The 57,262-nt window shown below is 58.3% G+C and carries 52 protein-coding genes and 1 tRNA gene (2 of these 53 running past the window's edge); 30 read left to right on the top strand and 23 right to left on the bottom strand.

Translation table 11 applies throughout. From position 1 onward, the window contains the following. The 5 genes from ACR0LH_RS13815 to ACR0LH_RS13795 all read left to right on the top strand — a co-directional run. Positions 1-290: the end of a substrate-binding protein gene (locus tag ACR0LH_RS13815; protein WP_170385256.1), read on the top strand. Its footprint begins 1,057 nt before the window's first position; only the last 290 of its 1,347 coding nucleotides appear in the window; its start codon lies off the left edge, out of view; the stop codon is at positions 288-290. 106 nt (positions 291-396) lie between these two features. Next, on the top strand, positions 397-1,428 hold the full coding sequence (locus ACR0LH_RS13810) for a branched-chain amino acid ABC transporter permease (RefSeq protein WP_170385259.1): 1,032 nt from the start codon (positions 397-399) through the stop codon (positions 1,426-1,428). Positions 1,429-1,431: 3 nt separating this feature from the next. Then, the gene (locus ACR0LH_RS13805; protein ID WP_170385262.1) at positions 1,432-2,637 is read left to right on the top strand and encodes a branched-chain amino acid ABC transporter permease; all 1,206 of its coding nucleotides are present in this window, start codon (positions 1,432-1,434) and stop codon (positions 2,635-2,637) included. 12 nt (positions 2,638-2,649) lie between these two features. Continuing rightward, positions 2,650-3,405 carry an ABC transporter ATP-binding protein gene (locus ACR0LH_RS13800; RefSeq protein WP_170485616.1) on the top strand — a complete coding sequence of 252 codons (756 nt, stop codon included), beginning with the start codon at positions 2,650-2,652 and terminating at the stop codon, positions 3,403-3,405. A 9-nt stretch (positions 3,406-3,414) separates the two neighbouring features. Further along, the gene (locus ACR0LH_RS13795) at positions 3,415-4,170 is read left to right on the top strand and encodes a branched-chain amino acid ABC transporter ATP-binding protein (protein ID WP_170416754.1); all 756 of its coding nucleotides are present in this window, start codon (positions 3,415-3,417) and stop codon (positions 4,168-4,170) included. 265 nt (positions 4,171-4,435) lie between these two features. On the opposite strand, the gene gph is transcribed toward ACR0LH_RS13795, so the two are convergent. Next, positions 4,436-5,113 carry a phosphoglycolate phosphatase gene (gene gph, locus ACR0LH_RS13790; protein WP_480721412.1) on the bottom strand — a complete coding sequence of 226 codons (678 nt, stop codon included), beginning with the start codon at positions 5,111-5,113 and terminating at the stop codon, positions 4,436-4,438. Positions 5,114-5,335: 222 nt separating this feature from the next. Here gph and hemP point away from each other — a divergent pair, with 222 nt between their 5' ends. Beyond that, positions 5,336-5,503: a hemin uptake protein HemP gene (gene hemP, locus ACR0LH_RS13785; protein WP_170385274.1), complete on the top strand. Its 168-nt coding sequence runs from the start codon at positions 5,336-5,338 to the stop codon at positions 5,501-5,503. After that, entirely contained in the window at positions 5,500-5,976 is a 477-nt protein-coding gene (locus tag ACR0LH_RS13780) for a hypothetical protein (protein ID WP_480721410.1), read from the top strand. The genes hemP and ACR0LH_RS13780 overlap by 4 nt, the downstream gene beginning before the upstream one ends. Before the next feature lie 51 nt (positions 5,977-6,027). On the opposite strand, the gene ACR0LH_RS13775 is transcribed toward ACR0LH_RS13780, so the two are convergent. The 5 genes from ACR0LH_RS13775 to ACR0LH_RS13755 form a co-directional block, all read right to left on the bottom strand. Beyond that, complete coding sequence (locus tag ACR0LH_RS13775) at positions 6,028-9,093, bottom strand: aminotransferase class III-fold pyridoxal phosphate-dependent enzyme (RefSeq protein WP_480721409.1); 3,066 nt, start codon at positions 9,091-9,093, stop codon at positions 6,028-6,030. Positions 9,094-9,199: 106 nt separating this feature from the next. Next, the gene (locus ACR0LH_RS13770; protein ID WP_480721408.1) at positions 9,200-10,072 is read right to left on the bottom strand and encodes an NAD(P)-dependent oxidoreductase; all 873 of its coding nucleotides are present in this window, start codon (positions 10,070-10,072) and stop codon (positions 9,200-9,202) included. A gap of 97 nt (positions 10,073-10,169) precedes the next feature. Next, the gene (gene cueR, locus ACR0LH_RS13765; protein ID WP_170416765.1) at positions 10,170-10,559 is read right to left on the bottom strand and encodes a Cu(I)-responsive transcriptional regulator; all 390 of its coding nucleotides are present in this window, start codon (positions 10,557-10,559) and stop codon (positions 10,170-10,172) included. Then, positions 10,556-13,036, bottom strand: a complete 2,481-nt coding sequence (locus tag ACR0LH_RS13760; RefSeq protein WP_480721406.1) for a heavy metal translocating P-type ATPase — start codon at positions 13,034-13,036, stop codon at positions 10,556-10,558. The genes cueR and ACR0LH_RS13760 overlap by 4 nt, the downstream gene beginning before the upstream one ends. Positions 13,037-13,363: 327 nt before the next feature. Beyond that, a complete protein-coding gene (locus tag ACR0LH_RS13755; protein ID WP_480721404.1) occupies positions 13,364-13,984 on the bottom strand; it encodes a pyridoxamine 5'-phosphate oxidase family protein in 621 nt (206 codons plus the stop codon). Between the two features lie 439 nt (positions 13,985-14,423). Between ACR0LH_RS13755 and ACR0LH_RS13750 the strand changes: the two genes are divergently transcribed. Both ACR0LH_RS13750 and ACR0LH_RS13745 read left to right on the top strand, forming a co-directional pair. Beyond that, positions 14,424-14,987, top strand: a complete 564-nt coding sequence (locus tag ACR0LH_RS13750) for a TetR/AcrR family transcriptional regulator (RefSeq protein ID WP_480721402.1) — start codon at positions 14,424-14,426, stop codon at positions 14,985-14,987. 119 nt (positions 14,988-15,106) lie between these two features. After that, positions 15,107-16,264 carry an acyl-CoA dehydrogenase family protein gene (locus ACR0LH_RS13745; protein WP_170416769.1) on the top strand — a complete coding sequence of 386 codons (1,158 nt, stop codon included), beginning with the start codon at positions 15,107-15,109 and terminating at the stop codon, positions 16,262-16,264. A gap of 158 nt (positions 16,265-16,422) precedes the next feature. Here the strand turns inward: ACR0LH_RS13745 and ACR0LH_RS13740 are convergent, their stop codons facing one another. Next, positions 16,423-17,322, bottom strand: coding sequence for a LysR family transcriptional regulator (locus ACR0LH_RS13740; protein ID WP_170416771.1), 900 nt, complete (start codon positions 17,320-17,322; stop codon positions 16,423-16,425). Between the two features lie 224 nt (positions 17,323-17,546). Between ACR0LH_RS13740 and ACR0LH_RS13735 the strand changes: the two genes are divergently transcribed. From ACR0LH_RS13735 to ACR0LH_RS13725, 3 genes are read left to right on the top strand one after another with little or no spacing between them, the layout of a single operon-like run. Beyond that, entirely contained in the window at positions 17,547-19,739 is a 2,193-nt protein-coding gene (locus ACR0LH_RS13735; RefSeq protein WP_480721400.1) for a dehydrogenase E1 component subunit alpha/beta, read from the top strand. After that, the gene (locus ACR0LH_RS13730) at positions 19,736-20,770 is read left to right on the top strand and encodes an ACP S-malonyltransferase (RefSeq protein WP_480721398.1); all 1,035 of its coding nucleotides are present in this window, start codon (positions 19,736-19,738) and stop codon (positions 20,768-20,770) included. The genes ACR0LH_RS13735 and ACR0LH_RS13730 overlap by 4 nt, the downstream gene beginning before the upstream one ends. A 40-nt stretch (positions 20,771-20,810) precedes the next feature. Continuing rightward, entirely contained in the window at positions 20,811-22,082 is a 1,272-nt protein-coding gene (locus ACR0LH_RS13725; RefSeq protein WP_480721396.1) for an NAD(P)/FAD-dependent oxidoreductase, read from the top strand. 2 nt (positions 22,083-22,084) lie between these two features. Here ACR0LH_RS13725 and ACR0LH_RS13720 read toward each other — a convergent pair whose 3' ends face one another. After that, the gene (locus tag ACR0LH_RS13720) at positions 22,085-22,786 is read right to left on the bottom strand and encodes an SDR family oxidoreductase (RefSeq protein ID WP_480721395.1); all 702 of its coding nucleotides are present in this window, start codon (positions 22,784-22,786) and stop codon (positions 22,085-22,087) included. Between the two features lie 103 nt (positions 22,787-22,889). Here ACR0LH_RS13720 and ACR0LH_RS13715 point away from each other — a divergent pair, with 103 nt between their 5' ends. Beyond that, entirely contained in the window at positions 22,890-23,741 is an 852-nt protein-coding gene (locus ACR0LH_RS13715) for a LysR substrate-binding domain-containing protein (RefSeq protein ID WP_480721394.1), read from the top strand. Here the strand turns inward: ACR0LH_RS13715 and ACR0LH_RS13710 are convergent. Continuing rightward, positions 23,732-24,634 carry a LysR family transcriptional regulator gene (locus ACR0LH_RS13710; protein WP_480721392.1) on the bottom strand — a complete coding sequence of 301 codons (903 nt, stop codon included), beginning with the start codon at positions 24,632-24,634 and terminating at the stop codon, positions 23,732-23,734. The two genes, ACR0LH_RS13715 and ACR0LH_RS13710, sit on opposite strands and share 10 nt — an antisense overlap. A 76-nt stretch (positions 24,635-24,710) precedes the next feature. Here ACR0LH_RS13710 and ACR0LH_RS13705 point away from each other — a divergent pair, with 76 nt between their 5' ends. From ACR0LH_RS13705 to ACR0LH_RS13685, 5 genes are all read left to right on the top strand, one after another. Beyond that, positions 24,711-27,923 carry a reductive dehalogenase gene (locus tag ACR0LH_RS13705; protein WP_480721391.1) on the top strand — a complete coding sequence of 1,071 codons (3,213 nt, stop codon included), beginning with the start codon at positions 24,711-24,713 and terminating at the stop codon, positions 27,921-27,923. A 129-nt stretch (positions 27,924-28,052) separates the two neighbouring features. Next, positions 28,053-28,919 (top strand): FAD binding domain-containing protein, encoded by an 867-nt coding sequence (locus ACR0LH_RS13700; RefSeq protein ID WP_480721390.1) that lies wholly within the window; start codon positions 28,053-28,055, stop codon positions 28,917-28,919. Then, a complete protein-coding gene (locus ACR0LH_RS13695) occupies positions 28,916-29,395 on the top strand; it encodes a (2Fe-2S)-binding protein (protein WP_480721389.1) in 480 nt (159 codons plus the stop codon). Before ACR0LH_RS13700 ends, ACR0LH_RS13695 begins: the two co-directional genes overlap by 4 nt. Continuing rightward, positions 29,395-31,650 (top strand): xanthine dehydrogenase family protein molybdopterin-binding subunit, encoded by a 2,256-nt coding sequence (locus ACR0LH_RS13690; protein WP_170804216.1) that lies wholly within the window; start codon positions 29,395-29,397, stop codon positions 31,648-31,650. Before ACR0LH_RS13695 ends, ACR0LH_RS13690 begins: the two co-directional genes overlap by 1 nt. Then, a complete protein-coding gene (locus ACR0LH_RS13685; protein ID WP_170385336.1) occupies positions 31,643-31,888 on the top strand; it encodes a MoaD/ThiS family protein in 246 nt (81 codons plus the stop codon). Before ACR0LH_RS13690 ends, ACR0LH_RS13685 begins: the two co-directional genes overlap by 8 nt. Here the strand turns inward: ACR0LH_RS13685 and ACR0LH_RS13680 are convergent. Then, entirely contained in the window at positions 31,885-32,589 is a 705-nt protein-coding gene (locus tag ACR0LH_RS13680; protein ID WP_170804215.1) for a DUF374 domain-containing protein, read from the bottom strand. The two genes, ACR0LH_RS13685 and ACR0LH_RS13680, sit on opposite strands and share 4 nt — an antisense overlap. A gap of 142 nt (positions 32,590-32,731) precedes the next feature. On the opposite strand from ACR0LH_RS13680, the gene ACR0LH_RS13675 reads away from it, so the two are divergent. The 3 genes from ACR0LH_RS13675 to lptF all read left to right on the top strand — a co-directional run bounded on the left by ACR0LH_RS13675 (position 32,732) and on the right by lptF (position 34,604). Beyond that, positions 32,732-32,807, top strand: a tRNA-Trp gene (locus ACR0LH_RS13675). Positions 32,808-32,938: 131 nt separating this feature from the next. Then, complete coding sequence (locus tag ACR0LH_RS13670; RefSeq protein WP_480721387.1) at positions 32,939-33,382, top strand: hypothetical protein; 444 nt, start codon at positions 32,939-32,941, stop codon at positions 33,380-33,382. Positions 33,383-33,473: 91 nt separating this feature from the next. Next, positions 33,474-34,604: an LPS export ABC transporter permease LptF gene (gene lptF, locus ACR0LH_RS13665; RefSeq protein ID WP_480721386.1), complete on the top strand. Its 1,131-nt coding sequence runs from the start codon at positions 33,474-33,476 to the stop codon at positions 34,602-34,604. Here lptF and ACR0LH_RS13660 read toward each other — a convergent pair. Continuing rightward, on the bottom strand, positions 34,601-35,431 hold the full coding sequence (locus ACR0LH_RS13660) for a LysR family transcriptional regulator (protein ID WP_480721385.1): 831 nt from the start codon (positions 35,429-35,431) through the stop codon (positions 34,601-34,603). The genes lptF and ACR0LH_RS13660 overlap by 4 nt on opposite strands. Before the next feature lie 101 nt (positions 35,432-35,532). On the opposite strand from ACR0LH_RS13660, the gene ACR0LH_RS13655 reads away from it, so the two are divergent. Then, on the top strand, positions 35,533-36,123 hold the full coding sequence (locus ACR0LH_RS13655; RefSeq protein ID WP_170566411.1) for an HD domain-containing protein: 591 nt from the start codon (positions 35,533-35,535) through the stop codon (positions 36,121-36,123). Here the strand turns inward: ACR0LH_RS13655 and speB are convergent. From speB to ACR0LH_RS13615, 8 genes are all read right to left on the bottom strand, one after another. Next, positions 36,120-36,962 carry an agmatinase gene (gene speB / locus ACR0LH_RS13650; protein WP_480721384.1) on the bottom strand — a complete coding sequence of 281 codons (843 nt, stop codon included), beginning with the start codon at positions 36,960-36,962 and terminating at the stop codon, positions 36,120-36,122. The two genes, ACR0LH_RS13655 and speB, sit on opposite strands and share 4 nt — an antisense overlap. After that, entirely contained in the window at positions 36,959-38,128 is a 1,170-nt protein-coding gene (nspC, locus tag ACR0LH_RS13645; RefSeq protein WP_480721382.1) for a carboxynorspermidine decarboxylase, read from the bottom strand. Before nspC ends, speB begins: the two co-directional genes overlap by 4 nt. 84 nt (positions 38,129-38,212) lie before the next feature. Beyond that, positions 38,213-39,424 carry a saccharopine dehydrogenase family protein gene (locus ACR0LH_RS13640; protein WP_480721381.1) on the bottom strand — a complete coding sequence of 404 codons (1,212 nt, stop codon included), beginning with the start codon at positions 39,422-39,424 and terminating at the stop codon, positions 38,213-38,215. 15 nt (positions 39,425-39,439) lie between these two features. Continuing rightward, entirely contained in the window at positions 39,440-41,329 is a 1,890-nt protein-coding gene (gene speA / locus ACR0LH_RS13635; RefSeq protein WP_480721380.1) for a biosynthetic arginine decarboxylase, read from the bottom strand. A gap of 274 nt (positions 41,330-41,603) precedes the next feature. Continuing rightward, complete coding sequence (locus ACR0LH_RS13630; RefSeq protein WP_480721379.1) at positions 41,604-43,145, bottom strand: di-heme oxidoreductase family protein; 1,542 nt, start codon at positions 43,143-43,145, stop codon at positions 41,604-41,606. Then, positions 43,105-43,590 carry a bacterioferritin gene (bfr, locus tag ACR0LH_RS13625; protein WP_480721378.1) on the bottom strand — a complete coding sequence of 162 codons (486 nt, stop codon included), beginning with the start codon at positions 43,588-43,590 and terminating at the stop codon, positions 43,105-43,107. Before bfr ends, ACR0LH_RS13630 begins: the two co-directional genes overlap by 41 nt. Continuing rightward, positions 43,538-43,831, bottom strand: coding sequence for a (2Fe-2S)-binding protein (locus ACR0LH_RS13620; protein WP_170485646.1), 294 nt, complete (start codon positions 43,829-43,831; stop codon positions 43,538-43,540). Before ACR0LH_RS13620 ends, bfr begins: the two co-directional genes overlap by 53 nt. Positions 43,832-43,964: 133 nt before the next feature. Next, complete coding sequence (locus tag ACR0LH_RS13615; protein ID WP_480721377.1) at positions 43,965-45,236, bottom strand: imelysin family protein; 1,272 nt, start codon at positions 45,234-45,236, stop codon at positions 43,965-43,967. Positions 45,237-45,468: 232 nt separating this feature from the next. On the opposite strand from ACR0LH_RS13615, the gene ACR0LH_RS13610 reads away from it, so the two are divergent. Next, complete coding sequence (locus tag ACR0LH_RS13610) at positions 45,469-46,020, top strand: ZrgA family zinc uptake protein (protein ID WP_480721376.1); 552 nt, start codon at positions 45,469-45,471, stop codon at positions 46,018-46,020. A 43-nt stretch (positions 46,021-46,063) separates the two neighbouring features. Here ACR0LH_RS13610 and ACR0LH_RS13605 read toward each other — a convergent pair whose 3' ends face one another. The 4 genes from ACR0LH_RS13605 to ACR0LH_RS13590 form a co-directional block, all read right to left on the bottom strand. Then, the gene (locus ACR0LH_RS13605; protein WP_170697178.1) at positions 46,064-47,002 is read right to left on the bottom strand and encodes an efflux RND transporter periplasmic adaptor subunit; all 939 of its coding nucleotides are present in this window, start codon (positions 47,000-47,002) and stop codon (positions 46,064-46,066) included. Between the two features lie 211 nt (positions 47,003-47,213). Beyond that, complete coding sequence (locus ACR0LH_RS13600) at positions 47,214-48,425, bottom strand: carbohydrate porin (RefSeq protein WP_480721375.1); 1,212 nt, start codon at positions 48,423-48,425, stop codon at positions 47,214-47,216. A gap of 3 nt (positions 48,426-48,428) precedes the next feature. Continuing rightward, positions 48,429-49,058, bottom strand: a complete 630-nt coding sequence (locus ACR0LH_RS13595) for an amidohydrolase family protein (protein ID WP_480721374.1) — start codon at positions 49,056-49,058, stop codon at positions 48,429-48,431. A gap of 16 nt (positions 49,059-49,074) precedes the next feature. After that, positions 49,075-49,797: an amidohydrolase family protein gene (locus ACR0LH_RS13590; protein ID WP_480721373.1), complete on the bottom strand. Its 723-nt coding sequence runs from the start codon at positions 49,795-49,797 to the stop codon at positions 49,075-49,077. A 508-nt stretch (positions 49,798-50,305) separates the two neighbouring features. Between ACR0LH_RS13590 and ACR0LH_RS13585 the strand changes: the two genes are divergently transcribed. The 7 genes from ACR0LH_RS13585 to ACR0LH_RS13555 form a co-directional block, all read left to right on the top strand. Then, a complete protein-coding gene (locus ACR0LH_RS13585) occupies positions 50,306-51,625 on the top strand; it encodes an extracellular solute-binding protein (RefSeq protein WP_170416819.1) in 1,320 nt (439 codons plus the stop codon). A gap of 80 nt (positions 51,626-51,705) precedes the next feature. After that, on the top strand, positions 51,706-52,653 hold the full coding sequence (locus ACR0LH_RS13580) for a carbohydrate ABC transporter permease (protein ID WP_170385397.1): 948 nt from the start codon (positions 51,706-51,708) through the stop codon (positions 52,651-52,653). After that, complete coding sequence (locus tag ACR0LH_RS13575; RefSeq protein WP_170485653.1) at positions 52,650-53,588, top strand: carbohydrate ABC transporter permease; 939 nt, start codon at positions 52,650-52,652, stop codon at positions 53,586-53,588. Before ACR0LH_RS13580 ends, ACR0LH_RS13575 begins: the two co-directional genes overlap by 4 nt. Then, entirely contained in the window at positions 53,585-53,773 is a 189-nt protein-coding gene (locus tag ACR0LH_RS13570) for a hypothetical protein (RefSeq protein ID WP_170385403.1), read from the top strand. Before ACR0LH_RS13575 ends, ACR0LH_RS13570 begins: the two co-directional genes overlap by 4 nt. A gap of 2 nt (positions 53,774-53,775) precedes the next feature. Further along, a complete protein-coding gene (locus tag ACR0LH_RS13565) occupies positions 53,776-54,873 on the top strand; it encodes an ABC transporter ATP-binding protein (protein WP_480721370.1) in 1,098 nt (365 codons plus the stop codon). Then, entirely contained in the window at positions 54,866-55,858 is a 993-nt protein-coding gene (locus tag ACR0LH_RS13560; protein WP_170485654.1) for an ABC transporter ATP-binding protein, read from the top strand. Before ACR0LH_RS13565 ends, ACR0LH_RS13560 begins: the two co-directional genes overlap by 8 nt. 11 nt (positions 55,859-55,869) lie before the next feature. After that, positions 55,870-57,262 carry the 5' portion of a dihydroxyacetone kinase subunit DhaK gene (locus ACR0LH_RS13555; protein WP_480721369.1) on the top strand. It continues 230 nt past the right edge of the window, so the window shows 1,393 of its 1,623 coding nt (coding positions 1-1,393); the start codon lies at positions 55,870-55,872; the stop codon falls past the right edge of the window.

Genomic DNA, 57,262 nt, shown 5'->3' with positions numbered 1-57,262 from the left:
TGCTATATGCGGATGCCTGTGAGCGTGCGGGAACCTTCAATCCCTGTGGTGTTGTCGAAGCTCTGGAAGATTTCGAGTTCGACGGATTGGGCAACGGTCCGACCTGGTATCGCGGTGCTGACCACCAGTGCTTCAAGGATGTGCTGGTTGTGCGGGGCAATGAGAACCCGACCAACGAGTATGACACGCTGGAAATCGTTGAGATCACGCCACGTGCGCAGGTTGAATACGATCCCGAGCACCCAATGTTCGCCGGTGGCGAGCTGGGTCAGTGCAACCCGGGCGCATAAACCTGAGGTAAAGGTCTGGCTGCCTGACGGCGGCCAGACGTTTTTGGCAGGCTCGACGGCCTGCTGAACCACTCAATCCAAGCTGACCAATCTCGAGGTGGGGCCAATGGACGCCATCCTATTGCAAATTCTGAACGGTCTGGACAAAGGGTCGGCCTATGCGCTTATCGCATTGGGTCTGACGCTGATTTTCGGAACGCTGGGGGTTGTGAACTTTGCGCACGGGGCGCTGTTCATGATCGGCGCGTTCTGCGCCGTGACCCTGCAAAAGCTCATGAATCTGAGCTTTGAAACCGTTGACGAAACCCAAACGGACTTTCTGGGCAACCCGCTGAAAGTTGAAACGCCCTATGTCGAGGCTTGGTTCGGACCCGAGGTCGGAGCGAGCATCATCGACTGGTCTGTTCCTCTGGCGATCCTGTTTGCCATTCCGATCATGCTGTTTGTCGGATACGTGATGGAACGCGGCTTGATCAAACATTTCTACAAGCGCCCGCACGCGGATCAGATCCTGGTGACCTTTGGCCTCGCCATCGTTCTGCAAGAGATCGTCAAGTATTTCTTCGGTGCAAACCCGATCCAGACCCCGCCGCCTGACGCGCTGAGCGGTTCGGTCGATCTGGGGACCATGATCGGCTTTGACCCGAACGCGATCATCTATCCGATCTGGCGACTGGTCTATTTCGGGTTTGCTGTTGCTATCATCGGCGCCGTGTTCTCGTTCCTGCAGTTCACCACCTTTGGTATGGTCGTGCGGGCAGGAATGGCTGACCGCGAAACCGTGGGCCTGCTGGGTATCAATATCGACCGGCGCTTTACCATCATGTTCGGTATCGCCGCAGCGGTCGCTGGGTTGGCCGGGGTGATGTACGGGCCGCTCAATCCGCCGAATTACCACATGGGTATGGATTTTCTGGTCCTGAGCTTTGTTGTGGTTGTTGTGGGCGGCATGGGATCGCTGCCCGGAGCGGTGCTTGCCGGGTTCCTGCTGGGTATCCTTGAAAGCTTTGCTTCGACCACCTGGGCCACGACCACGATACCGGGCATCAACCAGATCATCATTTACCTTGTCGCCATCATCGTGCTGCTGACGCGGCCGCGCGGTTTGATGGGGCGCAAAGGCGTGATGGAGGAATAATCAATGTTGGGACTGAACAAAAAAGACACCAGCCTGCTGATCATCGTTGCGATCCTGACCTTGCTGGCCCCCTTCATCCTGAACCCGTTCCCCGAGGGCAGCGCCATGGCGCAGTTCAACGCGGGCTACCCGGACTTGATGCAGCGCTTTGTGATCTTCGGCATCTTTGCCATTGGGTTCAACATCCTGTTCGGCCTGACCGGATACCTGTCCTTTGGCCACGCGGCCTTTCTGGGTGTGGGATCTTATTCGGCCGTGTGGATGTTCAAACTGCTCAGCTATAACGTCATCCCGGCCATCGCGCTGAGCGTCGTCGTCGCCGCGCTGTTCTCGTTGCTGATCGGCTTTGTCAGCCTGAGGCGGTCGGGCATCTACTTCTCGATCCTGACGCTGGCCTTTGCACAGATGAGCTTTGCGCTGGCCTATTCGGTGCTGTCGAACCCCAAGTTTAACCTGACCAACGGTGAAACGGGTCTGCAGGTCTATGCGGATGATCCGCAAATCCTTCAGGGGGCCAATGCGCCCGACCTTCCGCACCTGTTCGGGTTGCCGATGCGCGCGACCTACACGATGGACGTAGGCGCGTGGAGCTTCGATTTCAACGCGGGATACTATCTGTGCGCTGTGATCATGATGGTCGTGTTCTATCTGGCCATCCGCATCTTCCGTTCGCCCTTTGGCATGATGCTGCGGGCGGTGAAATCGAACCAGCAGCGGATGAACTATACCGGTCTGAACTCCAAGCCATACACGCTGGCGGCCTTTGTGATCTCGGGCATGTATGCGGGACTGGCCGGTGGTCTGATGGCCGCGATGGATCCGCTTGCCGGGGCTGAACGGATGCAGTGGACCGCGTCGGGCGAGGTGGTGCTGATGACCATTCTCGGCGGCACCGGTACATTGATCGGTCCGGTTCTGGGCGCGGGCTTCATCAAGTATTTCGAAAACATCTTCTCGAAGATCAACGACAATGTCCTGCATAGCTGGTTCGCCTTTTTGCCCGACGGCCTGGAAGACGCCGTTGTGTTCCTGATCCACCCGTTCATCGGCAAAGGCTGGCATCTGACGCTGGGTATCCTGTTCATGCTTGTCGTCATCTATCTGCCGGGCGGCCTTGTTGAAGGTGGGCAACGCTTGCTGAATTGGTTCAAGCGCAAGAAATCAGGCACCGACGACGCGCCGTCGGGCAAAACCGAACCAGCGGAATAAAGGAGGGCGATCATGGCAATTCTGCGAGTCAAAGACGTCAGTAAACGCTTTGGTGGCCTCAAGGCGCTGACGGATGTGAACCTGAGCGTCGAGGAAAACTCGGTGCACGCGATCATCGGGCCGAACGGTGCGGGCAAGTCGACGCTTCTGAACTGTCTGGTGGGCAAACTGATGCCGGATACCGGATCGGTTCTGTTCGACAACAACTCGGTCCTGGGGCTAGAGCCGTACCAGATCAACCAGATGGGCATCAGCCGCGTGTTCCAGACGCCCGAAATTTTCGGCGAACTGACGGTGATGGAAAACATGCTGATCCCGATCTTCGCCATGCGGGATGGTGCGTTTCGGATGCACGCCTATGAGACGATTGCCAACGAAAAAGAGGTCGTCGAACAGGCCGAGGCGATGCTGGTCGAGATGAACATGGCCGACAAGCGCGAGATGCACGCTGCATCCTTGTCGCGCGGCGATAAACGACGGCTTGAGATCGGCATGTGCCTCAGCCAGAACCCGCGCCTTTTGCTGCTGGATGAACCCACGGCGGGTATGGCGCGGGCCGATACCAACAACACGATCGACCTGCTGAAACAGATCAAGGATGAGCGCGACATCACCATCGCCATCATCGAACACGACATGCATGTGGTGTTCAGTCTGGCCGAACGGATCACCGTTCTGGCGCAAGGCACACCTCTGGTCGAGGACACTCCGGAAAACATCCGCGGCAACCCCAAGGTCCGCGAAGCCTATCTGGGCGAGGCAGCGTAAGGAAAAGCTATGAACGAGAAACCTGACTTTTCAAAAAACGCGAATATGGCCAGCACCGCACCTGCCTTTCTGTCGGTGTGGGACATGCATTCCTACTATGGCGAAAGCTATATCGTGCAGGGCGTCAGCTTTAACGTGCATGAGGGCGAGATTTTGGCGCTGCTCGGCCGGAACGGGGCGGGCAAGACCTCGACCCTGCGCTCGATCGCGCGGGTGGGTGAGCCCGAGGTGCGCCATGGCGAAATCTGGCTCGATCATCAGCCGCTGCACAACATGACCAGTTATGAGGCCGCGGCTGCGGGCTTGGGTCTGGTGCCCGAGGACCGCCGTATCATCCCCGGCCTGACGGTCGAGGAAAATCTGCAACTGGCGCAGATCGCGCCCCCAATCGGGTGGTCACTAGAGCGGCTTTACGAACTGTTTCCCCGTCTCGGCGAACGCCGCAAGCAAGAGGGCGTGACCCTGTCGGGCGGTGAACAGCAGATGTTGTCAATTGCCCGCGCGCTGGCCCGTGACATCAAGGTGCTATTGCTGGACGAGCCTTACGAAGGGTTGGCCCCGGTGATCGTGGATGAGATCGAAAAGACTCTGGTCCATGTCAAACAGCAGGGGATGACAACGATCATCGTCGAACAGAACGCTGTGCGTGCGCTGGAACTGGCAGACCGGGCGATCATTCTGGATACGGGCAGCATCGTTTTCGACGGCACAGCCAGCGAAGTGCTCGACAATTCCCAGTTGCGCGAAGAGTATCTGGCTATCTGACACGCGCAGAACGGCAGGATCTTTCAATTCTATCGTGGCGGGATGGGTTTTCATTCCGCCATTTTCATTTGGTGGACCGGCTGCTTTCGTACTTCTTCGGTCAAAATAACTCGAACTATCAGGTGACTATGTTGGACTACGGGAAACCCCCTATATCTTGCCCCAGCGTAAGTGGTTAACACAGGCTTATCCAAGGAATGACCACGGACAATACCACTTTCCCCTGAGGGGCTGGCGACTTACCCCCTAAGCTGGCCCCTCGCTATCACGAGGTCCGTTGGTCCATCTCATCCAGCACTTCATTTACGAGCGCAGTCAATTTGCTGGCGTGGTCATACGTGCGCGAATGTGGAATTTCTGAAACGGGTGTTTTTCGATACCCTTCCGTGAACAACAGGAACGGAACCTTCGCCCGCTGTGCTGTTTCCGCGTCAACTTCACTGTCCCCGACATAAAGGCGCGGGCCAGCGGCTGTCACCGCATCAAAGCTTGCGTTCAAATGGGCAGGGTCCGGTTTGCGGACCTGTAGCGTATCGCCTCCGAACACGGTGTCAAAATGATGGTCCAGCTTAAGGGCGCTTAGAATGTGTCGGGCAGGGGGCTCGGGTTTGTTGGTGCACACGCCAAGGACACACCCCATCTCTTGCAACTGTGCCAAGGCGTCAGCAACGCCGGGATAGGGGACCGTTCGGTCGCTTGGCGCTGCGTCGTAATATGTCAGCGTTTTTTGCGTCAGTTCTGCGTGTCGCTCGATTGGCAGCCCGCAGTGACGGATCACACGCTCGACCAGTTTTGGCAGGCCGTTGCCGACGAACTGTTGGATTGTGTTCTGCGGCAGAGGTGCCGTGTCTGTGTCCAGCAGCATCCTGTTCGCTGCGGCAGCTATGTCGGGGATGCTGTCGACTAGCGTGCCGTCCAGATCGAACATGATTGTAGCGCTCATTACTGTCTCCGCCTGTATTCGCCTGGTGGAAGACCTAGCTTGGGCAACGCCTGTGTGCAATTCCGCAAGGTCGTGCGGTCGCAATCTATTGTTGCTTGACATACCTGACTAAAATAATCAGATTAACTTTGGAGAGAGTCAGCCAGCCCGGAATCGGGTCAGCCAGATAATTGAGATGAAAACAGAACGGCTTGTCGCCTGAGAACCTCTGGAGTTGACCTGATGAATATGCAGAACCCGAATCCCAGCGAGTCTTTTGCTGTGTCTATGCTTCCGGCGCATAAGGCCGAAGACCTCACAAAAGGCGGTAATCTTGCTCATATTGAACTGGGCGATCAGCTTTACACGCTGCGCATCACCCGCGCCGGTAAATTGATCCTGACGAAATGAGCGGTTCATCTTCGCGCGGCGGAGCACCGGTCGGCCATTTGGCCGACTTGAGTCCGGTTGAGGCCGGTGCCGTGATGTACCTGCGTTTATGGAGCGATGGCGGCCAGTCCCGCGTCGATGCGGCCAGCGATTTTGAGATCGCGCTGGGTGCGGACGTCGGGCGCGCCGCCATGATGACATTGGATCGGCTGTGTTCTCTGTGCGCCCATCATGGGCGTCGGCCCTTGATCCGGCATGGGTTGAATTGTTCCTGCCTGGGTGCGGATGAAAACTGTTTCGCCCAGATGATCGCTTCGGCATCTGAAGGAGCTCGCGAGGATGCCATGATGATGGCATCGCTGATCGTGCGGGCGGATTTTGCCCCCGCATTGGCCTCGTTGTCCGAAGAATTGGGGTTGGCACTGCGCCGCATGACGTCCGAAGTTCCTATGCCGACAACAGGGCATAGAATTCCTACAGCCGTGCTGCATTAACCAGCGGGCGAGAACCCTCGGCGCTCTCCTCGTGCCGAGGGTTTTCTTATGTCAGCAGCAGCCGCATCCGGCATGGTGATGGTCATGATCACAGGTCGGGGCAGGGGAATAGTCGCCCACCTCGGTCAGAACGTCACGCAATGCCCACAGGATCATATCGACATCATCCGCCTCGATCGTCAGGGGTGGGCGGATTTTCAGGATGTTGTCCTTTGGCCCTTCGCTGCCGATCAGAATGCGGTGATCGCGCATCCGGTTTTTGACGTATTTGCAGATTTCGGTGCCTTCAGAGCCGTCGGGGTTGATCAGCTCGACCCCCAAAAACAGGCCCATGCCCCGCACATCGCCGACGCAGCCAAAATCAGCTTCGATCCCGCGCAGACCGTCCATCAGCCGATCGCCCATCGCGCGGGCATTGTCTTGCAGCCCTTCGTCATCGACGATGTCCAGCACCTCTTTCCCGATGCGGCAAGACAAGGTCGATCCGCCAAAGGTCGAGAAGAACTCGATCCCGTTGTCAAAGCTTTGCGCGATTTCCTTGGTGGTGACCAGCACACCCAGAGGGTGCCCGTTGCCAATGGGTTTGCCCATGACCACGATATCGGGCAGCGCGCCCTGATGTTCAAAGCCAAAGTAATACTCACCCAGACGCCCCAGCCCGGTCTGCACCTCGTCGGCGATACACACCCCTCCGGCGGCGCGGATTTTTTCATAAACCGCAGGCAGATACCCTTTGGGCGGGATGATCTGGCCGCCAACCGAGGGGAAGGTTTCAGCGATGAAACCGGCGATACCGTGGCCCTTGTCCTGCAAAGCGGCAATCGCAGGGTCCACAAAATCCGCGAATTTTGTGGCGCGTTCGGGATCGTCGCGTTTGAACGACCCGCGATAGTCGTCGGCCACCTCGACCAGTTCGACCCAATCCGCCTGACCCACCCCGCCGGGTTTGTTGAATTTGTAGGCCGAGATCGCAACCGCCGCGTTCGTATTCCCGTGATAGCCGTGATCCGGCGTCACGATCCCCTTGGCCCCGGTATGGGCGCGGGCCAGCCGTAGGGCCAGTTCGTTCGCTTCGGTGCCGGAATTGACGAAAAAGCAGACCTCAAGATGATCGGGTAGTTTCGACAGCACCTTGTCGGCAAACGCAGTCTGCGCCGGATGCAGATAGCGCGTGTTCGAGTTCATCCGCCGAAGCTGATCCGCAGCCACTGCCTGTATGCGTGGATGGGCATGACCCACATGAGGGACGTTGTTATAGGCGTCCAGATAGGGGCGACCCCATTCGTCGAACAGGTGGTGTTTCCACCCCCGCACCAGCATGACAGGATCGTCATAGGTCAGGCTGAGATTGCCGCCAAAATGATCATGCCGCCCCTGCAGGATCGCCCGTTTGTCGGTTGGCTGGTAGAACACCTTGTCGTCAGGCAGGTTCAGCAGCACCGCAGGGTTCGGGCAGACGGCTTGCCACAGCTCAATCTCATCCGGATCACCGACGCCGGGCCAGTTATTCTGCATACCGTCTGTGGTCATGGCCACCTGAAAGTGGACATGCGGCGCCCAGCCACCATTCTGTGAGACATCCCCAAGCCGCGCAAAGGCCGCGCCCTGTGCCACGGGGTCACCGGGTTTCAGACGATCGCAGACCTCGGTGTCAAGGTGGCCATAAAGCGTATAGAACGGATCGCCCTCGGGTGTTTCGTGGTGCAAGATCACGACACCACCGTAGTCCAGGTGCGCGTCGCGGTTCTCGACGGCTTCGACTCGTCCGCTCATCGGTGCGTGCAACACAGTTCCGGCTGGCGCAAACACATCTACAGCCAGATGAACTGTGCGCCGGTCCGACGCTTTCCATGGTCCCTTGCGGAATCCCGGTTCCGCATAGATCAGGCGCGGTTCGTTGTAATACCCCATCCACGGACCCGGCCCATTTTCCTCGCCCACACGGGCAGCTTCGGCCAAAGGCACATGGAACGGGTTCTGCGGCCATGTACAGTTTTCAACTGAAAGCGAACCCATAGGGACGTCTTGCAGGCTCTGCCCGAGCAACTCGGCGAATTGACCGCGATGATCCGTCAGATAGGCTTGGATGCGCTCAGCCCCCTCGGTCACCGGCAACCCACAAGCCACACGCAGCCGTGCAGGCATCAACGCGCCATTAACAGCCGCGTTCTCTAGGAAACGCCACGCCGGCGCCTGGCTGATCGTAACGTACGGATCATCGGGGATTTCAGCGGCCATCAGGGTCGAGTTCACAACAGAAACCGCCAGCCGCATTCGCAACAGCGGCCAGATCAGGTCCACCTCTTCCGCCCGCAATCGATTTGCCGCGTGGTATCCGCGCACCAAAGCCGCCAGCGCGCGTTCCGGTCTTGGGTGGTCCAGAACGACGTACGCGCCTGCAATCGCGAGATCGCAAATGCGTGGCGCAGCACACATGTCGCCCAGATCAATCAGGCCGGACACGGTCTGACGTTGCCCTAATTCGCCCTCGACCAACACATTGTAATCGTTTGCATCATTGTGAATTGCCTGATTGGGCAGTGCCGCCAGCGTCGATGAGATCGCGTCGAACCCGTCGCAAATTTCTGTCAAAAGCGCCCGTCGCGAAGGGTCCGTGATCGCGTCCAGCTTTTCCGAGATCCAGCCCGCCTGCGTCAGATCCCACTTAAAGCCGGTGCGGTTCAAACCGCTATGCGAAAAACCTTCCAATGCGCGATCCGTTGCCCCCAATACGCGCCCCAATTTGAGTATCAGGTCTTCGGATTTAGGTGCAGCCTTGGCGTAACACTGCCCTGGAAGGCATTCCAGCAGCCACGCCAGACGCGGCGCACCATCCTGATCGGCAATGTGTGGCAATACCACACCCTCAAGGTCTTGAATCACCTTCGGAAAGGGCAGCCCCGGCGCTGCGTGCGCGATGTGGTCCAAAGCCTCTACCTGAAGGTCCACGAACTCCTGCTCACATCCGGCCCGCATGACCTTGAGCACATAGTCCTGCCCGTTGGTGGCCTGCACCAGAAAGTTAAGATCGTATTCGCCATCCAAACGGATCAGCCGGGCGTCCAAGCCCCAATGCTGACGCAATGCGCTCGTCCAGAAATCAATCAAGTCGCTCATTTGAATTCCCGTCCCGCGTTCAGCGGGATCCTTTTCATCTGGCCCTAAATATCCTCGGGGGTGAATTGGGCCGGCGGCCCAAGAGGGGGCAGACAGCCCCCTTTCTTCATCCCAACGCGCGCAATCGTTTGATCAAGGACGAGGTGTCCCAGCGCCCACCGCCCAGCTTCTGCACATCCTTGTAGAACTGATCAACCAGGGCCGTCACAGGCAAGGACGCGCCGGTTTCATCTGCGGTGCTTAGGCAGATGCCCAAATCCTTGCGCATCCAGTCAACGGCGAAACCGTGATCGAAATGGTCGTCCAGCATGGTCTCGTACCTGTTCGCCATCTGCCAGCTTCCAGCCGCGCCCTGGCTGATCACCTCAACCACCGACCGACCGTCCAGCCCGGCTTTCTCCGCAAAATGCAGCGCTTCACTGAGACCCTGAACCAGACCGGCAATGGCGATCTGGTTGCACATCTTCGTCATCTGCCCCGCACCGCTGTCGCCGATCCGACGGCAGATTTTCGAGTATACCTGCATGATCGGCTCTGCTGTGTCATAGGCCGATTGGTCCCCGCCACACATGATCGACAAGACGCCGTTCTCAGCCCCCGCCTGTCCGCCCGAGATCGGGGCGTCGACAAAAGCGATGCCGCGTGTCTTGCCCGCGTCGTACAGTTCGCGGGTCACTTTGGCGGATACGGTCGTGTGATCAACAAAGATCGCGCCATCGGACATGCCGTGAAACGCGCCTAGTTCTCCGGTGCAGACCATGCGCAAGTCATCGTCGTTGCCGACACATGCCATGACAAATTCCGCGCCCTCGGCTGCGTCACGCGGGGTCGCTGCCATCGCGCCGCCGTGCTGGGCAACCCACGCTTCGGCTTTGGCTTTCGTCCGGTTGTAGACAGTGACGTCGTGGCCTGCCGCTTGCAGGTGACCGGCCATCGGGTAACCCATGACGCCCAAACCCAGAAACGCGATTTTTGCCATTTGGAGATCCTTTCTGATGCCCGCCCTGGATCTGTGTCACCAGGCTGGGATGTTTGCCAGAGACAAAGCAAAGCTGCGTCGAAAGAGCAACCCCGCGTCACGTTTTGCCGCCCAAATCCTGTAGGATTGGACAGTCGGGCCGATCATCTCCGGCACAAGCGTCAATCAGGTGCCCCAGCGTGTCGCGCATGGCGTTCAGGTCTGCGATTTTCGCTTCGATCTGGGCCAAATGCGCCCGCGCGACTTTCTTTACGTCGGCGCTTGCGCGGGTATCGTCCTCGTACAAGGCCATCAAGGTTCGGCAATCTTCGATGGTAAATCCCAAGGCACGGGCGCGTCCCAGGAAATTCAGCTTGTGCACATCCTGGCTGCGAAAGCGGCGGTATCCGTTGTCATCACGCAAAGGTTTGATAAGGCCGATATCTTCGTAATAACGGATCGTTTTTGCCGGCAGGCCAGTCTGGTTCGATACATCGCCGATATTCATGGTTGCACCGCCTGCGCAGTCTGGACATGTGCGCTTTCCGGCAGGCTTGCACGAACGCGGCGCAAGCGCAGGGCGTTGGTCACGACAAACACGCTAGAGAGCGCCATCGCACCTGCGGCAAGGGCTGGTGACAAAAGAGGGCCGCCAAATGGATAGAGCGCGCCCGCCGCGACCGGGATCAACAATGTGTTGTACCCGAAGGCCCACACAAGGTTCTGCCGGATGTTCCGCATGGTTCTCTGGCTGATCTCAACCGCATTCGCGACACCGCGCAAATCACCGGACATCAGAACGACATCGGCTGTTTCGATCGCTACATCCGTGCCTGTGCCGATCGCTACACCGATATCCGCAGCAGCCAGAGCGGGGGCGTCATTTATGCCGTCTCCGACAAAGGCAAGCGCGCCGAACTTGTCGCGCAGCCCGTTGATCGCCTCTAGCTTGCCGTCCGGCAGAACCTCGGCCGTAACATGATCAATGCCGAGCTTCCCAGCCAGCGCCTGCGCTGTGGCAAGGTTGTCGCCCGTGACCATCGCCAGCGTCAGGCCCATTTCGTGCAATCTGTTCAATGCCTCGACCGTGCCGGGCTTGAGCGGGTCCGAAACTGCGATCACTGCTGCCGCCTGGCCGTCAATGGCAACGAATAAAGCGGTCGCGCCTTCGGCCGCACGCAGGTCGGCTTCGGGTTTCAAATCCGATACGTCTACTTGGTTCTGTGCCATCAACCTTGGCGATCCGATCAGGACGTCATGCCCTTCGACCGATGCCCGAACACCTAGTCCGGTCAACGATTGAAAGCTGTTAACCGGTGGCAGTTCTGCTGGTCCGGCGCGCATGATCGCCGTCGCAATCGGGTGTTCGGACCGAGACTCAACGGCTGCTGCAAGGCGCAGGACGAAATTGCTGTCAAAGCCGTTCGCCGTCGAAACGCTCTCCAGCTCTGGGCGACCTCGCGTCAGCGTGCCGGTCTTGTCCAGCGCCACGACCTTGGCCTGCTGAAGCTGTTGCAGCGCATCGCCTTTGCGAAACAGAACACCCAATTCGGCAGCACGACCGGTCCCCACCATGATCGAGGTTGGCGTTGCCAAGCCCATGGCACAGGGGCACGCGATGATGAGTACGGAAACACCCGCGACCAGTGCCATTGGAAGGGCCGGCACGGGACCAAAAAGCATCCATCCTCCGATCGCCAGCGCCGCGACTGCGATTACTGCTGGTACGAACCATGAGGTGATGCGGTCGACCATTCCCTGAATCGGCAGCTTGGCGCCCTGAGCCTGCTCTACCATCCGAATGACTTGGGCAAGAACCGTATCGGCCCCGACGCGGGTTGCGCGCACGCGCAGTGCGCCGGTTCCATTGACGGTCCCCGCGACAACCTGATCTTCGGGGGACTTGCCAACCGGAACAGGCTCGCCCGTAATCATGCTTTCATCGACATAGGATGTGCCGTCCAGCACCTCGGCATCCACCGGAACGCGCTCACCCGGCCTGATTTGCAGGACATCGCCCACTACAATCTCTGTGATCGGGCGTTCGATGGTCGCGCCACCTTGTTCTATCCGAGCGGTTTTCGGTTGTAACCCGATCAGCTTTCGGATCGCTGCGCCAGTTTGCCCCTTGGCGCGGGCTTCCATAACGCGGCCCAAAAGGATGAGGACTACGATTACCGACGCGGCTTCAAAATAAACATTTGCGCTGCCCCGAGGCAGGACGTCCGGCGCGAACGTTGCAACGACCGAGTATAGATACGCAGCACCGGTTCCGATGGCGACCAGCGCGTTCATATCAGGGGCACCGCGCAGTAGCGAGGGAACACCCTTTGCGTAAAAGACCCGCCCCGGACCGAACAGGAGAACCGAAGTCAACGCGAACTGAATCAGGTGGCTGGCCTGAGTGCCGATTACAGAGTGAACCCAATGGTGAAATGCGGGGATCATGTGCCCGCCCATTTCCAGAATGAAAACGGGTAGTGCCAACGCGGCGGCAAACAATGTGGCGCGGGTCAGTGATTGCGTCTCTTGCGATTTGTTCCGGTCGCTTTGGGTTTGCTCCTCTGCCTCCACCACATATGCGGGATAACCTGCCTTGGTGCAAAGCTCCGCCAGCAGCCGAGGGGTTGTGGCCCCGTCCACATAGGTGATCACGGCGCGTTCGGTCGCGAGATTTACCTGCGCGTCGGCCACGGCAGGATCGCTTGTCAGCAGGCGTTCGATTTTTCTGACGCATGAGGCGCAGCTCATGCCTTCGATTCTCAGTATCGTATGCTCAAGCGCGGCCGGATAGCCCGCTTGGTCCAGCGCGTCTGTCAAAGCCTGCACTGGCCCCGCATAGGTGACACTTGCCGTTTCGGTTGCAAAATTCACCGAAGCCTCGGTAACGCCCGGAACGCTGGTCAGAGCGCCTTCAACGCGCCCCACGCATGAGGCGCACCCCATCCCGGTAATTTTCAACTGCAGTGTTTGCGGAACGCCCATTCGACTCGTCCTGACATATTTTGTGGCTCCTAAATGGGGGTTCCAGTCACGGGAAGGTCAAGGGGGTGCTAGTATTATTTGCGGCTGCTGAAGGAAATCAGTAGGCGGCTTTGCTATTTAGCGACTTGCGAGATGTTCCAGCAAAAGTGAGTTGTACTGAGGCGGCGGGGAACTGCGCACAGCCTCGGGGGACACAAAAAAACCCAGCATCAGAATTGCGGATGACAGGACGCAACCCGCAAGGCAAGCGAACGCGAAATTAAGTGTGTGACGCGGCATAACAATCTTCCTTGTTTCAAAGACATCGGGTCTATTCGGGAAATCGTTTTAGGTTAGACCTGCGAGCCGTTGTTTCAGATCCTCGTTTTCGGCCTGGAGTTGAGCCAGTTGTTGACCCAGGTTATTGAGATGTGGCCGTAATTCGGCCTCGGTGAAGCGCGGCGTGATATGGCGCGGACAATTCCAGTCCAGCCCCTCGACATGAATCACGACGGCGCGTTCGGCCTCAGCCTCAGCGCCTTGGGGATAGAGGCTGGCGGCTGCCTCCTTGCCTTCGTTGAATTTGACCCGACCCAGAATCTTTAGGCGTCGTCGGTTGGCGTAATCCATCAGGATCATCGCGATGCGGTCGTTGCTGTCCAAATTCCCGCGAGAGATATACTGCTTGTTTCCAGAGAAGTCTGCGTATCCGATGGTTCGGGCGTCGAGGACCTTGAGAAAACCAACGGGACCGCCGCGGTATTGCACATAGGGCCATCCGGTTTCGGACACGGTGGATTGATAGAAACCGTCCCGGGCCTCTATGAATGCCTTTTCAGCCTCGCCGATTTCATGTCCTTGCTGCGGTCCGCCTTCGATGAATTTGGCATAAGATTTTGCGGATCCCATACGCTCTTGATGTGCGCGGACAGTCGGGGTGAAGGTTAGTTCCGAGAATGCGCGTGGCATTGTAGATCCTTTCTACAGATTCAATTCGGTCAATCCGGGGTGATCTTCGGGGCGCGGGCCTCGCGGCCATTTTTGGCCATGCGCACTTTTTGCTGCGCTGTGTCCTAGGTGAACGCCGGCAGGGGAGGGCGGGTCATGTCGCGATCCATCATGCAAGCGAGGCGGCAAGCAAGGCAACGGCCAGCAGAAAGGGAACGTATTGAGGTGAGATTGGGCTGGCTCGGCGTCGCATTTGCGAACTCCTTGGTTTACTGATCGGTACATCCTACGACTAAATGTGTACAGATCGGTAAACTATTTCAAGGTTTGATTTAAAACTTATTGTCCAATTTGGGTTTCATTGCGTGTATTTCCCTGCATTTTTCGACTTTTCTTGTTGGTGGTTGCAGTTCTCCGTCGGGAGTAATATGTACAGATCGGTACATACAGGAGCAGTGGCATGCGCCCCAATAAACGAGACGAATTGGTCCGCAAGGCTTTGCAAGTCTTCTATCGTGACGGATTCCACGCCACCGGTATGGATAAGCTGGTTGCCGAGACTGGCGTGTCCAAAACCTCGATGTACAAGCATTTTCGCACCAAAGAAGAACTGATCCTCGCCGCGCTGCGCCTGCGGGACGAAAACTTCCGAAATTGGTTCCTGCGTCGAATTGAAGACCTTGCGGATACGCCGGCCGACCAGTTGATCGCAAGTTTCGACGCTCTGGGAGAGTGGTTCGCAGAGGACGGTTTCCGCGGGTGCATGTTCATAAAGGCGGGCGCAGAGTTTCAGGACAAAGATCACCCGATTCACGTTCAGGCCGCTGAACATAAACGCCTGCTGCTTGAGTATTTCACTGACTTGGCGCGCAAGGCCGGTGCCGAGGATCCGGCCGCCTTGGCATGTCAGATCCTGTTGTTGAAGGAGGGCGCTATCGTGACTGCGGTTCTTCTTGAAAGTTGCGATCCGGCCCAGGACGCCAAGGCAGCCGCGAAGGTGCTTTTGGATCGTGCTTTGGCCTGATGTCGCATCCTCAGAGGGTCGATTGCCCAAAAGACGTTGCGTAGCACGTCTCGGGACACATTGGATCGAATGAAAACCACGGCTACCTTGCCCCGAAAGTTGAATCGGGAGGACGCGCGATGTCGCTATTTACCACAACCGCTGGCTGGGTGACTGAAGAACACCATATGTTCGCTGAAATGGCGGATCGGTTCATGGATGATGAGCTGGTGCCAAATATCGAGCGCTGGAACGAAAATGGCGTGGTCGAGCGTGAGTTCTGGCGCAAGGCTGGCGACATGGGGTTGATGGCGGGGGCCATCTCGGAAGAACACGGCGGCGTCGGCGGCGGCATCGGATTTGACGCTGTCACGATGTATGCGCAGACGTCGCACGGGGATTCCGGCTGGGGTTATGCGATTCAGTCGATCGTGACTCATTACATCTCGGCCTATGGCAGCGAGGATCAAAAGCAGAAATGGTTGCCGAAACTGGCTTCGGGCGAGATGGTCGGCGCGTTGGCGATGACGGAACCTGGCACTGGATCGGATGTGCAGGCCGTGCGAACAACGGCAGAAAAGGATGGCAATTCCTACCGCCTGAACGGGTCCAAGATTTTCATTACGAACGGCCAAACTGCGGACCTGATCCTTGTTGCGGCGAAGACCGACAAGAGCCTCGGTGCCAAGGGAGTGTCACTTGTTGCCGTAGAGACTGGTGGCGCAGAAGGATTCCGAAAAGGGCGCAACCTCAAGAAGTTGGGTATGAAGTCCAACGATACGGCTGAGCTGTTCTTCGAGGATGTCAAAGTTCCGATGACAAACCTGCTTGGCCCGGAAGAGGGGCAGGGCTTTTATCAGATGATGAAGCAGTTGCCGTGGGAGCGTATGACCATTGCAATCGGCGCGCTTGGCGCGATCGATTTCGCCATTGCTGAAACGGTAAAGTACACCCAAGAGCGCAAGGCCTTCGGGCAGCGCGTGATGGACTTTCAGAACACTCGCTTCAAGCTGGCAGAGTGCAAGACCAAGGCTGAACTGCTTCGTAGTTTTGTCAACGATTGCATCGCGCGGCTAGAGGCGGGCACGCTGGATGCGGCTACGGCTTCCATGGCCAAGTACTGGGGTTCGGAAGTGCAGAACGAAGTCATGCACGAATGTCTCCAGCTTTTTGGAGGCTATGGTTTCATGATGGAGTATCCTATTGCCCGCCTGTATGCCGATGCGCGGGTGCAAATGATCTATGGCGGGACAAACGAGATCATGAAGGAGCTCATCGCCCGTTCTCTGGACAATTGATGACAGCCGGCGGTCTCCCGCCCGTCGTCTATGTTTCTTAGGAAACATCTCCTCCCGTTGGGCAGGGCAAGCGCGGACGCAGTCCGCGCGTGCCCTGCCCCTCTCCGCCGTCCGCAGGACGCAAGGTCGAAGGCCGCGCAGTTTTGAGGGGTAGGACCTTATTCTTGGGGAATTGAAGCGGTTTGTTCCTGCAGCCAAAGGCGGAAGGATTTCAGCGGTTCGGATTCTGCCCGGGACTGCGGCCAGACAAGATAGAAATTGCCCAAGCTGAAACCTGGCCCGCGCCAAGCGAGAACAAGCCGCCCGGTTCTCAGGTCGTCTTCGACAAGGTAGCTGGGCAGCAGTGCGACCCCCAGCCCGTGGATGGTTGCCTGACCCATCGTCGCGAATTGATCGAACAGCATCCCTTTGATGCCAGCGACGTCCCGTCCTTGCATGGCGAACCATTTTTCCCACGCATCCGGCCGTGTTTCCAACTGCAACAGGGGCGCGTCCAGCAGCCATTCGATGTTGTCGTTCTTTGCCGGCAGCAGGGACGGAGCGCAGACCGGCAGGACATCTTCTCGCATGATCGGCAGGTAGTTCACCCCGGTCCAGTCCTTGCGACCAAAATGAATCGCGGCGTCAAAGCGCTCTCGATCGAAATCAAAGGGGCGGAGCCTCGTGTTCAGGTTGACCGTGACCTCTGGGTGGCGTCGGGCAAAGTCCTGAAGGCGCGGAGCCAGCCAATGCATCCCGAAAGCGGGCAGGATTGAAAGGTTCAAGGACCCGCCCATCGGGTTGGCCTTGAGTTTCAGCGACGCCTGAGCCAACTGATGCAATGTCGTTCGGGCAACTTGTACATAGTCTTTCGCCGCGGGTGTTAACTGCAATCGCATCTGGGAGCGCTGGATCAGTTTGACTCCTAGTTGCTCCTCCATCGCCTTGAGCTGGCGGCTGATCGCGCTTTGTGTCAGTGACAGTTCCTCGGCGGCGGCCGAAGCGCTACCCAATCGGTCGACCGCCTCGAGCGCCAAAAGCGAGGGGATTGACGGCAAGAACCGGCGGGGCGCAATCATATGACAAATCCTCATACCTTTCGGATTCAATATCACTGGCGTTTGGAGTCTGCCAGCCCGATACAGGTGGGCAGATTCGGGTGGCCTGCCATCAGGTAAGACAATCCCGTACCGAGAAATCATGGTGCCTGCGGCTTTGTTTTGCCAATGCCGGGGGAAGTCTGCAAAAAAGGGTGGGGCGTGGTGCGGATGCTCTCGCCAAATTGAAGAATAAGAGGCCGCTGATGGATCGCGCTCAGATCGTTCACGACAATTTTCTGGCCCGGGTAGCGCAGAGGGATCTGCCAGAAGGCCCGTTGCCTTGTCCGGGACTAAGCAAGACGGATGCCGTTTCCCTGTTTCGATCGCAGGTGCTTAGTCGGGCGTTGGACCGAACCAGCCGCGCGATGCAGAAGGCGGGGCAAGGGTTTTATACCATCGGGTCATCGGGGCACGAAGGGATGGCTGCGGTGGCCCATGCGTTGCGTCCGACCGATATTGCGTTCCTGCACTACCGCGACGCGGCGTTTCAAATCGCGCGGTCCGAGCAAGTTCCGGGTCAGCAGATAGCGTGGGATATGTTGCTGAGCTTTGCCTGCTCGAAAGAAGACCCGACATCTGGCGGGCGGCACAAGGTCTTGGGCTCCAAGGTGCTGATGATCCCGCCGCAGACATCCACGATTGCAAGCCACCTGCCCAAGGCGGTCGGGGCGGCCTATTCACTGGGCGCAGCGCGACGCCACGATCCCGAACACCGGGAACTGCCTGAAGATGGTATAGCGGTGTGTTCCTTTGGCGACGCGTCGGCCAACCACTCGACAGCTCAGGGCGCGATCAACACGGCGGGGTGGACTAGTGTTCAGTCAACGCCGTTGCCGCTTTTGTTTGTGTGTGAGGATAACGGGATCGGTATTTCGGTGAAGACGCCCACCGGTTGGATACAGGCATCTATGCAGCACCGGCCGGGGATAAAGTACTTCCAAGCCGACGGGCTGGACATCTTTGAGACTTTTGCCGTGGCTAAAGAAGCCGCCGACTACGTCCGCACCCGGCGTAAGCCAGCCTTTCTGCACCTGCGCACCGTGCGGCTGTACGGTCATGCCGGGGCGGACGTGCCCACGACCTATTTGTCAAAGTCCGAAGTTGAAGCGGATGAAGCGAATGATCCCCTGCTGCATTCGGTGCGCCTGCTGGATCAGGCTGGCGCGTTGACGCCGGATCAGGCGCTGAAGATTTACAAGGACACCTGCGCGCGCACCGATCGCATCGCGGCCGAGGCCGTCACCCGTCCGCACTTGGTCAACGCGGCCGAGGTCATGGCAAGCCTGATCCCTCCGACGCGCGCCTGCAAACCGACCAATGGCCCGAGCGCAGAGGCACGTGCGACCGCGTTCGGAAGCGATATGCGCGCGATGGGCGATCCCCAGCCCATGAGCCGTCTGATCAACTGGGCGCTGACCGACTTGATGCTGGAGCATGGCGAAATCGTCTGCATGGGCGAGGATGTGGGCCGGAAGGGGGGTGTCTATGGCGTGACCCAAAAGCTGCAGCAAAGGTTCGGGCCGGATCGGGTGATTGATACGCTGCTGGATGAACAGTCAATTCTCGGGCTGGCGATCGGCATGGGGCACAACGGGTTTATCCCGATCCCCGAAATCCAGTTCCTTGCTTATTTGCACAATGCCGAAGATCAGATCAGGGGCGAGGCAGCGACTTTGCCGTTCTTCTCGAACGGTCAGTTCTCGAACCCGATGGTTCTGCGGATTGCGGGGCTGGGGTATCAGAAAGGGTTCGGAGGGCATTTCCACAACGACAACTCTCTGGCCGTTCTGCGCGATATTCCCGGGGTGATCATCGCTTGCCCGTCGACAGGATCGGACGCTGCGCAGATGCTGCGCGAATGTGTGCGGCTGGCGCGGGAAGAACAGCGCGTTGTGGTGTTTCTGGAACCCATCGCACTGTATCCCATGCGCGATCTGCACGAAGCTCAGGATGCCGGGTGGATGACGACCTATCCGTCGCCGGATCAACGTATCGCGTTGGGAGAGGTTGGGGTCCACGGTGACGGGACCGATCTGGCCATCGTCACCTATGGCAACGGGCACTATCTGTCGCAAAAGGCATTGCCGGCATTGCAGGCGGCCGGGCTAAAGCCTCGTGTCATTGATATGCGCTGGCTTGCACCCTTGCCGGCCGAAGCGCTGCGCGCGGCCACCAAAGGATGCAAGCATATCCTGATCGTGGATGAATGCCGCCGGACCGGAAGCCAGTCCGAGGGTTTGATGGCCTTTTTTACCGAAAACAGCGCCGATACCCCCATCGCACGGGTCGCAGCAGAGGACTGCTTTATCGCGACCGGCCCCGCCTATGCCGCACCGCTGCCGTCCGAGGAAAGCATCGTCGAAGCCGCGCTCAAACCGACCGGAGGTCGCCCATGACCCGCACCGCCGTTGTCATCTGCCCCGGACGGGGCACCTATAACAAGCCCGAGTTGGGATACCTACATCGCCACCACGGTAATCGCATGGACATGTTCCGCCGGTTTGACGCACTTCGCACTGAGGCCGGGCAAGAGCCTGTAACCGATCTGGACGGTGCGGCGCGCTTTGCGGTCAGCAAATACTCGCGCGGGGATGTGGCGTCGCCGTTGATCTACGCGGCATCCTTGTCGGATGCGCTGGATTTGGCTGACGATATCGAGGTGGTCGCCGTCACCGGCAATTCGATGGGATGGTACATCGCTCTGGCCGTGGGGGGCGTTTTGTCGCCCGATAACGGGTTCAACGTCGTGAACACCATGGGGACGCTGATGCAGGATCACCTGATCGGCGGGCAGCTTGTCTATCCTTTCACAGATGAGACTTGGAAAAACGATCCGGTCCGTAAGGCGGACTTGCTGGCTGATGTCGCGCGGATCAATGCGATTGACGGTCATGATCTGGCATTGTCGATCGATTTGGGGGGCATGTTGGTATTGGCGGGCAATGAGGTAGGGCTGAAAGCCTTTGAAACCTCTCAGCCTGTTGTTCAGGACCGGTTTCCGATGCGACTGGCGAACCACGCCGCATTCCACACGCATCTGCAAGCGCCCGTCGCAGCCGAGGGGCGGTTGCGTCTGGGGGTTGAACTATTCGACCAACCAACCCGACCCCTGATCGACGGGCGCGGCAAGATTTGGTGGCCCGGTGCCACGGATACGCGGGAACTTTGGGACTATACGCTGGGGCATCAGGTCACGGACGCTTACGATTTTACCCGCTCTGTACAGACAGCGGCCCGCGAATTCGCACCTGACCTTTTCATAGTCACCGGCCCCGGCGCAACGCTGGGCGGTGCGGTTGCGCAGTCACTTGTTCAGGCAAACTGGCGCGGGTTGAAGGACAAGGCCGCGTTTCAGGAACAGCAGGACACGCAGCCCATCCTTCTTGCCATGGGGCGCGAGGATCAAAGGGCCCTTGCAACCGGCTGACGCAAGCCGGATGATCCGCCCAATTTTCAAGGAGCAGCCCGTGCGCGACCACGACCATTCCCTTTGGCAAAAGACCTGCCGCGAACGGGTCGAAAGCACCGTTCTGACAGAGACTCTGACAGTCGATCTTGCGGTGATTGGCGGGGGGTATACCGGCTGTGCGGCGGCGCTGACAGCAGCGCGCGCAGGGGCGTCGGTCTGTTTGCTTGAGGCGCAAGAGATCGGGCATGGCGGATCAGGCCGCAATGTGGGTCTGGCCAATGCCGGATTGTGGCTGCCGCCCGAGGATATCCGCGCGCATCTGGGGGCAGAGTCGGGGGATCGCCTGATTAACCTACTTGCTGCTGCACCTGCCGATGTCTTTGATCTGATCGAGCGGCACGCGATTGATTGTGAACCTGTGCACAACGGAACCCTGCATTGCGCCCATTCCGGGGCGGGCATGAAAGATCTGCAAAACCGCCATGCGCAGCAACGCGCGGTGGGTGCGCCGGTTGAGTTGTTATCCGCAGAACAGACGCACCAACGTACAGGCAGCGCGGCCTTCCACGGATCCCTATTTGACCCACGGGCCGGAACCATTCAGCCGCTGGGCTATGTACGTGGGCTTGCAAGGGCCGCGTCTGAAGCCGGGGCGCAGGTTTTCACGCGTAGCCCGGTTCAGTCGCTGACACGTCACGGGGATATCTGGGTAATTGAAACGGAACGAGGGTCCGTCCGCGCCAAGGCCGTGATTCAGGCTACAAACGCCTATCATCAAGGTCTTGCGGCTTCGGCACCGGCTTATGTCCCTGTCTACTACTTCCAGTTTTCCACCGCCCCCTTGTCGGACAACCTGCGCGCCAGCATTCTGCCGGACGGTGAAGGGTGTTGGGATACCGGCCTGATCATGACCTCGTTCCGCGTCGATCAGGATGGCCGGTTCATTATCGGTGCGATGGGTGACCTTGCTCATGCAGGGGGTGGGGCACACCGGCGTTGGATCAAGCGCAAACTGGCTGAACTGTTCCCGCAACTGTCCGACCAGCCGTTGATCGAAGGGTGGCACGGGCGGATCGCGATGACCTCGGATCATATCCCCAAGATCACCGAGATTGGCCCAAATGCACTGTCTGTTCATGGGTATTCCGGGCGCGGTATCGGGCCGGGAACCGTGTTTGGCCGGTTGGTTGCTGAAAGCCTGTTGCGCGATGATCCCGATCTCTTGCCTGTCCCTTTGGTGTCGGAATACAGCGAAAGCTGGACCGGCCTGCGCCGCGCTTATTTTGAAACCGGCGCGGCGCTGACCCATTTTGTCAAAGCACGGTTTTGAACTCAGACCGACCGGGTAATACCGCCGTCAACGCGAATGTTCTGGCCCGTGATGTAGCCGCCGCCTTCTGACGCAAGCAAGGCAACGACCGAGGCGATCTCATCATAGCTGCGTCCATATCGGCCCAGAGGGATGCGGGCGCGGAAGTCCTCGTTCTCGGGCAGGCTGTCGATGAATCCGGGCAGGACGTTGTTCATGCGGATATTGTCGGCGGCGTATTTGTCCGAAAACAGCTTGGTAAAGGCGGCAAGGCCCGCGCGGAACACGCCTGAGGTTGGAAAAACAGGGTCAGGCTCGAACGCGGCAAATGTTGAGATGTTAATGATCGAGCCTCCGCCTTGCGCCTGCATGATCGGCGTCATCAGCCGCGTTGGTCGGACGGCGTTCATGAAATACACATCCATTCCCGTGTGCCAGTCGTCATCGGTCAGGTCCAGAATGGGCGCTCGCGGCCCGTGCCCCGCCGAATTTACAAGCACATCAATGCGCCCCCAATGGGCCATGGCTGCATCGACCAGTTTCTGAAGATCGTCTGTCGATTGGTTCGAGCCTGTCACACCAACCCCGCCCAGTTCATGCGCCAATGCCTCGCCTTTACCCGACGAGGACAGGATGCCCACTTTGAAACCGTCCGCGGCCAAGCGGCGGGCGGAATCTGCCCCCATGCCGCTGCCGCCTGCCGTAATAAGCGCTACTTTCGTCATCTCAAGTCTCCGGTGTCTGATGTCCTAAAGATGCGCTCTGACCGGCGGTTTGACCAATCAGTTCTTCTGCCTCTATGCTGTAGAAAAACTACAGGATAGGCCAATGGCTGCTTTGCCTCCACTGAACGCGCTCCGCGCCTTTGAATCTGCGGCCCGGCACTTGAATTTCCGGCTTGCCGCTGAGGAGCTTGGCGTCACTCAGGGCGCCGTGGCGCAGCAGGTTCGTGGGCTTGAGGCGCGACTGGCAGAAAAGCTGTTTGAACGCCTGCCGCGCGGCCTTGCGCTGACCGAGGCAGGCCGACGTTTTCACGCGCCGCTGCGCCGCGCGTTCAGGCTGATCGAAGAAGCCGTGGATGAATTGTCCAGCGAGCGGCAGGTTGTTGTTTCTGTCACACCCAGCTTCGCTTCAAAATGGCTGGTGCCGCGATTGCAAAATCTGACAGACAGGCACCCAGAGATCACGGTCAAAATCGACGCTCGGGAACGGCTGGCGGATTTCAAGGGTGACGGCGTAGACATCGCAGTGCGGCAAGGACGGGCACCGTTTGGGCCTGACTTGACATCAACCCCGTTGTTTTCAAGCGCGTTCGTGCCGGTTTGCAGTCCCGAACTGGCGCGGCAGATCACGCGGCCAGCGGACCTTTTGGACCACGTTCTTTTGAACGATACGCATGGGTTATGGCCGTTGTTTCTTGAGCGTCTCGGTCTGGCTGGCAAGCCTCGGGTGATGAGTTTCAGCCAGACGAGTCTGGCCATTGACGCCGCGGCCTCGGGGCAGGGGATTGCGCTGGCCCAAGAGCCTCTGGTCGCGTCCGAGCTATCTGCGGGGCGGCTTGTGCGACCTCTGCCGGATGTTCTGATCGAAGACCTTGGGTTCCACGTTGTCACCCCGGCAAAACCGCGGCAGCCCGAATTGGTGGCAATGATGAAAGAGTGGTTGTTGTCTCAGTCCTGAAGAGTCGCGGCTATCGTTTCTATTCTTCCACGCAACCAGCGATGTGCAGGATCATTGGCAAACCTCTGATGCCAGACCATGTAGATCGAGACCGGTTCGCAGTGAAACGGCAAAGGCGCGCAATCCAGCGCGGCAAGAGGGCCGCGCTTCATCAATGCTGTGTCGGTTGATATCAGATCGCTTCCTTTCACAAACGAAGGGATGGCGTTGAAATGGGGCAGTGTCACCGTGGCTGGCCTGATCTGGCTTTGATCCACACCCCGCATGACCGCACGCGAACTGCGCCCATCCGTGAACCGCACCTCGACATGTTCGGCTTTGCAGTAGGATGTCCAACTGTCGGGAGGGGCGCGTCGATTGCCGTCGAAGTAGATCATCAACGGGCTTTTGAGCAAGCGTTTCTGGAATATGTCTGGCCCGTCTGGTGGCAGGGGTGACAGCATCAACTGGCATCGATCACTGCGCAACAGATCCGGGTCAGGTACACCGGATGGGATGAAGCCAAGCCTCAGCCTGACGCCTTCCGCACGTAAGGTACGCATCAGTTCGGGAAAGATCAGCTCGCGCGGCATGTCGTTTGTGGCGATCTGGATGTGCATTTCCTCGGACAGCGGATCGAAGGGTCGATCGTCGGTCAGGGCGCGCATCCCATCCAGTACGCGCTGCACCGGGTCTTTCAAGGACAGCGCCCGCTCGGTCGGGGTCAGTCCTTGACCGGAGCGGACGAACAAAGGGTCGCCCAAAACGTGCCGCAGCTTGGCCAGCGTATGGCTGATCGCTGACTGCGTCACACCCAACCGGTCAGCAGCCTTGGAAACCGAGTTTTCATCAAGGATCGTGAGAAAGACGCGCAAGACTTTGCCGTCCAGATCAGTAAAATCAATTTTGCTCATGCCGACTATGATTATTCATGAATGGTTTGGAGGTCCATGACGCATTAGGTGACTGGTAGGAAACAGGAGGCGCACGATGGGGATCCGCTTTTTCTCGGACAAGAACAGGCCGGTCCATTTGGGGCCGTTCCCGCTAGAGCGGTTGGCCCGGCAGACCGCGATGCCTGATCTGTCTGGGGTCCGTCAGATGCCGGTTCTCAGTTTCCACCGTCCTGATCGGCCTGAAAGTATCGTGAATGCGATGGGAGAGTTTCAGGCGATGATGGATGCGATCCGCGACGGGTTCGTGAACCCGGTGCTGTCCGAGATACCCGCAGATCCGACGGGGCGTGCTAACCATCTGAAAGCGTTCGGGTATTTCAACGATGCCTCCATGATGGGCTGCGGCCCTCTGCCCGCCGAGGCTTTGCTGTCCGAACCCCGCCGAAACCCCGATATTGACCGTCTGGCTCATGCGTTGAAAACGCGTCAGACCAAGACGCTGGCCTCGGGCATTGACCTGATCATGGCCGATCTGAAAGAAAGCATGGAGGCCGAGCCGCGCCCAATGGACCGGCATCGTCACGCCATTGTCTTTCTGTACGAACACAATCGCGATCCCGATCCGAATGAACCCGGCGCGGATTGGATCACGGATGCGCAGGACCACCGCGCTTGTCTGTTGGCCACCGAGAACGCGGTGGTTATCGCCAATTATATCCGCATTCTGGGGTTTGATGCTCGGGCGCACACGGTCATGTCGTCCGAGGTCGATTTGGGCAAGTTGGCGGTCGCGGCCGGGCTTGGCTCGGTCGAGGATGGTGAGGTTATTGTTCCGTGGTTGGGCAAACGGTTCGGGCTGGCAGCCGTGACGACCGAAATGGAGATCGCGCACGACCGGCCTTTGGTGCCGATGGCGCAACAGCCGTGGTTTCGCACCCAAGGTCCGGCATGGTGGCTTGGCGCGGGGTTTGCCAAGAACGCGCTGAACCGCGATCCGTATGCCAGGCGGCACTATGTGGATGGGGCGCATCCGTTTGAAAAACTCAAGCGGATCGACGCGCCCACCACGTATATTGACGAAGAAAACGTCGCCCGCGTCCCCAAACGCGCCGACATGTTTGCGCGGGCGCAATTCGGCGACATGGGTAAAAACCTGCAAGACGCGGCGAAAGGCGGCTACTACGTGCGCAAGGCGGCCCCCAGTTCTGCACAACGCCGCGCGCTGGGCGCGTTTGTGTTGTTGCAGGATGGAGAGAGTGCTAACACGCCTCCCCCGACGGACGCCGCGCGAAACGCTGCGAATATCAAGGCGGCCACGTACTTTTTAGGGGCCGATGCGGTGGGCCTCAGCCGGTGCCCTGAATGGGCGTGGTATTCCCATGATGCGACGGGGGAAGAGATCACACCACCCCACGATCAGGCCATCAGCATGATCATAGACCAGGGCTATGAAACGATGGAGGGTGCAAGCGGCGATGACTGGATCAGCGTCGCGCAGTCGATGCGCGCCTATCTGCGGTTCTCGCTGTTGGGCGGAGTGATCGCGCAGCAGATCCGTAACCTCGGCTACAAGGCCCGCGCGCATACGGTGATGGATGGCGAGGTGCTACAGCCACCGCTGCTGTTGCTGTCCGGGTTGGGAGAAGTCAGCCGGATCGGAGAGGTGATCCTGAACCCCTATCTCGGGCCGCGTCTGAAATCCGGCGCGGTGACCACAGATATGCCGATGGCGCATGACAGGCCCATAGACTTCGGCCTGCAGGCCTTTTGCGAAAGCTGCAATAAATGCGCCCGCGAATGCCCCTCGGGTGCGATCACCGCCGGGCCAAAGCTGATGTTCAATGGCTATGAGATTTGGAAGTCCGACAGCCAGAAATGCGCCACCTACCGCGTGACCACTCCGGGCGGCGCGATGTGCGGGCGGTGCATGAAGACCTGCCCGTGGAACCTTGAGGGGATCTTCAAAGAGCGTCCCTTTCGATGGGCTGCGATGAACATCCCTCAAGCTGCGCCCGCGTTGGCGAAACTGGACGACACGGTCGGCAATGGCGGCCTGAACGACATCAAGAAATGGTGGTGGGACATCGAATTGCAATCGGACGGCGCGTATCGCCCGACCGAGCATCCGTTGAATCGGCGTGACCTGCAAACCGATCTTGACCTGAAATACGAGGACCAGACGCTTGCCGTTTATCCCGCCTATCTTGCGCCGCATCCCTGGCCCTATCCCTTTGCCATGGACCGGGAGGCCGGGATCGCCGCGTATCAGGCGATGGTGACTGCCGATGAATACAAGGCGCGCAAGGCGGCGGGCGATCTGTCCGTGATCCACCGCTACGCGATCGCTGGCGATGCCCCGGTGATGCGCGTTGAACTGACCAAAGTCGGCAGGATGACGGCGGATGTGACCAAGTACGAGTTTTCGACACTGGACGGCTCGCCCTTGCCGGAATGGACGGCGGGCGCGCATCTGGACGTGCTGGTCGCGCCGGAATTTCTGCGGCAGTATTCGATGTCCGGCGACCCGTCCGACCGCATGACCTATCAAATCGGAGTGCTGCGCGAGGATGACGGGCGCGGCGGCTCGGCCCTGTTGCACCGGATTTTCAATGAGGGGCGCAAGGTCTTCATCTCGAAGCCCATCAACCATTTTGAACTGGATGAAGGCGCGACAAAAACATTTCTGATGGGCGGCGGAATCGGGATTACGCCCATGATCGCCTTTGCCCACCGGCTGCACGCCTTGGGTAAGCCGTTCGAGCTGCATTATTCCGCCAGCACCCGCGCCGGGGCTGGGTATCTGGAGGACTTGGCGGCGATGCCTTGGGCGGATTGTGTGCATTATCATTTCTCGGACGAAGGTACGCGGGCTGATCTGGATGCGATCCTGTCTGGCTATCAGGACGGCTGGTATGTTTATACCTGCGGACCGGACCGATACATGGACGGCGTCATGCAGGCGGCGGAGCGTCAGGGCTTTCCCGAGGACGCGCGGCATCTGGAGTATTTCTCGGTCCCTGAACAGCCGGAATACGAGAATCACGCCTTCACCCTGAAACTGGCGAACTCGGGCCGCGAACTGACAGTGCCCGCCGACAAGGACGCCGCGCAGGTGCTGAATGAGGCGGGCGTTCACGTGGATGTGAAATGCGCTGACGGCATTTGCGGTGTCTGCAAATGCGGCGTGATCTCGGGCGAGGTCGAGCACCGAGATTTCGTTCTGTCCAACAAGCAGCGCGAGGGGGCTATCATTCTTTGCCAAAGCCGCGCCGCGCAACCGGATGGTGTGATTGAGATCGACCTCTGACCAGAGGTTCAGAAACGACATTTTGAATCGCGAAAATTGGTCGTTCCAGCCATGGACGCGGGGGCAGTGCTGCACTAACGTCCCCTGCGAACCCCAGTGAACCCTGATCAACACGTGCGAGGTATTTTCATGGATTATCACAGCCCCGCCAGTTTTGCCGAGGCGTCGGCTCTGGCCGCAAAAGCCATCGGCGTCACCCGCTTTTTGGCTGGTGGAACAGATGTTCTGGTGCAGTTGCGCTCGGAACTGGTCACGCCTGACAGGCTGATCGACATCAAGAAGATCGACGGTGTCAGTGACATCACCCGCAACGCCGATGGAAGCTGGACGCTGGGCGTTGCCGCAACCGGTGCCGAAATGAGCGAACACCCCGAGCTTGGCCGTGACTGGCCCGGAGTGGTTGAGGCGATGGACCTGATCGGGTCCACGCAGGTGCAGGGCCGCGCGACGCTGACCGGCAACCTGTGCAACGGCTCTCCGGCAGCGGATTCGGTGCCCGCGATGGTTGCGGCAGGTGTGACAGTGACGGTCACCGGCCCCGAAGGTGAGCGCGAAGTGGCTGTTGAAGACATCCCCACCGGCCCCGGCAAGACGTCGCTGGCTAAGGGCGAGGTGATCTCAGCCGTGAACATCCCGGCGCGCGGAGACAACGCGGGCGACGCCTACCTGCGGTTCATCCCGCGCACGGAAATGGACATCGCCGTGGTCGGCGTTGGCGTCAGCCTGCGTGTGGACGGCGACACCGTGACCGAGGCCCGCGTGTCACTGGGCGCGGTCGCGCCGACCGTCCTGCTGGTTGATGATTGCGCCAAGGCCATCATCGGCAGCACACTGGACGACGCCGCGCTGGATGCGCTGGCGACGGCGGCATCGGCCGCCTGCAATCCGATTGACGACAAACGCGGCACGATCGCATTCCGCACCGAGGTCGCTGGCGTTCTGGCCAAGCGCGCCGCCAAAATCGCCTATGCCCGCGCGAAGGGAGAGAAAGCATGAGCAAGCTCTACGTATCCACCACCGTAAACGGGGACGAGGTCGATTTTCTGTGCGACCCGCGTGAAACCCTGCTGGATTGTCTGCGTGACAAGCTGAACCTGACCGGCGCGAAAGAAGGCTGCGGCACCGGCGATTGCGGCGCGTGTTCGGTCACGGTGGACGGTCGTCTGGTCTGTTCCTGCCTGATGCTGGGGGCTGAGGCCGAGGGCAAGCAGATCGAAACTGTCGAAGGCATCGCCGATGGTGACGTCCTGCATCCGTTACAGCAGAAGTTCATCGAACATGCCGCCCTGCAATGCGGCATCTGCACGCCGGGCATTCTGGTGGCGGCCAAGTCGCTGCTGGAGAAAAACCCCAACCCGACCGAGGAAGAAACCCGGTACTGGCTGGCAGGCAACCTGTGCCGCTGCACCGGTTATGACAAGATCATTCGTGCCGTCATGGAAACGGCAGAAGAATTGCGGGAGGCGTCGTAATGGCTCTGGACGATCGTAAAACGGAATTCACCTTTGTCGGCACCCGCCCGAACCGCCCTGACGGTTTGGACAAGGTGACGGGTCGCGCCAAGTTCGGCGCGGACATGTCTGCGCCGGGTATGTTGCACGGCGCGATCCTGCGCTCGCCCCACGCCCATGCGCGGATCGTGAAGATCGACACGTCCAAGGCCGAGGCGTTGAAAGACGTCAAAGCTGTCGTGACCCGCGCTGATTTCGCCGAGGTGCCGTTCAAGCCCGGTCTGGAAGGCGAATTCTGGAATGTGCTGGAAAACGTTATGGCGGGTGAAAAGGCGCTCTATGATGGTCACGCGGTTGCGGCTGTCGCGGCGACGTCTGCTCTGGCGGCGCGCGACGCGCTGAAACTGATCGAGGTCGAGTATGAGGTTCTGCCCCACGTCACTGACGTGGACAAGGCGATGGCCCCGGACGCGCCAGTCATTCGCGAAGGGGCGGCGGATTATTCTGTTCCCGAGGGAATGCATCCGAACGTTGTGCGCTATCACGAAAGCGGCCATGGCGATGTCGAGGCCGGGTTTGCCGAGGCTGATCTGGTGATCGAAGACAGTTTCGTCACCGAGGCGACCCATCAGGGCTATATCGAACCGCATGCCTGTCTGGGGATGCTGGGCAATGATGGCAAGGGTGAATTGTGGTGCACGACTCAGGGCCACTGGATCGCGCAGAAAACCTGTGCCGCGCTTTTGGGCATCGAAACCTCGCAACTGCGCGTCACCGCGTCCGAGATTGGTGGCGGTTTCGGCGGCAAGACAACGGTATTCATCGAACCTGTCGCGCTGGCGCTCAGCCGCAAGGCCAACCGGCCGGTCAAAGTTGTGATGACCCGATCCGAGGTGTTCCGGGCGACCGGCCCGACCTCTTCGGCGTCGATGGATATCAAGATCGGGATGAAAAAGGACGGCACGATCTCTGCCGCGCAGGGTGTTTTCCGCTTGCAGGGCGGGGCGTTTCCGGGTGCGCCCGGCGACATGACCGCCATGTGCGCCTTTGCGCCTTACAACCTGACCAACGTCAAGCAGATCGGCTATGACGTCATGGCTAACCGTCCGAAGCAGGCGGCCTACCGCGCGCCGGGTGCGCCGATGGGCGCGTTTGCCGTCGAATCTGTGATTGACGAGCTGTGCAAAAAGCTGGGTCTGGACCCGGTCGACGTGCGCCTGAAAAACGCAGCCCATGAAGGGAGCAAGGCCAGCTATGGTCCCCGCTATCAGCGGATCGGTCTGGTTGAAACACTGGAAGCGGCCAAGGCGCATCCGCATTACTCGGCCCCGCTGAAACCGGGGCAGGGGCGCGGGATTTCCTGCGGGTTCTGGTTCAACCACGGTGGTGAGACAAGCGTGTCTCTGGCCCTGTCCGAGGACGGCTCGGCCCAGTTGATGGTGGGGACGCCCGATATTGGCGGCTCGCGCGCGTCGATGGCGCTGATGGCGGCCGAGGTGCTGGGCATTCCCTATGAAAACATCCGTGTGACAATCGCGGATACCGCGACGCTGGGCTATAATGACGTCAGCCATGGCAGCCGCGTGACCTATGCGTCGGGTCTGGCGACAATCAAGGCGGCCAGACATGCGGTTGAGAAACTGAGCGAACGCGCGGCGGCCAAGTGGGGCATCCCGGTGGACGCGGTAAAGTGGGAAAACGGCTGCGCTGTTCCGTCCGGCCCCAATGCCGGAGATTTCGATCCGATGCCGCTGGCTGATATCACGGCCAATATGGGCAGCACCGGGGGGCCGATCTCGGGCCATTTCGAGGCAACGCCTGAAGGTGCAGGCGTATCCTTCGGTACGCATATTGTGGATGCCGAGGTTGACCCGGAAACGGGTAAGACCAGCATCACCCGCTACACGGTCATTCAGGACGCGGGCAAGGCCATCCACCCGACCTATGTGGAAGGTCAGTACCAAGGCGGTGCCGCTCAAGGCATCGGCTGGGCGCTGAACGAGGAATATGTCTATGGCGAGGATGGTCGGTTGCAGAATTCGATCTTCCTTGACTACCGTATCCCCGTCGCCAGTGACCTGCCCATGATCGACACGGTGATTGTCGAAGTCCCCAACCCCGGTCACCCGTTCGGCGTGCGCGGAGTGGGCGAGACAGGCATCGTGCCGCCTCTGGCCGCTATCGCCAATGCGGTATCGCACGCGGCAGGTGTGCGGATGAAGCAACTGCCGATGTCGCCGCCACGCATTCTGGCTGCGCTCAAGGACAATGGTTGAGGTCCACCTCTGGTCCGGTCTCCGGTCTCTGACCGGGGGCCAGCAGGTGGTTGAGGTCGACGCCAAAACCACGGGTGAGCTGTTGCAGGAACTGGTGCGGCTACATCCTCAGCTTCAGGGGCCGATTGATGCCGGTGTGTCCATCGCCATTGACGGACGCGTTGTAGCTAGCGGCCTGACCGAGCCGATCCCCGAAGGCAGCGAAATCTATCTGATGCAAAGGCTGAGGGGCGGTTAGCCCTTCGGCGACCACGGCTCGCGCCCGACCATCCGGTCAGCCTCGGCAGTTATGTCGTTCATGTGTTTCTCAAGGCTGAGGCGCAGCGTTTCGATCTGGTCTTCTGTTGCCTTGCGCGGAACGGGATCCGTCCATTCGCGACACAAAAAGACGCCTTCGTTCCGCCACGGGCGTGGCATCAGAAGGCGATCCCAGGTTCCGGCCTCGCTGCCGTGTTTGGCCGAGAACGTGATGCCAAAGACCCGTTTGCCCGAGGTGCGCGCCCAGATCAGGGGAACGGTCGAGGACACACGTTCAGGCCCACGCGGGCCATCGGCGGCAATACCGATCGAGATGCCCTCTTTTATCTTTCCAAGAACCTCACGCGATAAGGCGACGTGGCGCTTGTGGCTGGACATGGCAATCGTGTCCATGCCGAACAGTTTCTGTACCCGGCCTACCATGCTGCCTGCGCGGGCTGCCGAGGTGATCGAACAGATGCGACCCTTGTCCAACGGAAAGAAATAGGGCGATTGCGTCAGTCGCTGATGCCACAGGACAACGATGACCGGTTCGCCCTGCTCGACCAGTTGGTCCAACTCTTCGTACCCGATGCGCTGCCACTTGGTATTGCGGTTGACCATACGGATATAACTCGCAATACGCCGTGCGGCCCAGTTCAGGACGGCTTCGCTGTCGGCAATTTTCTTGCGGAGGTTCACGTCAGGCGTCCTTCTGTTGGCGAAAACGTGTCTTATAGAACTCAACGCCGCGCGCAACTTGTTTGTGGAATACACAACAGTGGCTAAATCTGAAAAAGCCTCTTGAGTCCGCCGCGCGGCTGGCATATCTGGGGCGCACCTTAGGGGTATAGCTCAGTTGGTAGAGCGACGGTCTCCAAAACCGTAGGTCGCGGGTTCGAACCCTGCTGCCCCTGCCATTTCTCTCAAAATCTCTGGTAAGCCTGCTCTGCTCAAGCCGTAGCATTTCGGCCATGATTTCTGTATTCTTGGCAAACCAAGTAGTGTTGTCCCCGTTCTTGATAAGTTTGAGCCGCTTTGGGGGCAATTCATGCGTATTTTCTTTAAGCAAAGCCTTGTGGCGTTCTGGTTCGTATGGTGGGCCTTTGCTTTTCTTACTGACTTTATCGGTGGCCTCGAGCTGCTGGGGTACACATCTACGCCCTGGTTCGATGGGCACAACTACCCATTCCTGGAAAAAACACTTGAACAGTTCGGAGCGACTCCGGCCGTGGATATCGCCCTTTTTTTCGGTATCATTGTCTGGGCTTTGATTTCGGCCCTGCTATTTTTGATAGCGGCTGCAACGCCTTATGAGAACAAAAGGCTATGGATCAAACGTGTTGATACGGCCTTTGTGGTGTCTATCGGCCTGTGGCTGGCGTTCTTTCTGTCTGACCAGACGGTCATGAAATTCGACCTTGAAGAAAACCACATGGTTCAGGGCGGTTTTCAGCTTTTGTGTTACCTGACGATTCACCTGCTGCCGGATTGAGGTAAAATTCGGCGGAGTGTCCAATCGCGGTTTCCACAGCTTTCCGAATACAATACTGTCGGCGGGAACTTGATCAGACGGATGGAGACACATGTCGCGCTTCGATGGATATTTCCTGCGGCAACAGCTGATTCTGTTCGGCTTTTTCACTCTGGTTCTGGTGGGGGTTTTCTGGATCACCCGGTCGGTCAGCCTGTTTGATCGCGTGATCAGCGGCGGGCAGTCGGCAATGGTGTTTCTAGAGTTCACCGCCCTGACCCTTCCCACCTTGATCCGAACCGTAATGCCGATGGCGGTGTTCGCCGCCGCCGTCTATGCCACCAATCGCCTGAGTCGGGAAAGCGAGTTGACGGTCATGCTGGCCACCGGGTCCAGCCCGTGGCGGTTGGCCCGCGCCGTGTTTCTGTTCGGGCTGATTACCGGGCTGATGATGGCTGCGATCAGTGTCTTCCTTCGTCCCGCGTCCGTTGATCAGCTCGAGCGACGTCAGGCCGAAGTAGCGGGCGATGTCACCGCCCAGCTTTTGAACGAGGGTGAATTCATGCACCCGGCGGCTGGTGTCACGGTGTATATCGGGCGGATCGACTTGGATGGGACGCTGTACGAAGTGTTCGTCTCTGACCGTCGGGATGAGGATAACCCGGTCAGCTACTCAAGCAAAACTGCCTATCTGGTCAATCACGGTGCCGGTATACACCTCGTGATGGTGGACGGGGTTGCTCTGCGATTGACGCAAGAGGGACGGACGCTGTCATCGACCCTGTTCGAGGATGCGTCCTATGACATCTCAGGGATGACAAACGCCAACCGGATAAACAAACGCAGTCTCGAAGCCATTCCGACCCTAGAGCTGCTGCAAGGCCGGGACGCGATTATCGCTGCAGAAGAATTCCGCGAAGGTGAGTTGATCGACGAACTGCATCAGAGGTTTTCGTGGATTGCCATATGCGTGGCGGTCGCGATGGCCGGATATGCCACTTTGATGCTGGGAAGCTTCTCAAGGTTCGGACTCTGGCCGCAGATATTCGGGGCGTTTACGATTCTGGTTTTGCTGGAAGGCGTGCGAGGATTTGTGTCGCCCGTCGTGATCGACGACCCGGATTTGTGGATATTGCTCTATCTGCCGGCGATTCTGGGCATCCTGATTTCATGCGTATTTCTGTTGATCGCAGGTCGTCCGCTGTTTCGCACCCGACGCCAAACAGCGCCGTCTGCGGCCTAGTCCGTACCTCTTAGGTCAGTCACGCACCCCAGTACACTTTCCATAGCTGGGCTGTTCTTTCGGGCGATCAGGTAAACGGGCAGCAAAAGGTCGCGCGAACCTGTCACGAGGCATAGATCGCCAGCGCGTAAGTACTCATCAACAAGATATTCGGGAAAATAGCCGGTTCCGCCTCTTTTGAGGATGTAGCGCAGGGCCATCATGCAGTTTCCCAAAAAGACCGATTGGGTCGACGCCTGTCGCGCGATCGACCGCACGTGATCCTGATAGACCTCTCCCAGTTCCAGATTGACGAAGACGGGATCGTGCAGGTTGGTCGTCGCCTGAACCAATATCAGCCGTTCCGGGACAAGCTCTTTATGCTCAACCCGCGCATCGGTTGGCTTTTCATGAGTCAGCGCCACGTCCAGAACATGCGTTGCCACGGCGTCGACCATATTGAGATCGTGATCATAGTTCAGCGTCAGCAGAATTTGCCCAAGGCGTTGTTCAAATCGCACGGCCAAGTCAACCAGCAAAGGATCCCAAACGCTGAGTTGCGCGCCCAAGCGCAGAGCGACCCGGTTCTGTGTCTGGGCTGGCAAATCGTGGGATGCAAATGACCAGAGCGATAGCATCTGTTCGGCATAGGGCCGGAATTGGCGTCCGAATTCCGTCAGCCTGGTGCCCCCGGCACCGCGTGTGAACAGGGGCTTTCCGGTTTCTTCCTCGATCAGCCGGATGCGGGCACTGACAGCCGTCTGTGTGACGTTCAGCTTTCGGGCGGCGGCGTGAAAGCCACCTGTTTCGGCAACGCACAGAAAGGTTTCAAGGGCTTTGGTTTGCATGTCGAAAGTATTTTTTGATTAGTTTGATAAAATCAATTCATTTTTTTGCAGTGCGCCACTCGGCTATTCTGCCCCGCGAAAGTTAGTCAAAGGACCGCGACATGCTGGACAAAAGCCACAAGCCCACCTGGACCAGTTTCGAGGAGGCGACCAAGGCGGATTGGGACGCCGTGATGGAATATGAAGAAGCGTATAATGCTGCTCTGCCCGACCGTATTCTGGATGCGATCCGGTCGCTGGACGAGGACTGGACGCCCTATCCGGTCAACCGCTATCAGCACAGCTTGCAGGCCGCGACCCGTGCTTTCGAGGATGGCGCGGATGAGGAACTGGTGGTTGCCGCCCTGATCCACGACACCGGCGATATCCTGTCGCCCTACAACCATGGTGAGTTGTCAGCGGCGATGATGAAACCCTATGTCAGCGAAAAGACCTATTGGATACTGAAACATCACTGCGTGTTTCAGGGCTATTACTACAACCACCATCTTGGCGGCGACCGCAACGCGCGCGACAAGTATCGCGACAGCCCTCACTGGGAGGATTGCCGTTATTTCTGCCACGAATACGACCAAAAGGCGTTCGACCCGGACTATCCGACCAAACCGCTGGAGTTCTTCGAGCCGATGTTGCGCCGCGTGTTGAACAGGGGCGAAGGTCACATGGAGTTGAACGAAACGGCCGAGGGTTAACAGGCCGCCATCAGGCGATAGACGATTTGCGCGGCGGTAAAGTCCCACGCCGCGTTGCCATCGGGGGCCAATTCGACCACGTCGAAGCCCACACATCTGCGGCCTTTCAGGGCATGTTCGACCAGCCTCAGGGCTTGGTAGTAACCAAGCCCGCCCGGGACAGGTGTACCGGTGGCAGGCATTTGCGAGGGGTCCAGCCCGTCCACGTCAAAGCTGACATAGACCAGTTCGGGGAAATCGTCGGGCAGGTCGACGGCGTGGATGTTGCCGGTGACAAGTTCCTCGGCATCCACGTGAAAGACGTGGTTTTTCAAACGACTTTTGGCTTCTTCGGTGGAAAAGGCGCGGACGCCGAACTGGGCCAGTTTGATGCCCTCCTCGGCCAGCAGGTGCATGACCGAAGCATGTGAGTGTTTCTCGCCCTGATAAGCGTTGCGCAGGTCGGCATGGGCGTCGATCTGCACGATCCCGATGGGTTGGCTTAACGCCCGCGCCACGCCCATCACCGCGCCATAGCTGAGCGAATGCTCACCGCCCAGTGTGACCGGTACCTTGCCCGCGTGAATGGCGGCCTCGGTACGTTGGGCGAGGCGTTCCATAACCTCAGGCAGGGGGCCGTCGCAGTCCAGTGGGTCTTCGGTGTAGATGCCTTCGACACAAGGTTCGGCGTGGCCGGTGATGCGCTCCAGCTCGTTGCTGGCTTCGATAATGGCTTCGGGGCCTTTGGCGGTGCCCGAGCCGTAGGAAACGGTTCGCTCCAGTGGCACCGGGATCACGCGGAAACGGGCGTCTTCGGTGCGCTCAGACGCGGATAGTTCGCTGTCGAGGAAAATGCTCATGAGAGGCGGTCCTTAAAGTCGTCATAGCCGAACTGTTTGATGATTGTCAGCTCGTCCGTTTCGCTGTTCCACAGCGCGATGGTCGGCAGGGGCACGCCGTTGAACGTGTTGGTTTTGACCATCGAGTAGTGCGCCTGATCGAGGAAGGCGAACCGCTGGCCGATCTCCAGCGGTTTGTCCCATATATAGTCGCCGATCACGTCACCGGCCAGACAGGACGGCCCGCCCAGACGATAGGTGTGGCCTGTGTCGGCCTCGTCCATCAAGGCGGGGCGATAGGGGGCTTCGATAACGTCAGGCATGTGACAGGTGGCCGAGATATCGGTGATCGCAAGGGTCATCCCGTTGGTCGGCAGATCGAGGATTTCGCCCACCAGAATGCCCGCGTCCAGCGCGACGGCCTCTCCGGGCTCAAGGTAGACATCGACGTTGTAGGTTTCGCGGATGGTCTTGATGAACTCCACCAACCCCTCGCGGTCGTAATCGTCGCGGGTGATGTGATGGCCGCCACCGAAGTTCAGCCATTTTAACTGACTTATGAAGGGCTTGAGTTTCGGCTCGACCGCCTCCCACGTGCGTTGCAGGGGCTCGAACCCCTGTTCGCAGAGCGTGTGCATGTGCAATCCGTCTACGCCTTTCAAGGTCTGGGCAGTCAGTTGGCTGACAGGGGTGCCGAGGCGTGAGCAGGGCGCGCAGGGATCGTATTTGGGAATCTCGCCCTCGGAATGTTCCGGGTTGATGCGCAGGCCGACCTGAACCTTGGCGGCTTGGACCTTGGCGAGGAACCGGTCTTTTTGTGCAGGCGAGTTGAAGATGACGTGGTCGGAGAGCGCAAGGATTTCGTCGATGTCAGAGTCTTTGTAGCCGGCGCAGAAGGTTGCAACCTCGCCGCCATATTCCTCGCGGCCCAGACGCGCCTCGTAGATACCGCTGGCGCAAGTGCCGCCGAGGTGCCGGCGCACCAGCGGAGCGAGCGAGAACATGGAGAACGCCTTGAGCGCGGAGAGGACATGTGCGCCGGAGCGGGTGCCAACATCGGAGAGGATACGCAGGTTCCGCTCAACCGCCTTTTCGTCAACTACGAAACACGGGGTGGGCACGCGGCTCAGATCGAAATTGCGAAACGCTCCGGCGTCGCCGGCCTGTGTGGTCATCATGTCGGACATATCAGGCGTCTCCGATTGTGGAGAGGCCGGGGGGCCAGCCCCCCGGACCCCCCGGGATATTTTTGGCCAGATGAAGAATTCGGATCAGAATTCGACCGGGCCGTCGAGTTCGTGGACTTGCCACGGCAGGCCGTGGGTGTTCAGCATGTCCATGAAGTCGTCCGGGTCGAGCTGTTCCATGTTCCATACACCCGGTTCGGTCCAGTTGCCTTTCAGCACTTGTGCCGCGCCGATCATGGCGGGGACGCCGGTCGTGTAGCTGACGGCTTGGCTGCCGACCTCGGCATAGCATTCCTCATGGTCGCAAATGTTGTAGATGTAGAAGGTTTTTTCGCCCGAGCCGTCTTTGGCCTGGCCCGTGGCAATGTCGCCGATGCAGGCTTTGCCCTTGGTTTCTGCGCCTAGGTCGCCGGGATCGGGCAGCAGGGTTTTCAGGAACTGGATCGGGATGACTTCCTTGCCGTCATGCATCACCGGGTCGATGCGGGTCATGCCGACATTTTCCAGCACTTTGGCGTGGGTGATGTAGGCGTCGCCGAAGGTCATCCAGAAGCGGGCGCGCTCGATCTCGGGAAAGTGGGTGCTGAGCGATTCCAGTTCCTCGTGATACATCAGGTACATGTTCTTGGGGCCGATGGCGGGGAAGTCGAACTCGACCTTATGGGTCATGGCGGGGGAGTGTTTCCACTCGCCACCTTCCCAGTGGCGCACTTCGGCCAGCACTTCGCGCAGGTTAATCTCGGGGTTGAAGTTGGTGGCGAATTCCTGATCGTTGCTGCCGCCATTGGCGTCCAGGACGTCGATCTGGCGGATCGTGTCCAGCTTGTGTTTCTTGAGCCACTTGGCAAACACGCTGGTCACGCCCGGATCGAAGCCAGAGCCGAGGATGGCGGTTAGGCCGGCCGCTTTGAACCGCTCCTGGTAGGCCCATTGCCAGTGGTATTCAAACTTGGCCTCATCCTCGGGCTCGTAGTTCGCGGTGTCGAGATAGTGGATGCCGGCCTCAAGGCAAGCATCCATCAGCACCAGATCCTGATAGGGCAGTGCGAGGTTCACGAGAATTTCGGCGCCGGTGTCCTTGATCAGCTTGACCGTGTCCGCGACCTTATAGGCGTCCAGTTCGGCGGTTTTGATCTCAACGCCTACGCGTTCTTTCACCGATTTGGCGATGGCGTCGCATTTCGATTTCGTGCGGCTGGCCAGAGTGATTTCGGTGAAGATGTCCGAATTCATTGCCATCTTGTGCACCGCAGCGTGGGATACGCCGCCAGCGCCGACAACCAGTGTTTTGCCCATGGGGTCGTCTCCTTTTTATTCGTAATAAGTGTAGCCGTTGATCGAGTCGCGATAGGCGCTCATGAGGGTTTTGCGGTCTTTGGCTTTCAGAGTACCGGTCGAGATCGCCTCGTCCACCATTTTGCGGAAGGCGGCGACGCAATCGGTCGGGTCGAATTCCACATAGGACAATACTTCTGAGATCGTGTCGCCTTCTTGTTCGTGCAGCAGGTCGAAGCCGCCGTCAGGTCGCAGGTCGATGGTGACGACGTTGGTGTCTCCGAACAGGTTGTGCAGATCGCCCAGCGTCTCTTGATAGGCACCGACGAAGAATACCCCCATGAAATACTCGTCATTCGCGGGTAGGGAATGCACGGGCAAGCTGGGAGATACTCCATCGGCCAGAATGAACCGGTCGATCTTGCCATCGCTGTCGCAGGTGATGTCCGACAGGACTGCGCGGCGGTCGGGTGTTTCGTTCAAGCCTTGCAGCGGGACGATCGGGTGCAGCTGGTCGATTGCCCAGACATCGGGCAACGACTGAAACAATGAGAAATTGCAGTGGTAAATATCAGCCACTTTCTCAAGCTGGTCGTCGACATCCGTTTCCAGAGTGTCACTTGCAGCCAGTGCCTTGAGGCGGGCCATCAGGGAAAGGTAGATGCGTTCCGCACGGGCCATCTGGCGCAGGTCGACATAACCGCGTCTGAAAAGAGCGCGCAACTCGTTGCGGTAGAAAGTGGCGTCGTTCCAACATTCCTGAAGGCGGTCTTTGCTGAGATAGCCGTGCACCGCAGCGAGGTCAGCCACGAGATGGTGGTCGTCCTGTTCGACTTCAGGACAGTTTGGTGCATCGTACAATGTGCTTTCCAGTACGTTGAACACCAACATCGAGGACGTCGCGACCACAGCCCGGCCGCTTTCGGTTACCAGTGTCGGATGGGCGACTGCGGCTTCGTCCATCGCGTAGGCGACGGTTTCCACCACGTTGGCGCAGTATTCCTCGACCGTGTAGTTGATCGAGTTCTCGGCGGCCTTCTTTTCGCCCGTGTAATCCACACCCATGCCACCGCCCAGATCCAGGTGGGTCAACGGAACGCCTTCACGCGTGAGCTCGGTGTAGTATCGGCACGCTTCTCCGACGGCGCGGCGCACATCGTTGACGTCCTGAACCTGCGAGCCGAGATGCGAGTGCTGCAGTTTGAGGCAATGCAGCAAGCCAGCCGCTTTGAGCTTGTCAACGACAGCCACCAGTTGATCGGTATTCATGCCAAAGGCGGAACGGTCGCCGGAACTCTCTTCCCACTTGCCGCTGATCTGGTTGGTCAGTTTCACACGAACGCCAATCAGGGGTTCTATGCCAAGCTCATTATATGCCGCGATGACGGTGTCGGCTTCTTTGGGGCTTTCCAGGACGATAACCGTGTTGAAGCCGATCTTGCGGCTGAGGATCGCAAGCTGGATAAATTCGGTGTCCTTTACGCCGTTGCAGACGATAAGCGCCTCGCTTGCCAGTCGATGGGCCAGTGCAATGACCAGTTCCGGCTTGGACCCAGCCTCGAGGCCGTAATTGTACTTTTGGCCAAAGTCGACGATCCGGTCGATCACCTGAGCCTGCTGGTTCACCTTGATAGGAAAGACGCCACGATATTTACCCTTGTAGCCAGTGCGAGCGATGGCCGCTGAGAAACTGTCGTTGATATGGGCGATCTCGTTTTCCAGATACGAACTGATACGCAGGATCATAGGAGCCTTGATGCCTCGTTCGTCCAGATCGCTGAGAATTCCGGGCAGGCTGATCGCGGCCGTTTGCGGGGACATCGGGTTGCGCAGACCGATCTCGCCGTGCTCTGTCACCTCGATGAGGCCCTTGCCCCATTTATCAACCCCATAGATGGAATGCGGTGCGTCGGGCGTCTGTTTCAATCAAGTCAGTCCTTAACGTAGGGGTGCAGGTCTCGCGCCCGCCAAATACGGCAGCAGCTTGATTCTTCCAAGTGTAATCTATGTGACGGGGTTTGCCGAATTCACGCGGAGTGCCAGACGGGGATCAGGTGATTGTCCCATTGACAGGTCTAACGCGCCAAAGCCCGTGGCACCGTCCCCAAGCGTCCCATTATGCCCCGGCTACCCTTGCGTGCGGACGCCCGGACCGCATACGTCCTTCAGGGCAACTGCACGGGCAACGCGACCGCGCGCATTACAGGCTCTCGAGAAATCGAATGAGCGCCGCGCGGTCTGCCTTTGGCATCGATACGACCCTGTCCCGAGCTGGTTGTGCTTCCCCGCCGTGCCAGAGGATCGCCTCCAGCACAGATCGGGCGCGGCCGTCATGAAGAAATTGAGTGTGCCCCGAGACCTGTCTGGTCAAACCGATCCCCCATAGTGGCGGGGTGCGCCACTCACGACCTGTCGCGCGTGCCTCGGGCCGATTGTCTGCCAGTCCGTCGCCCATGTCATGCAGCAGCAGGTCGGTATAGGGCCAAATCAACTGGAAACTGTGCTCGGGTCGATCTTCCATCCGGTGGGTGACGTGCGACGGCGTGTGACATGTGGCGCAGCCTGCTTCATGAAACACCCGTTTGCCGTGCAGTACTTGTGGATCGTCCGCATCTCGCCGCTCGGGCACGCCGAGGTTGCGACTGTAGAATGCGACCAGGTCCAAGCCCAGTTGGTCGATTTCAAACACGCGGTCGTCCGAGGCTCCGTGAGGGGCGTTCACACAGTCGGCTTGTAACTGGGTGCAGTCTCCGTGGTTCGCGGGGTACAGCGGGCTTGAGATGCCGATGTCGCCCGCAAAAGCTGCTGCTGATTGCTCCATGATGGTCGGTAAGCCAGCCTTGTGACCAAAGCGGCCCATCATCGGCTCGCCATATTCTACGGACCAGACAATATTTGGCCGTCCCGATATTCCGTCACCATCGGTGTCATCGGGGTCTGCTTTCGACAGTAGATCGGCGACCGGGATCGCCTCGAGCAGCCCCATCCCGATCATTTGCGGAGCAACGCGCGGGCTGATCATCGCCTGGGGGTGTAGTGGGCCATATCCCAGGTCAGCAGCTTTGTAGACCGGGTGGCGCAGCGTAGCGACCTCTCCGCCCGATAGCGTGACTGGAACGTCCCGGTACGTAATGTCCAATCGGTATTCCGCCGGATGACCCGGCAGGGACAGATCCTGCAACTGACCGCCGTAGTTCGGTTCAGGCGAGGTGGCGATATAGTCCTTGATCTCGTCCACTGTGTTCCCGCCGGGAACCGAAACACGCAGGAACATCGAAACAGCGTTGTCCGCTGGCCCGTTCGGTGCGTGGCCGCGCCCGTCCTTTATGTGGCAGCGTTGACAGGAGCGCGCATTGTAAAGCGGCCCCAAGCCATCAGAAGCCAGCGTGGAAGACGGAGACGAAACCCAGATCTTTTTGAACAGCCCGTTGCCGACCCTGAAGTCCAGCTCTTGCTCGAACTTTAGGTTGCCCGAGGGTTGCGAGAACGCGTCCTGGTCCGCGCGCAGGCGGACAGTTGCGGCCCCGGCGGGCAGTTCCTCGAACCGCTGTGGCGCGTCGAAACGCTCGGGTGCCGCTGTGACGCTTGCAATCCGGGCTTGTTCGTCCTGAGTTCGGGGTTGGAAGTTTAGGTGCAAGTCCTGCAGCTCGGCTGACAGGGACGGCGCGGCCGCAAAAACGACCGCCACCGCAAGAGAAAGCCTATTCGCCTTCGTCCATTTTCGATGCGTTGAGTTGCGCATAATTGGCTTCGCCAATCCTTTCATACAGATCAAGCTGCGTTTCGAGGAAGTCGATGTGGCTCTCCTCGTCGCGGATCATTTCCTCGAACAGAGACATGGACGCATAATCGCCAGCCTCGCGGCAGTATTCACGCGCCTCAACGTACAAAGCCCGAGCATCGTTTTCGGCGGCCAGATCGCATTCCAATGTTTCCTTGGGGTTTTGACCGATCCTCAACGGGTCCAGTTTTTGCAGGTTGGGGTGGCCCTCCAGAAAGATGATCCGCTCGATCAACTTGTCTGCGTGGCCCATCTCCTCGATGCTTTCTTCGCGGCTTTTCTTGGCCATATGGCCAAGACCCCAATCCTCTTGCAGCCGGTAGTGCAGCCAATATTGACTGACCGCCGTTAATTCATGCCGCAGGGACTTGTTGAGATACTCGATTACCTTGGGATCGCCCTTCATCTACACTCTCCTGTGTTCCTTCTGTGCGCAACGCACGAAGCTGCATGGGGACTTCCAGATTATCGCTGGCACGCATCATGTCTAGGAAAAGCGGCATACAGCCACCACAATCCGCTGACTTTCCAAGGGCATGGTAAATCTTGCCAGGGGTGATGATTGCCTGTTCGTCAGACGACCGCATCCAGTCGATCGCGGCGCGGATGTCGTGGTCGGTTATGTTTGTACAATGACATACGATCATGACGACTCGCCGATCTTTTGATTTCTTACTTAATTAGTCGGTTATTCAGCGCGGGTCCAGCCGCAAGTTGCGTTTTCACTTGGCCAAGCGGTGCCGAAGCGCGAAACGTTCCGCGCTCCGGCACCGGACGACCTTACTGAAAGACGGCCTCCGGGTTGTCCAAACTATCCGAGCCTTCAAACGCGACTTGGTCCAGTTTCAGAGTCGCCACAATGCGTTCAATCGTTTTTGTCTGATCAATCAGCCCATTTACGCCCGCCATGATCAGCTGCTCTCCGCCTTTGTTGCCACGTTCCAGCATTTGGTCATATGCGAACCCGGACTCAGCCGTCGCCTTCAGACGTCCCAGAGCCTGCATCGTATTGGCCAATTTGACCTTCATTTCGGCATCCAGCTCTGGGTTTGTCTCGCTCAGCAGATCAGAGAGAGACGCGCCGCCGACCGGAGTGCCATCAATGCGGGTATAGCCTCCCAGATAGACATTCTGGATGCCCAGCCCGTCATAGTAGTGGCTGTTGTGAGTATTGTCCGAGAAGCAATCGTGCTCTTCCTCGGGGTCATTCAGCATCAAGCCGAGACGCATCCGCTCTCCGGCTTGTTCCCCATAGGAAAGTGAACCCATCCCGGTGAGGATTGCGCTGATCCCGGCGGTTTCGTTGGCTGTCAAAGCCGCACGTGCCGCGCCGCCTTCTTTCCATTGCTCTGCCATCCACGCCAGATCACTGACCAGCAGGTCCGTTGCCGCACTCAGGTATTGCGCGCGACGGTCGCAATTGTCCCCTGTGCACGCGTCGCCCTGCACGTAGTCCGTGAAAGGACGGTTTCCTGCGCCAGAACCGTGGCCGTTCAGATCCTGGCCCCACAACAGAAACTCAATGGCGTGATAACCGGTTGCAACATTGGCCTCGATCCCATCCGCTTCGTGCAGGGTGTCGCTTAGAAGGGCCGGGGTGATCTCGCTGGCGTCAATGGTTTTGCCTGAAAGGTCGAAGCTGGGATTGGCAATGACGTTCAGGGCAGCGAACGCGTTTTCGTCGTTTGCGCCGCCGTAGGACGCATCGACATAGTCGATCAGCCCTTCGTCCAACGGCCACGCGTTAACCTTGCCTTCCCAGTCATCGACGACAGCGTTGCCAAAGCGGTAAACCTCGGTCTGCTGGTATGGCACGCGCGCGGCAATCCACGCGGCTCGGGCGGCGTTCAATGTTGCGTCCGACGGATCGGCGATCAAAACGTCTATGGCGGCCCCAAGCGTCTTGGCGGCGATCAGGCTATCTTCGTATTTTGCCTGGGCAATGTCGGCGTAGGTCGTCAGGATTTCCGACCGGGAAGGGGATTCGTCTGCGGCAAGCGCGTTTGCAGCGGTCAGCGCAAGCACGCTGGCCAAGGTAATAACTCTGATCATCTGGGTCAGGTCTTTCGATTCAGAAATGGAGATTGGCGCGCTGGCATGGGCTGGCTGACTATTAACTGAGTGAAATGGTCAACATTGTCAACCGAAGTTTCATAGTGGCGGCTTCGCGCCCTGAACGTTTTCTGCCTCCCCATATCTGGTGGGGCAGAAACGTCTTCCTTGCGATTGTGCCTTGTTCACAAAAAATTTAAATAAATCAACGTATTTCGTTCAAGGTGTAGCTGTGAAGATTAGATGCTCTTTGGTTGCTTTGGTCTTGTTTCCCGTAGTCGCCATCGCCGAAACCCTGCCAGAGATGATTGCCCAGGCAGAGGCCAACCATTTGGATATCGCCATTTCCGGGGCGCAATTCTCACTGTCCCTAACTGTCTCAGGGTCCGACATTTTCGGTGACCAAGACGTAACCACGGACCACAGGTCCAAAGTGGCCATCGCGGTTTCAAACCTCTCCAGACCGTTCGACCTGTTTCAAACCCCGCGCGAGGCCGGATGTGTTGCGACTTCTGCCAATGTGACGCTTGCGGGTGCCGGCTTGGGGCGCGGTGCGATGGCTGATCAAGCTGAAAATGGCGCCGTTGGCCAAGGTTTTCGTGCGGACTATGCGATAAATTGCAGAAACATTGATGCGGTCCAGCATATTCGTTTTGCCTATTTTGACCGCTTCCCGAACGCTGAAAAACTTGTGGTAAAGGTCATGGGAGCGGGGACGAACCTATTGCAGGATGTAACGCGCGATAGTCCAATGTTGGACTTTGCCGCGACCCAAGGTCTTTGAGGTCAAACACCAAACCCGTTTACCTGTCTTGAGGCGACTGAGATCAAATATACGCTACCAAAGCACGGAGTCTTATGAGGATTTTGGCGAGAATCGCGAATGGCCCGGCATCTGGGCTATAGACCGTTGCCGACCCGACCATGCCAAGCTGCGCGGCGTGCTCAGGAAGATCATTGGGCCAATCCAGCATGACAAGAACCTCAGACGCGGATCCCACGGAAGCTGCGGAAAGCAGGTCAGAGCTTACCGGGATTTGGCCCCCTGCGGTGCCGGGGGAAACAACCGAGATGCCAGATTTCATGATCGCGCCGGGCACCGCGTCAAGAACCAGTTCGGCAGGCATTCCTGCCTCAAGCACAGCGGACCCGTTTTGACGGAATACCCCAACCAGCCTCAGTGATCCGGTCTCGATAAAGGGCATGACGGACCCTGTTGATCGGACTTGATCGCCGGGGGACAGGTTCACCGCGGTGACGATCCCTTCCTGCGGAGCACGGACGGTTGTGTCAGACAGGTCCAGCCGCGCTATTTCTAGGCGGGCCTCGGCAGCTTCGAGAATGGCGCGGCTTTCGTCCAGATCCTGTTGCGAGATCGAAAGCCCCGGGTTTTTCTCAAAGGCGGACTGTTGTCTGTTCAAGGTGAGTGTCGCGATCTCAACCTCTGCTTCGGCTTCTGCCACGACAAGTTGATACGGGGCCGGGTCAATTTGGAACAGGACCTCTCCGGCGGTGACGGTCTGGTTGGCCACGACCGGGACATCCACCACCACTCCGTTCACCGAAGGGGCGATTTCGACCACAATACCCATGACCGCGATCCGGCCCGAAGGTGTCTTGGTGTTCAACTGCGCGACGACATACAGACAGATCAGCAACCCAACCAAGGCCGAGGTGATCTTGCTGGACCGCGTCCAGGGAAGCAGTTTGAACTTGAAGAAGACAAGCCAGATAAGCCCGAAGTAAATTGCGAGGATTATCAGCATTTCAAATCTCCTGCCGATTGGTATGTTTTAGTCCAGCGTGCCGTGCCCGACGTCAGCGCGAATGGAACAGGTCGCGGAATCTCTGCCTCATCGGAGGCGTCCTAGGTTTTGTTTTCCTCACTTGCAAACGCAGAAGCACCGAATGGCTGAGCCAAAATTCCGGCGGCTATCAGCGTGTTCATCAGGATACTCCTTTGGGAAGGGGCGGGCGTCAGAATACAATGCGCGTGCGAAGACTGAACAGCGCGATGCTGTCCTGATCGGGATTAAGCAGCGGGTTGGAGATGAATTGGGCGGACGGCGTGATTTGCAGGCCCGGCGAAATCGAGAACCGATAGAACGCTTCGAGCGTGAACTGATCTCCGTCGATGCCGCGCGCCTCGGCCCAGTTCAGGCCCAGACCGGCAAGGTCCGTGTTGCGCCCATTATACCCGATTCCGGTCGAGACGGAACGGTCGTACAAAGCCGCCGTTCCCTTAGAGGCACCTGCGCGAAAGAACGGCATCCACGTGTTGCCAACGAACCAGGCTGCGGAAAAGGCGGCACCGTAGTCTTCGGCGCGGCTTCCGTCCTCTGCGGCGTCTGCGTGCCAAAGGGTCAGGTGGACATTGTCAAAGTAGATACGATCAAAGGCAGATGTATAGCCCAGTTCCAACGACTTAAAGAGATTGCCGTCGCTGAATACGTCGAAATCAGGGTCGGACGGGTCCGCGTTGGCGTCGGCGATGCTGGCCACCGCGTAAAGGTTACTGCTGAGTTTAAGCCCTCCGGCGATCCCAAGCCCCTGATTGGGGGTGTTGATCGTGGGGTTTGTGTTAAAGGCAAGATTTTGAAAACCGCTGTAGGGGCTGACCAGCCCGTAGATATCAACGAAATCCGTCACGTCGATTTGCCCGACCTGCAAGGTCCATGCCCCGCTCTCGGCGCGCTGGGTCCAAAAGAGATTGGTCAGCAGAAGCCCGCTATCGTTGAACGCAGTGCCAGTGATGGACAACGCGCCTCCGTCCAGTCCCAGAAACTGCGGTGCGACGTCGGTATAACTGTGGCGATCTTCGATCTTGAAGGTCAGCGACCCAAGTTCGCTTGCTTGCCAGCTCCCATAAAATCGGGCGATGCCACCGGCGGCTTCGGCCTCGCCCAGATCAGCATTCGTTGTCTGCCCAAGTGCGAGATAGTCGATGTTAAACCGAAAGCCATTCTCGGCAAGGCGGTCCTTCCACGCAAACCAGTTCGGCGCGATATTGCGTGGAAAGTCGGATCGGTATTGCGGGTCAGTCAGCCCGTCACCGGGCTCAAGCTCTGCCCCTACGGAGGACGGCCCGGACAATCCTTGCGCCAAGGCTGCTGTGCCGCAAGCCATGAGCGCCAGTGACGCGCCGAGCAATCTGATCATCCCGAACCACTCGGGCCAGCGGATAGGCAAGCGTCACTCCAACGTATTCTTGTAGATCACCCCGTCTTTCATGATCAGGCGAATGGTCTCGGGGCTTTCGGGGCGTGGATCAGCACCGAACCACTGATCACCGGTGCCAACCACGGAAAAATCCTCTAGCGGGTTGCCGTCGATCAGCAGGATGTCGGCATAAGCGCCTTCTTCGATCACACCCAATTTGCCCGCAGGGTAGGGGTTCATGAAGTCGCCCGACAAGGCAACGATCTCACCACCCGTCGAGGTCAGTGTTGTCATGGACACGAAGGGGCCGAAGAAATCGTTGTTGAGCTTCTTTTCATAAGCGATCTGGATATTGCAGGCGTCGACCGAGCCGACACAGTCGGTTTGAAACCCGCGTTTGACAGGGCATTCCTTCATGTTGTCGATATAGCCAGCAAAGGTCTCAGACGCAGACTTGGCCTTGGCAAGACTGGACGGCACGCTGGCGACAGCCGGAATTTCCAACAAGCCGGGGTCGAACGCGGTCAGATTGGTCGTGATGTAAGCACCTTTCTCGTTCATCAGTGCGGCGATCTCGCAATCGAAAGAAAACCCGTGTTCGATGCTTTTGACGCCCGCGTTGAGCGCATTCATGATCGCCTCTTTCCGGTAGGAATGCGCCATGACGTAACTGCCGTATTCACTGGCAACCTGCACGGCGGCCGGGCGATCCAGCCAGCAGTTGCCACGGATCAAAGGCAGACACAACGCCGCCCGATTGCATGTATTTCAACTGCGTCGCGCCCATCCGAAAGTTGTTGCGGCCAAATTTCTGAACGTCGGCAACGCTGTCAACTTCCTGCGCCATGTTCAGGCGACCAAAATTTGTCGACGCGCCGGGCGGAGAGGTAAAGCTGGCAAAATCCGCATGCCCGCCCCGCGTTCCCAGAAACGCACCCGAGGGATAGTAACGCGGGCCAAGTATTTGCCCTGAATCGATGGCCCGGCGCAGCCCTCCATTCGCGCCCCCGGCGTCGCGTACCGTTGTGAAGCCCTGCATCAGGTACATCTCGGCCATACGTGTGCCGTGGATGCCGAAATCCTCCCACGTTGCGTTGGCTTCCATCGCGGGAATGCTTGGCCCCATCAGCATCAGATGCGCGTGCGTTTCGATGAATCCCGGCGTCAGGGTGCGGCCCTCACCGTCGATCACGGTCGCATTGGGCGCGTCTATCTGTGAGGTCGAGACAGCTTTGATCAGGTTCCCTTCAACCAGAACGCTCGCGTTTTCAATCCGCTGTTCATTCACGCCATCGAAGACATGCACATTGGTGAAAAGCGTCTGTTCGGGCGCTGCGTCCTGCGCAAGAGCAGGACCAGAAAATACCAGTGACAAGAATAGGCCGAACTTAAGGAACCGCATCCATCCCTCCCGATTACGTGGTTCAGAAAACTTTTAAATTTTTGAATATGATAGAGTGTTTGCCGCCAAGTCAACGGTCTAAACCCGGCCTGCTTTGCGCAGTGGTGCTCAATGCCGCTTCACAGGGTGAAGCGTGGCCCAGAGTTTCAGCGCGGTTCCTCTTGGGCGACCGACAAGCAGCGTTTTCTTTGGGGCGCGCTACTGAGAAAGCTGTCGTTCAGAGCCTTTCTTATTTCTTGAGGGCGAAGTTGCTTTCTGGCCAGTGAAACCAGTCGAAAACTCTGTCGGACGACTGCCGCTTATGTGTTTTCGACCAGGTGCGTGAAATTTATTTCAACAAATGAAGTGATTTATTTTCAATGTGTTGCGGAGAATTTGGTGAGTTATGAGGGCAAAATGAGGTACGAACCTCAAAAAAATCTAGACTTGAGGTACGCACCTCAAATAGCCTTGGGGGTATGCCGCGATTCGCACATCCTCGATTGACGGCGAAAAAAGGGAGGAATGGATGACTTACACAAAACTGGCCTCTGCCAGCGCATTAGTCTTAGCCGCTACTACTCTTTCGACAACGGCAAAGGCCGAAGATCTGACGCTGTGTTGGGCGGCATGGGATCCGGCAAACGCGCTTGTCGAACTGTCCAAGGAATTTGAAGCGGAATCAGGTCACACAATGAACTTCGAGTTTGTGCCGTGGCCGAATTTTGCAGATCGGATGCTGAACGAGCTGAACTCGGGGGGCAAGCTCTGCGACCTGCTGATCGGAGACAGCCAGTGGATCGGCGGTGGTGCTGAAAACGGCCACTACGTGAAGCTGAACGATTTCTTCGATGCGGAAGGCATCAGCATGGACGACTTCGCGCCTGCGACCGTCTATGCGTATTCGACATGGCCGAAGGGCACACCGAACTATTACGCACTGCCTGCGATGGGCGACGCGAATGGTTGGTTCTATCGCAAGGACTGGTTCGAGAATCCCGAAATTCAGGCAGCCTACAAGGATGCCACCGGGCAAGACCTGAGAGAGCCGCAGTCACAGAAAGAACTGTTGCAGATCGCTCAGTTCTTCCAGGGCCGCGAAATTGACGGAAAGACGGTGTACGGTGCGGCGATCTTTACCGAGCGTGGTTCGGAAGGGATCACGATGGGAGTGACCGGTGCGCTGTATCCTTGGGGGTTCAAGTACGAGAACACTCCGGGCTCTTATGATATGGAAGGGGCCGTGAATTCCCCCGAAGCAGTTGAGGCGTTGGAATTCTACAAGGAATTCTACAAGACCGCGACACCTCCGGGCTATACGAACTCGTATATGGGTGAAAGCCTGGATGCCTTCAAATCCGGCCAGGTTGCGATGGCGATGAACTGGTTCGCGTTCTTCCCCGGTCTCTATGCCGATCCGAATACGGGTGGTGACAAGATCGACTTCTTTGTGAACCCGCCGCAAAATCAGGCCGGCTCGACACTGGGCGGTCAGGGGATTTCAGTCGTCAGCTATTCCGACAAGCAGGATGCGGCGCTGGATTACATCAAGTGGTTCTCACAACCCGAAGTACAGGCAAAGTGGTGGGAGCTGGGCGGATATTCCGCGCACAACTCGGTACTGGAAGACCCGGGTTTCGTGGACAGCCAGCCGTTTGCAGGTGATTTTCTGGAAGCGATGGCAGGCGTTCAGGACTTCTGGCAAGAGCCAGCCTACGCCGAACTGCTACTGGCGATGCAAAAGCGCATCCATGACTATGTCGTTGCCGATCAGGGCACTGCGCAGGAAGCGCTGGACCTTCTGATCGAAGACTGGACGGAAGTCTTCGAGGACGAAGGCAAACTGTGATCCGGAACTAGGGCCGGAGCGGGCACGTGCCCGCTCCACCTTCACCCGTGAGCCCGAAACCGACAAGAACTGGCAAAGAAATGTCTGACAGGACCATAGATCGCGTTGCGCAGGCAACGCCCGTGCGAGTTGCGCGAAAAATCCGGGGATTATCCGACCGAGCGATCGCGTGGATATTCATCTCTCCAACGATTTTTCTCCTGCTTGCGATCAACATCTTCCCGCTGATCTGGACCATTCAGCTTAGCTTTACCAACTACAAGGCCAATCGGATCGGGCGTGAAGTCAAAGATGTCGGGCTCAGGAACTACGAACGTATCCTGACAGATTCCGACACCTGGCTGAACATGCAGGCGACCGCGCATTTTCTGTTCTGGACCATCTTTTTCCAGGTGTTGATCGGGTTCACGCTGGCTTGGCTGATCAACAAGAAATTCAAGGGGAACGATCTGTGGACCACGATCATCGTGCTGCCCATGATGTTGTCACCGGCGGTTGTCGGGAACTTCTGGAAATTCCTTTATCAACCTCAGATCGGATTGTTCAACTACATCGTTTCCTGGTTCACAGGCAAAGACCCATCGAGCTTTGAGATGCTGGGTTCGGTGCAGTTGGCACCTTGGGCGATCGTGATCGTGGACACGTGGATGTGGACGCCATTTGTGATGCTGATCTGTCTGGCCGGTCTGCGCAGTATCCCCGACTATATCTACGAAGCCGCAGAGATCGACCGGGCCAGCAAGCTACGCCAGTTCTTCACGATAACAATACCGATGGTGCTGCCGTTCCTGATGCTGGCCGTTTTGTTCCGCGGGATCGAAAACTTCAAGATGTTCGACCTTGTGGTTCAGTTGACCGGCGGCGGGCCGGGCTCAACGACCGAGCTGACCTCGATCAATCTGAAACGGGAAGCCTTCGAGAAATGGCGCACGGGCTATGCCTCGGCCTACGCGATCATCCTGTTCGTGACGGTCTTTGGGCTGGCGTCGATCTACGTGAAGGCATTGAACAAGGTGAAACAAAGATGAGCAGTTTCTCGATCACCGAACCCACAAACCGATCCAAGTGGATCGCCGGATTTCTGGTCATCTCTTACGCGCTGATCACCATGATCCCGTTGGTTTGGATCCTTCTGACCGGTTTCAAATCTCCTGCTGACGCGATCAGCTATCCGCCGAAGGTTGTCTTTGACCCGACACTGGAAGGCTACGTGAACCTGTTCACCACCAGAACGCGGCAAACGCAGGAGTTTTTGGAGGCGAACCCACCACAGAACTGGGCCGACGAGATTGTCAGGCAATATGACATGGTAATTGTCGGCCCTTCCAAATTTGGTGAGCGGTTCATGAACTCGGTGATTATCGGGTTTGGCTCGACTTTCCTGAGCATTTTTCTGGGCACTTTGGCGGCCTATGCCTTTAGCCGTTTCAAGGTTCCGCTCAAGGATGACCTTCTGTTTTTCATCCTGAGTACGCGGATGATGCCGCCGGTGGCCGTGGCCATCCCGATTTTTCTGATGTTCCGAAATCTTGGGCTAAGCGACACGCATCTTGGGATGATACTGCTTTACACAGGCGTGAATATTTCGCTTGCGGTGTGGCTGTTGAAGGGGTTCATCGACGAAATTCCGCGTGAATACGAAGAGGCGGCGCTGATCGACGGCTACACGCGGTTTCAGGCTTTTTACAAGGTTGTCCTGCCACAGGCCGCCACGGGCATCGCGTCCACTGCGATATTCTGCCTGATCTTCGCCTGGAACGAATACGCCTTTGCCGTTCTGTTAACGTCGGCGAACGCGCAGACCGCTCCGCCATTTATTCCTACGATCATAGGTATCGGTGGCCTTGACTGGCCTGCGGTTGCCGCCGGCGCGACCCTGTTCCTGATCCCCGTGATGATCTTCACCATCCTGATGCGCAAACACCTGCTGCGTGGGATCACATTCGGAGCTGTGCGCAAATGAGCGATTTTCTGACAGGCCTCATCCGACTTCGCCGTGGCCCTTGGGAAATGGTCGCAACCATCCTGATAGCCTTGGGTGTCTTCATGTTGATGCAGCCCTTTGTTCTGTGGGCGTTCACCTATTCTTTCATCGTCACGCTGATTGGAACGGTCATGTTCATAATCGTCAGCCATTTCCCGGAGTAAAAATGGCCCAGATCGTAGTCAAAAACGTAAAGAAGATGTTCGGCGATTTCACGGCGGTCCGTGAAAGTTCGTTCACGATCGAAGATGGCGAATTCTTCATGCTGCTTGGGCCTTCGGGGTGTGGAAAGACCACGACGTTGCGGATGATCGCAGGGCTCGAGCTTCCGACATCGGGTGAGATTTACTTGGATGGAGAGGAAATTAGCCAAAGACCTCCGTCTGAACGAGACATCGCTTTTGTCTTTCAGATGTTCGCGCTCTACCCGCACATGAACGTCCGCAAAAATATCAGCTATCCTTTGATTTCACAGGGGATGTCCCGTGCAGCGGTAAAGGACAAGGTCGAAGAGGTGGCGGGAATCCTGGGTATCCGAGACATTCTCGATAGCCCTGTAGGTGGTCTTTCCGGCGGGGACAGGCAGCGCGTTGCTCTTGGGCGCGCCATCGTGCGTGAACCCAAGGCATTTATGATGGACGAACCGCTGGGCGCATTGGACGCCGAGTTTCGTGAGCACATGGCAGAAGAGTTGCGGGCGCTGCATGATCGAATGGGGGCAACGACGGTTTACGTCACTCATGACCAGCTTGAAGCCATGCAGATGGGGGACAAAATCGTCGTGATGAACAACGCGGTGATTGAACAGTTCGGGACGCCGCAGGAGATCTACGACAAGCCCGCGACGATGTTTGTGGCGAATTTTATCGGATCGCCGTCTATGAACTTCCTGCCGTTTCAGGGGCAGGTCAGACCTGGTTCCGACAAGGTACGTTTGAATGGTCATGATGAGGTCGTTCCAGCGATGCGGGAAGGTGCCCAAGGCGACCTGGTTTTTGGCGTTCGCCCCGAACACGTATTTCTGTCAGACGACAGTGACTATCGCGCCAAGGTGCTGGCGGCGGAATACCTGGGCACGACCCAGATCGTAACCCTGCAGAGCCCGAATGGTGAACTCAAGGCCAGGATCGACGCGCGGGAAACCGTGCGGGCCGGTGAAACCGTGGGGCTGGAGTTTCGATCCTCGACCGTGACTTTGTTTGAACAATCAAGCGGACGCGCCCTGCGTTCGGAGCTTAACGATGAGGTTCTGAAAAATGGCTGAAGTCGTTCTTGAAAACATCTCAAAATCCTTTGGCAACGTGAAGGCGGTGGACGGTATTTCGATGACGATACCGGATGGTGCTTTCGTCGTGCTGCTGGGGCCGACCGGGGCCGGTAAGACCACAACGCTGCGGCTGATCTCGGGTCTGGAAAAGCTGGATTCCGGTTCCGTGCGGATTGCGGGTCGAGATGTCGGCTTTGAAACACCTGCTCAGCGCGACGTGGCGATGGTGTTTCAGCAATACTCGCTCTATCCGCATATGACGGTCAGAGAGAACCTGTCCTTTCCCCTGCGCTCTCCGATCCTGCAGACCCCCGAGGATGAGATCACGCGCAAGGTAAATGAGATCGCCGAGATTCTTCAAATTCCCCATAAGCTGGACAACAAGGCGACAGAGCTTTCAGGCGGAGAGATGCAGCGCGTCTCGATCGGCCGTGCGCTGGTGCGGGATCCTCAGATATTTCTGATGGACGAACCGCTGAGTTCGCTGGACGCCAAGCTCCGGGCGGATCTGCGCGTGGAGCTGAAAAGAATACAAGCCGATCTGGGATCTACGCTGCTGTACGTGACGCACGATCAGGTAGAAGCAATGACAATGGCAACCCATATCGGGGTTTTGGAGGAAGGCCGGCTGGTTCAATACGGAACGCCGCGGGATATCTATGAAAACCCCGGCAGTGTTTATGTCGCCAGTCGGCTTGGGCTGCCCCGGATCAACATTCTTCCATCCGACCTGTTTGGCGGCGACCACAAAGGCCCACAGATTGGCCTGCGACCTGAGAATATCGTCGAAGGCGAGGGGACTGATGCCCGTGTCATCCGGGCAGAGCACCTTGGCGACCAGACGCGGCTGCACCTTGATCTAAACGGTCATCCCGTCGTGACCCTGATTGATGTGCATCAGGATTATCCTGCTGGAAAGATTGTTAAAATCAGACCGCAAGACCCGCTTTATTTTGACGCTTCAGGCGCACGAGTAAATTAAGGAGCAAATGCATGGCCCAGTTCCTCAATACCAAAGAAACTCTGGTTACAGATGCCATCGACGGCCTTCTTTCATCCTCCGGGGGTGCTTTGACGCGGCTGGATGGATACCCACACATCAAGGTGGTTTACCGGTCGGATTGGGACAAGTCCAAAGTCGCGTTGGTCTCGGGCGGAGGGTCGGGACATGAGCCTGCGCATGCCGGTTTCGTTGGGGCGGGAATGCTTACGGCAGCGGTATGCGGTGAAGTGTTCGCCTCGCCATCTGTTGAGGCTGTGCTTGCTGGTATCCTAGCCGTAACGGGCGAGGCTGGTTGCCTGCTGATCGTCAAGAACTACACCGGTGATCGTCTGAATTTCGGTCTTGCGGCAGAGCGTGCGCGCGCCCTTGGGCGCAAGGTTGAAATGGTGGTGGTGGACGATGACATCGCTCTGCCTGATCTGCCGCAGCCTCGTGGCGTGGCGGGAACGTTGTTCGTGCACAAGATTGCAGGCGCACTGGCGGAGAACGGCGCAGATCTGGACACCGTGACCCGGGCTGCAAAGGACGTGATCGGCAAGGTTGTCAGTATCGGCATGAGCTTGGACACATGCACCGTTCCGGGATCGCCAAAGGAAGACCGTATCGCACCGGGCAAGGCCGAGCTGGGCCTGGGCATACATGGCGAGCCGGGGGTTGAACAAGTAGATTTTGCGACGGCTTTGACAGCGATGTCCACCGTCGTCGAAAAGCTTAGTCAACGTGTCGGGTCAGGTGAGTGCGTGGCTTTGGTGAACAACCTTGGATCGACGACTCCGCTGGAGATGGCCGTTTTGACACATGCGCTGGCGGAAACCGGGATTGCGGGTCACATCATTGGGCCTGCGCCGATGATGACATCGCTGGATATGCATGGGTTTTCCGTGTCGGTATTGCCCGTAAATGGCGAGGACCTCGCGGCCCTCGAAGCGCCGGTGACGCTTGCCGCGTGGCCGGGCGTGAACTCAATCGACCCGGTCAAAGTCGCGCCGTTGCCGGACGGCCTGACTCCGATTGATCCCATCCCGTCGAATAACTCCAGGACCAAGGAAACTCTCATCCGGGTGTCCGATCTGCTGATTGACGCCGAAAAAGACCTGAACGAGCTGGACGCCAAGTCGGGTGACGGGGACACGGGCAGTACCTTGGCAACGGCAGCTCGGGCGTTGCAGGGCAGTCTTGACCGTATGCCGTTGGCGGACTTGACCCAGTTGTTCCCGGCGCTGGGTAACGAGTTGAGCCAGACCATGGGCGGCTCATCCGGTGTCATTCTGGCGATTTTCTTCAACGCCGCCGGTGACGCCTGTGCCAGCGGGTCTTCCATTCCCAAATCCCTTGTCGAGGGTTTGAACCGGGTTAGTCAGGTGGGTGGCGCAAAGGTCGGAG

Source organism: Ruegeria sp. CL6, from assembly GCF_056536465.1.
Note: the sequence above shows the minus strand (reverse complement) of the source record. Positions and strands in the feature narration are given on the sequence as shown.

Bases quoted from the DNA above. Each gene is read 5' to 3' on its own strand.
- ACR0LH_RS13580 (WP_170385397.1), top strand. From the start codon at position 51,706: ATGTCTGACAGGACCATAGATCGCGTTGCGCAGGCAACGCCCGTGCGA.
- ACR0LH_RS13740 (WP_170416771.1), bottom strand. From the start codon at position 17,322: ATGATTGCGCCCCGCCGGTTCTTGCCGTCAATCCCCTCGCTTTTGGCG.
- ACR0LH_RS13735 (WP_480721400.1), top strand. From the start codon at position 17,547: ATGGATCGCGCTCAGATCGTTCACGACAATTTTCTGGCCCGGGTAGCG.
- ACR0LH_RS13640 (WP_480721381.1), bottom strand. From the start codon at position 39,424: ATGGGCAAAACACTGGTTGTCGGCGCTGGCGGCGTATCCCACGCTGCG.
- gph (WP_480721412.1), bottom strand. From the start codon at position 5,113: ATGAGCGCTACAATCATGTTCGATCTGGACGGCACGCTAGTCGACAGC.
- ACR0LH_RS13670 (WP_480721387.1), top strand. From the start codon at position 32,939: ATGCGTATTTTCTTTAAGCAAAGCCTTGTGGCGTTCTGGTTCGTATGG.
- nspC (WP_480721382.1), bottom strand. From the start codon at position 38,128: ATGTCCGACATGATGACCACACAGGCCGGCGACGCCGGAGCGTTTCGC.
- ACR0LH_RS13695 (WP_480721389.1), top strand. From the start codon at position 28,916: ATGAGCAAGCTCTACGTATCCACCACCGTAAACGGGGACGAGGTCGAT.
- ACR0LH_RS13560 (WP_170485654.1), top strand. From the start codon at position 54,866: ATGGCTGAAGTCGTTCTTGAAAACATCTCAAAATCCTTTGGCAACGTG.
- ACR0LH_RS13575 (WP_170485653.1), top strand. From the start codon at position 52,650: ATGAGCAGTTTCTCGATCACCGAACCCACAAACCGATCCAAGTGGATC.
- bfr (WP_480721378.1), bottom strand. From the start codon at position 43,590: ATGAAGGGCGATCCCAAGGTAATCGAGTATCTCAACAAGTCCCTGCGG.
- ACR0LH_RS13565 (WP_480721370.1), top strand. From the start codon at position 53,776: ATGGCCCAGATCGTAGTCAAAAACGTAAAGAAGATGTTCGGCGATTTC.
- ACR0LH_RS13660 (WP_480721385.1), bottom strand. From the start codon at position 35,431: ATGCAAACCAAAGCCCTTGAAACCTTTCTGTGCGTTGCCGAAACAGGT.
- ACR0LH_RS13755 (WP_480721404.1), bottom strand. From the start codon at position 13,984: ATGCCACGCGCATTCTCGGAACTAACCTTCACCCCGACTGTCCGCGCA.
- ACR0LH_RS13655 (WP_170566411.1), top strand. From the start codon at position 35,533: ATGCTGGACAAAAGCCACAAGCCCACCTGGACCAGTTTCGAGGAGGCG.
- ACR0LH_RS13620 (WP_170485646.1), bottom strand. From the start codon at position 43,831: ATGATCGTATGTCATTGTACAAACATAACCGACCACGACATCCGCGCC.
- ACR0LH_RS13810 (WP_170385259.1), top strand. From the start codon at position 397: ATGGACGCCATCCTATTGCAAATTCTGAACGGTCTGGACAAAGGGTCG.
- ACR0LH_RS13720 (WP_480721395.1), bottom strand. From the start codon at position 22,786: ATGACGAAAGTAGCGCTTATTACGGCAGGCGGCAGCGGCATGGGGGCA.
- ACR0LH_RS13570 (WP_170385403.1), top strand. From the start codon at position 53,585: ATGAGCGATTTTCTGACAGGCCTCATCCGACTTCGCCGTGGCCCTTGG.
- ACR0LH_RS13690 (WP_170804216.1), top strand. From the start codon at position 29,395: ATGGCTCTGGACGATCGTAAAACGGAATTCACCTTTGTCGGCACCCGC.
- ACR0LH_RS13595 (WP_480721374.1), bottom strand. From the start codon at position 49,058: ATGGCGCATTCCTACCGGAAAGAGGCGATCATGAATGCGCTCAACGCG.
- cueR (WP_170416765.1), bottom strand. From the start codon at position 10,559: ATGAATATCGGCGATGTATCGAACCAGACTGGCCTGCCGGCAAAAACG.
- ACR0LH_RS13730 (WP_480721398.1), top strand. From the start codon at position 19,736: ATGACCCGCACCGCCGTTGTCATCTGCCCCGGACGGGGCACCTATAAC.
- ACR0LH_RS13605 (WP_170697178.1), bottom strand. From the start codon at position 47,002: ATGCTGATAATCCTCGCAATTTACTTCGGGCTTATCTGGCTTGTCTTC.
- ACR0LH_RS13585 (WP_170416819.1), top strand. From the start codon at position 50,306: ATGACTTACACAAAACTGGCCTCTGCCAGCGCATTAGTCTTAGCCGCT.
- ACR0LH_RS13590 (WP_480721373.1), bottom strand. From the start codon at position 49,797: ATGCGGTTCCTTAAGTTCGGCCTATTCTTGTCACTGGTATTTTCTGGT.
- ACR0LH_RS13705 (WP_480721391.1), top strand. From the start codon at position 24,711: ATGGGGATCCGCTTTTTCTCGGACAAGAACAGGCCGGTCCATTTGGGG.
- ACR0LH_RS13750 (WP_480721402.1), top strand. From the start codon at position 14,424: ATGCGCCCCAATAAACGAGACGAATTGGTCCGCAAGGCTTTGCAAGTC.
- speB (WP_480721384.1), bottom strand. From the start codon at position 36,962: ATGAGCATTTTCCTCGACAGCGAACTATCCGCGTCTGAGCGCACCGAA.
- ACR0LH_RS13805 (WP_170385262.1), top strand. From the start codon at position 1,432: ATGTTGGGACTGAACAAAAAAGACACCAGCCTGCTGATCATCGTTGCG.
- ACR0LH_RS13700 (WP_480721390.1), top strand. From the start codon at position 28,053: ATGGATTATCACAGCCCCGCCAGTTTTGCCGAGGCGTCGGCTCTGGCC.
- ACR0LH_RS13800 (WP_170485616.1), top strand. From the start codon at position 2,650: ATGGCAATTCTGCGAGTCAAAGACGTCAGTAAACGCTTTGGTGGCCTC.
- ACR0LH_RS13710 (WP_480721392.1), bottom strand. From the start codon at position 24,634: ATGAGCAAAATTGATTTTACTGATCTGGACGGCAAAGTCTTGCGCGTC.
- lptF (WP_480721386.1), top strand. From the start codon at position 33,474: ATGTCGCGCTTCGATGGATATTTCCTGCGGCAACAGCTGATTCTGTTC.
- ACR0LH_RS13685 (WP_170385336.1), top strand. From the start codon at position 31,643: ATGGTTGAGGTCCACCTCTGGTCCGGTCTCCGGTCTCTGACCGGGGGC.
- ACR0LH_RS13760 (WP_480721406.1), bottom strand. From the start codon at position 13,036: ATGGGCGTTCCGCAAACACTGCAGTTGAAAATTACCGGGATGGGGTGC.
- ACR0LH_RS13795 (WP_170416754.1), top strand. From the start codon at position 3,415: ATGAACGAGAAACCTGACTTTTCAAAAAACGCGAATATGGCCAGCACC.
- ACR0LH_RS13770 (WP_480721408.1), bottom strand. From the start codon at position 10,072: ATGGCAAAAATCGCGTTTCTGGGTTTGGGCGTCATGGGTTACCCGATG.
- ACR0LH_RS13745 (WP_170416769.1), top strand. From the start codon at position 15,107: ATGTCGCTATTTACCACAACCGCTGGCTGGGTGACTGAAGAACACCAT.
- ACR0LH_RS13775 (WP_480721409.1), bottom strand. From the start codon at position 9,093: ATGAGCGACTTGATTGATTTCTGGACGAGCGCATTGCGTCAGCATTGG.
- ACR0LH_RS13630 (WP_480721379.1), bottom strand. From the start codon at position 43,145: ATGCGCAACTCAACGCATCGAAAATGGACGAAGGCGAATAGGCTTTCT.
- ACR0LH_RS13615 (WP_480721377.1), bottom strand. From the start codon at position 45,236: ATGATCAGAGTTATTACCTTGGCCAGCGTGCTTGCGCTGACCGCTGCA.
- hemP (WP_170385274.1), top strand. From the start codon at position 5,336: ATGAATATGCAGAACCCGAATCCCAGCGAGTCTTTTGCTGTGTCTATG.
- ACR0LH_RS13780 (WP_480721410.1), top strand. From the start codon at position 5,500: ATGAGCGGTTCATCTTCGCGCGGCGGAGCACCGGTCGGCCATTTGGCC.
- ACR0LH_RS13715 (WP_480721394.1), top strand. From the start codon at position 22,890: ATGGCTGCTTTGCCTCCACTGAACGCGCTCCGCGCCTTTGAATCTGCG.